Origin of the sequence: Pseudomonas spartinae (assembly GCF_965197125.1) — a bacterium.
Lineage (GTDB): Bacteria > Pseudomonadota > Gammaproteobacteria > Pseudomonadales > Pseudomonadaceae > Aquipseudomonas > Aquipseudomonas composti_A.
Genome location: NZ_CBDAMB010000013.1, coordinates 56,245 through 110,600 on the forward strand (window position 1 = coordinate 56,245; position 54,356 = coordinate 110,600).

Here is a 54,356-nt window from a genome sequence, read left to right on the forward strand (position 1 = left end):
CATCTCGATGGCTTGCAGGCCAGCTCGCTGATGAACGACCTGGGCTACGTCAGTCGTATCTTCCAGAGCCTGCGCAACGTGCTGATGCTGGGCGACGAGCAGGTGCCGTTCCGTGAGCTGCGCCGCTTCGGGCATGAGCAGGAGAGCCTGATCGAGACTCCGTAGCCCGGATGAGGTCCGGGGCTGCGCCGCAAGGGCGTCCCGGGCTGCATCCGGGCTACGGTTCTACTGCTTGCCGGGCACTACCAGCGGCTGCCCGATACCACGCGGGTCGCTCGCTGCCTGCACCTCGCCGCTGGCCTTGTTCCAGAACAGCACCTGCTGATTGCCGTACTGCCGATCCAGACGCTTGAGGCTGTAGCCGCGTGCTTGCAGCTCGGCGACCTGCTCGTCGCTGAAGGTATCCGGCTCATGCTCGATCACATCGGGCAGGAACTGGTGATGATAGCGTGCCACGGCCGGCCAGCTTTCGATGGGTTGGCCGTCGAGGTATTGCAGCATCGCCAGCAGCACCATGCTGGGAATGCGGCTGCCGCCTGGAGTGCCGAAGGCGGCGAACTCGTCGGTGTTTTCGAGAAAACTCGGGCTCATCGATGACAGAGGCCGCTTTCCACCGGCGATGAGGTTGGCCTGGCTGCCCACCAGACCGTAGGCGTTGGAGCCATCGACTGCGGCGGCGAAGTCGTCCATCTCATCGTTGAGCAGCACGCCGGTACCGGGCACGGTGAAAGCGGCGCCGAACGGCAGATTGATCGACAGGGTGGCGGCCACCGCATTGCCGTCGGCATCGAGTACCGCGAAGTGGGTGGTGTTGTCACCTTCATGCCAGGTGCCGGCCGGTGGCAGGCTGTCGCTGGGCGTGGCCTGCTCGGGGTCTATGCTGCCCGCGAGCACGGCCAGGTGGCCTGGCGAGAGCATTTCCTGCAGTGGGTTCTTGACGAAGTCCGGGTCACCCAGCAACTCGCGGTCGCGGTAGGCGCGGCGCAGGGCCTCGACCACGTAATGCACGCGTTGTACGGGCTCGGCATCACGCCAGGGAAATTGTTCGAGAATGCCCAGGCTTTGCGCCAGAGCCACGCCACCGGCCGAGGGGGGTGGGGCGCTGATCAGCTCATGGCCATCGTCCAGGGTGACGCGCAAGGGCGCGCGGCGAACCACCTGGTAGCCGCGCATATCATCCATTGTCCAGATACCCCCGGCGCGGCGTACGCCTTCGACCAGGTGTTCGGCCAGGGCGCCGTCGTAAAAACCGGGACGGCCCTTCTGCGCCAAGGTCTGCAGGGTGGCGGCCAGTTCCGGCTGGCGCAGCAGGTAGCCCTCGGCAGGGACTTCACCCTGATTGAGGAACAGTCGTGCGCTCTCTGGATCATCGCGCAATGCGGCCAGGCGCCAGGTGGCGCGCTCGCGGTAGACGCGATCGATGGCAAAGCCGTCGCGAGCCAGGGCGATGGCGGGGGCCAGGCTGGTTTTCAGTGGCAGACGACCATGCTTCTCTGCCAGTTCCACCAGGGCCGCCGGCAGACCGGGAATGGCGGCGGCGAGGGCGCCATTGAGGGACAGTTCGCGCTGTACCTGGCCGTCTTTGGCGTAGAGGTCGGCCTTGGCTTCCAGTGGCGCGCGCTCGCGGGCATCGAGAAAGTCATAGGTTGGCGTTTCGCCGGCGTTGCGCAGCAGGAAGAAACCGCCGCCGCCCAGGCCAGAACCATAGGGCTCGACCACGGCCAGCGCTGCGCTGGCAGCCACGGCGGCGTCGAACGCGTTGCCGCCAGCATCGAGCATCTGCTGGGCCGCGGCGCTGGCAGCCGGGTGGGCGGTGGCGATGGCGGCTTGATGCGGTGTGGCCTGCGCCAGCAGGCTGGCGCCGAGCAGCAGGGTCGATAGCAGAAGTTTGCGCAGCATGCGATCTACCTAGATGGGTTGAGGAAGTCGCAGCTTAGCAGCCTTGCCCAGGCGCGTGCGCCTGGTTGGCCGGGAGTCTCAGGCCTTGCCGGTGATGATGCGATATTTCTGCATCAGCTCATCCTTGCTCTCGACATTGTTCTCGTCGAGCGGGATGCAGTCTACCGGGCACACCTGCTGGCATTGCGGCTCATCGTAGTGGCCGACGCATTCGGTGCACAGGTTGGGGTCGATCACGTAGATCTCCTCACCCTGGGAGATGGCGCCGTTGGGGCACTCGGGTTCGCAGACGTCGCAGTTGATGCAATCGTCGGTGATGATCAGGGACATGGGGCAACTCCTGTCGAGGCGCTGGCTTCGACACTGTACGGGCAACGATGCTGCGAATTGTGCCGGATTACCCACAGGGGCGCCATGCAGCGTTGTTGTGGCCCTGAGATCGCGGCTGCCATCAGGTGCGCATGGCGCACCCTACGGCGTTCTGTCTTCAGCTCTTGCGAAAGCGCTGGTTCAGCGCGTCGGCGACGGCCGGGTGAACGAACTTGGAAATATCGCCACCCAGGGCGGCGATTTCGCGCACCAGCGTCGAGGAGATGAACGAGTATTTTTCCGATGGGGTGAGGAACAGGCTCTCGACGTCCGGCGCCAGCTGGCGGTTCATGTTGGCCAGTTGGAACTCGTACTCGAAGTCCGATACCGCACGCAGGCCGCGCAGGAACACGTTGGCGTTCTGTTCCTTGACGAAGTGCGCGAGCAGCGAGGAGAAACCCACCACTTCGACGTTCGGCAGATGCTTGGTCACTTCGCGGGCCAGCTCGACGCGTTGCTCCAGCGGGAACAGCGGGTTCTTCTTGGGGCTGGCGGCGACGGCGATGATGACGTGATCGAAAAGCCGCGAGGCGCGTTCGACCAGATCGCCATGGCCTTTGGTGATGGGGTCGAAGGTACCCGGGTACAACACTCGATTCATCGCTTCGTCCTGTTCGAGGCGGCAAGAGTCGCGGATGGTAGCGCAGCGTTTCCCTTGCGGCCAAGCGCGACGACAGCTCAGTGATTGCGCAGGTGCAGCAGCGATGCAGGTATCAGGCAGGCGAGGGCGATCCAGTCGGCGACGACTACACGACGCAAAGCCTCGTTGTAGACGGGTGCGCTCCAGGCCAGCAGGAGGAAGGCGAGCACGCTGACCAGCCCTGCGAGCATGGCCGCGCTGCGCAGCGTCGGGACGAACGCCGCCGCTACCAGCAGGGCGCCCAGCAGGCCGAACAGCACCGCGCGGTGGCGCATCAGGATCTGCAGGTTGGGCTCGTCCAGGGCCAGGCCATACAACGCATTGAGCCGTTCACCGCCTAACACGCCGACCACTGGCAGCAGGTGGATGGTGCCTGCCACCAGCAGGAGAAAGGCAATCAGCTTGCTCATCTCAGGCCTTCAGGCGTTCGGCCAGCAAGGTGGCGAGTTTCGCGGTCAGCCCGTAGATCGACAGCTGCGGGTTGGCGCCGATACTGGTGGGGAACAGCGAACCATCGTGGATCGACAGGTTGGCCAGCTGATGGTGACGACCCAGGCTGTCGACCACGGCCTGCTGCGGATCTTCGCCCATGGCGCAGCCGCCCATGACGTGAGCGCTGCCCAGGCGGGTACGGTAGAGCGCGAGGTCGAGGTGCTCGATCAGGTCCTTGGCCTGCTTCCATGTCTTCACGTAACCGGCATCGGCATGCATCGGCATCACCGCCTTGGCCCCGGCGGCAAACTGCACTTCGGCCATGGTCAGGAAAGCGCGGCGCACCCCGTCCCAGGTGTAGTCGGTCATCTGGTAGTCGAGCACCGGGCTGCCGTCGCCGCGCAGTTCCACACGACCTTCGGCGCTGTCGGGGTGGAAACCGTCGCGCAGCAGGGCGAGCATCACGTTGGTGTGCGGCAGTTGCTCCATGCGCAGGGCGTTCTCGCGACCGAACTCGCCAAGCAGGGTGGCAGTCAGCGCCGGCTGCAGCGGCGGCACTTCCAGCTTGTAGGACAGACGTCCGCTGGTGCCGTCATCCCACTGGAAGTGATCGGAGTAGAGCGATTGCGGTGCGCCATAGAAAGGATTGATGACCTGCTCGAACTGCGCTGCGGAGAAGTTCACCAGGTGCAGGTAGGTGCGCCGGCCGATGCGTTTGTGCGGGTCAGGCACCGCGGAGCGCAGCAGCAGGCCGGGCGTATTGATGCCGCCGCCAGCCAACACGTAATGCCGCGCCTTGACGCGGATGCGTTTGCCGGTGGGCGCGACGCAGCGTTCGTCCATGCCCAGGCAGTCGATGCCGACCACCTTGTCGCCTTCGATCACCAGCTCGTCGGCGCGCGCCAGATAGAGCAGCTCGCCGCCTGCATCCAGGGTGGCGGGGATGGTGGTGACCAGCATCGATTGCTTGGCGTTGGTCGGGCAGCCCATGCCGCAGTAACCCAGATTCCAGCAGCCACGCACGTTGCGCGGGATCACCGCCCAGTGATAGCCGAGCTTGTCGCAACCGCTGCGGATCACCTCGTTGTTGGCGTTCGGCGGCACGGCCCAGGGGGCGACGCCCAGGCGCTGTTCCATTTTCTCGAACCAGGGCGCCATGGAGGCGACATCATGGCCCTTCACGGCGTGGGCTTCGGCCCAGTACGCCAGTGTCTGCGGCGGCGTGCGGAAGCTGCTGGTCCAGTTGACCAGCGTGGTGCCGCCGACGGCGCGTCCCTGCAGGATGGTGATGGCGCCATCCTTGCTCATGCGGCCGATGCCTTCCTGATAGAGGTTTGGGTAGGCCTCGGCCTCCTGCATCTTGAAGTCGTCGCTGGTCTTCAGCGGACCTTCCTCGATCAGCAGCACCTTATAGCCGGCGGCGCTGAGGATTTCCGCCGTGGTACCACCGCCGGCGCCGCTGCCGACGATGGCAACGTCGGCTTCCAGGGTCAGGTCGTTTTCCAGGCGCGAACCGTCGTATGTCTTCCAGCCTTTCGCCAGGCCTTGCTTGAACAAATCGGGTACAGGCATTTCACCTTCTCTTCTTGTCGTAGGGCCGTCTGTAGGGGCGAACTCACGAGCTGAGTGGCCGCTCTGATCGCGGATAAATCCGCTCCTACACAAACAGCCCGCATCCCGTGGGAGCGGCTTCAGCCGCGATGCTCTCTGCAGTCGGCAGGGTGGGCCGGGTGGCGGTCCGCTTCAGCCGTTATACGGTGGGCGGCCCCGGATAGCCGCAGTGCGCCCAGGACTCGGGGCGGCTGTACCAGGCCATCATCACCAGCTGCAGCAGTGAGGCATGGCCCATGCGTAGCAGGCTCAGGCTGCTGTTCTGCCAGCGCCTCAGAAAATGCCGCACGTCATCGGCGCTGGCGTTGTCCCAGCTGCCCCAGACCCCGGTCAGCGGGCCACGGGTGACGGGCAGGGCCAGTACGTCGAACAGTTGCACGGTGAGCTTGAGCATTTCCGGCGACAGGTGTGCCAGGCTGTTGTCGAGGCTCTTCAGCGTGCCGTCGACGGCCTGGGGCATCTGCTCAGCGCTGACGGCGCCATCGAGCATCACCGGGATCAACGCACGCAGAAACGGCAGGTCGCTGCTGCGCAGGATCAGGTGGCCGCTGGCGGGCGTGCTGGCCGAGCAGCCACTGAGGGTGGCGGTCAGCCCGGCAGTGCCGAGCAGCGCCGTGCCCAGCAGGCCGACCTTGAGCAGGCTGCGCCGCGACAGCTGCGGCGCGTGGAGGGTGGTGTCGTTCATTGTTGTTATCACCAGGTGTAGAGCGGGCGTTGCCCGCGTTGATCAGCGTACGAACAACCTGTAGACCAGCTTCTGGATCGCCTTGCCATAAGGCGGATAGATCAGCCGCGCGGCGTTGAAGCGTTGCTTGATGAACACGCCCTTGGCCTTGCTGAAGGTCAGGAAGCCTTCGTGGCCGTGGTAGTGGCCCATGCCCGACGGGCCGATGCCACCGAATGGCATGTCGTCCTGCGCCACGTGCAGCAGGGTGTCGTTCAGGCACACACCGCCTGAGTGAGTCTCGTGCAGCACGCGCTGCTGCTCGCGCTTGTCGTAGCCGAAGTAGTACAGCGCCAGCGGCCGCGGCCGCGCGTTGACGTAGGCGAAGGCGTCTTCAAGACGGTCGTAGGGCACCACCGGCAGCAGTGGGCCGAAGATCTCGTCCTGCATCAGCTTCATGTCGTCGTTGACGTCCAGCACCAGGCTCTGCGGCAGGCGCCGGCCCTGGGTCTCGGGGTAGAGCGGGACGATGCGCGCGCCCTTGGTCTGGGCGTCGTGCAGGTAGCCATTGAGGCGGGCCAGCTGGCGTTCGTTGATGATCGCCGTGTAGTCCGGGTTGTCCTTGAGCTGCGGGTAGAAGCGCTGCACCACCTCGCGGTAGGCGCTGACGAAGCCGTCGACGCGATCACGCGGCACCAGCACGTAGTCCGGTGCCACGCAGGTTTGCCCGGCATTGAGGGTCTTGCCGAAGGCGATGCGCTCGGCGGCGTCGGCCAGCGGTACGTCGGCGGACACGATGGCCGGTGACTTGCCGCCCAACTCCAGGGTCACCGGGGTGAGGTTCTCGGCGGCGGCGCGCATCACGTGCTTGCCGATGCTGGTGGCGCCGGTGAACAGCAGGTGGTCGAACGGCAATTTGGAAAAGGCCATGCCGACTTCAGCCTCACCCAGGGCGACACTGACCAGATCCTCGGGGAAGATGCGCGCCAGCAGATCCTTGATCAACTGCGAGGTGGCCGGGGTGGACTCGCTCATCTTGATCATCACCCGGTTGCCAGCGGCCAGGGCGCCGGTCAGCGGGCCGATGGCGAGAAACAGCGGGTAGTTCCACGGCACGATGATGCCGACCACCCCCAGCGGCTGGTAGATGACCTTGGCGGCGGCGGGCATGAACTGCAGGCCGACGCTGCGCCGCGAGGGTTTCATCCATTTCTTGATGCGTTTGCTGGCGTAGTGAATGCCATGCAGGCTGGGCATCAGCTCGGCAAGCAGCGTTTCGTCGGCCGAGCGGTTGCTGAAGTCTGCACTGATCGCCGCCACCAGGGCGTCCTGCTGCTGGGTCAGCAGCTCACTCAGGGACTTCAGCCACTGGATGCGTTGTTCGGCCGACGGCATCGGGTTGGCGGCAAAGGCCGCACGCTGCAGGGCGAAGCTGCCATCGAGCTGGTTGATCTGCTGTTGGCTGTGCTGCAGGTAGGCGATGTCGGCGACCATGGGTTTCTCCTCGACGTTCCAGCGGACTGCATCAGAAAGACTGTGCTGGATTTCTAGAGCAATTACTCTAATGTGTCAAATAGGATGCCGCGTCACTGCCTGAGTCGCACCCTAACCAAAGGTCAGCAGGTGCTGTTGGCATGCGTCGAGGGGTAACACTTAGCCTGTTTCGTCTGTACCTTTGCCACTTTTGAAGTCGAGATCGAGCTGCGTCATGGCGCCACCCAAGACCCGCGACCGCATCGTTGCCGAGAGCCTGGCCCTGTTCAACAGTCAGGGCGAGCGCAATGTCACCACCAACCATATCGCCGCGCACCTGGGTATTTCGCCGGGCAACCTGTATTACCACTTCCGCAACAAGCAGGTGATCATCGCCGAGCTGTTCGCCGAGTACGAAAGCAAGGTCGACAGCTTTCTGCGTGTGCCCGAAGGCCGTGCCTTGACGGTGGCGGACAAGACCTTCTACCTGGAAGCGCTGCTGGCCGCGATGTGGCACTACCGCTTTCTGCACCGCGACCTCGAGCATCTGCTCGACTCAGATGCTGAATTGGCCGAGCGCTACCGTGCCTTCGCCCGGCGCTGCCTGGTGGGCGCGCAATCGATCTATCAGGGCTTCGTCGAGGCAGACATCCTGCTGATCAGCCCCGCGCAGATCGAGGCGTTGACGCTCAACAGCTGGATCATCATGACCTCCTGGGTGCGTTTTCTCTGCACTGCCGGGGCCAACCCGGAAAACCTCAGCCAGGACATGTTGCGCCGTGGCATCTATCAGGTGCTGGCACTGGAGGATGGCTACATCGCGCCTTCCGCTCGCGAGGCGGTCGAGGCACTGTACGGTCGCCTGCACGTGCCGCTGGAGCAGGTGTTGGGGTGATTGCCTCACGCGTTCGGCCTTTGTAGGAGGGGCTTTAGCCGCGAGCGTTTCGCCGCTGAGCCCTCCCACAATCTGCTGCTACGGTCCCTGCCATCCGCGTAGGAGCGGCTTCAGCCGCGATTACCCGAGGCTCACCAACCACTGCGGAATGCGCCGCTCCAGGTAATACCCCGGCTGGCGCGGGCTGCCCTCGACGAAGCCGACATGGCCGCCTTTGGCGTGCAACTCGAACTCGGTACCCGGGGCGAGCTCGCTGGCCTCGGGCAGGCTGTGGCGGAAGATGAAGGGGTCGTCCTCGGCCTGGATGATCAGCGTGCGCGTACGGATTTCACCCAGGTAGAAACGGCTGGAGGCGCGCCGGTAGTAGTCATGCGCGTCGGTGAAACCATGCAGCGGCGCGGTGATGCGCCCGTCGAAGTCCCAGAAGGTGCGCATGCCGTCCAGCGGGCCCAGGCGCTCCAGCACCGACAGGCGTTCTCCCTGGCCGCTCTCGGCGAACAGGCGTTGCTTGTTGTTCACGTAGGCGACCATCTCGCGCATGAAGTGCGCCTGGTACACCCGTGAGAAACCCAGCCCGATACGATCCGCGCACTGATCCAGGCGAAACGGTACCGACACCGCCACGGCGCCCTGCAGTTGGCTTTGCTCGCCGCTTTCGCCGAGGTACTTGAGCAGGACATTGCCGCCCAGCGAATAGCCGACCGCGAACAGTGGCGCCAGCGGCCGCAGGGTGCGCAGGTGGGCCACGGCCGAAGCCAGGTCTTCGCTGGCGCCGGAGTGGTAGCCGCGCGGCAACAGGTTGGGCTCGCCGGAGCAGCCGCGCCAGTTCAGCGCCACGCTGGCCCAGCCGCGTGCCGCCAGGGTCTGCTGCAGGCCCAGCACGTAGAGCGAGCTGGAACTGCCGGTCAGGCCGTGCAGCACCAGTACCAGTGGTGCGTGGGCGTCGTGCGGGCCGTGCCAGTCGAGATCGAGAAAGTCGCCATCATCCAGCCACAGCCGCTCGCGCTGCCGTTCGAGTCGTGGCGGCTTGCGGCAGAAGGGGTTCCACAGCGTCTGCAGATGCGGGCCGGGGAGCCACCAGGCGGGTTGGAAGGGGGTCATGAAGGTGTCCTGTAGGGTGGGGCGGGGCGCGTAGCTGGCGCTTTCCCATCCACCGATCACGCCATCATGGTGGATGTAAAAGGCGACATCCACCCTACATTCAAAGCAATCGCTGGCCAGGCCAACTTGCGAGGATTTTGCTCGCCCCTGCAGGCTCGCCGCAATGTTGCCCGCTTAGCGCCGTCGCTTGCGCATCATGCGCCAGGCACACCAGGCCAATACCAGCAGGGCGGCGATGCGCTGGTTGGTAAGCCCGATGACGACTCCGCCATTGGGATCGTGCGGTATCGCGCGCTGCAGGTTGAGCGCAATTTCCTGCTGGCTGAACAGCACCGGCAGCGCCAGTGCTATCAGCAGCAGGTAGGGCAGGTGGTCGTAGATGAAATCCTTCATCCACGCTGCCACAGCGCGTAATGCACCTGGCCGGTGTGTTTCTCGCGGTGCAGGCGCCAGTTGCCGGGCAGGCCCAGGGTGGAGGGTGCGGTCTCGCTTTCGGTATAGACCCAGGCGTCATCGGCCAACCAGCCCTGTGCTTCCAGCAGGCTGCAGGCGTCCTGCAGCAGGTCCTTGTGAAACGGCGGGTCGAGCAGGACGATATCGAAGCGGCGTGGCGCCGGGCGGGCCAGCAGTTGCAGGGCGTCGCCCAACTGAATCTCGCCCGTGCTGCATTGCAGGGTCGCCAGGTGGCCGCGCAACGCGGCAACCGACGCCGGGTTGAGGTCACAGGCCAAGCCGCTGGCGGCGCCGCGCGACAGCGCTTCGAGCAGCAACGCGCCACTGCCGGCGAAGGGGTCGAGCACATGGGCACCCTCGACATGGGGCGCCAGCCAGTTGAACAGCGTCTCGCGTACCCGGTCCGGGGTCGGGCGCAGGCCCGGTCCATCAGGGAAGGCGAAGCGCCGTGAACGCCACTGTCCACCGATGATGCGCAATTGGCCCTGGCCGCCATGGGCTTTGCCCGCGGCGGTTTTCTGCGGGGCGCGGCCACGCATCAGTGCGGCACCGTGCTGGGCAGCTCGGCCGGGCGCTCGGTGGGCGGAGGCAGCTCCTTCTGCGGCACCGTCGGGCCGGCGGTCACCACCACCAGCGCCTCGGGGTCGAGGTGCTTGGCCATCGCCGCCTTGACCTGTTCGGTGGTGAGGCTCTGCACATCACGCATGAAATCGTCCAGGTAGCTCAGCGGCAGGTCGTAGAAGCCCATCGACGCCAGCTGGCCGACGATATCGGCATTGCTCGCGGTGGACAGCGGGAAGCTGCCGGCCAGCTCACGCTTGGCGTTGTCCAGTTCCTGCTGGGTCGGGCCATCGCGCAGGTAGTCGGCCAGCAACTGCTTGACCAGTTTCAGGGTGCCTTCGCTGAGCTCGGCGCGGGTCTGCAGGTTGATCATGAACGGGCCGCGCGCCTGCATGGCGCTGAAACCGGAGTAGACGCCGTAGGTCAGGCCACGCTTCTCGCGCACTTCGCTCATCAGACGAGTGCCGAAACCGCCGCCGCCGAAGATCTGGTTGCCCAGGTACAGCGCGGCATAGTCCGGGTCGCGGCGGTCGATGCCGAGCTGGGCGAGCATCAGGTGGGTCTGGTTGGACGGGTATTCGATATGGCTGGTACCGGGCTTGGGCGTTTGCGGCTGGGCGATCTTCGCCAACGCCGGGCCTTGCGGCAGCGCGGCGGAGATGCGGTTGGCGATGGCCTCGGCCTCGGCGCGCGACAGATCACCGACCAGGGCGATCACCGCGTTGCCGGCGCTGTAGGCGCGAGCATGGAAGGCCTGCAGTTGCTGACGGCTGATCGCCGGGATCGATTGCGCGTTGCCGTCGCTCGGATGGGCGTAGGGATGCTTGCCGTACAGGCGTTCGAACAACTCCAGGCTGGCCAGTTTGCCCGGGTTCTGCTTCTGGAACTCGAAGCCGGCGAGCAGCTGGTTCTTGATCCGTGCCAGCGAGTCGGCGGGGAAGGTGGGTTTGCCCAGTACATCGGCGAACAGGGCCAGCGCCGGCTCACGCTGCTCGCGGGCGCTGAGGCTGCGCAGGCTGGCCACGGCCATGTCGCGGTAGGCACCGTTGCCGAACTCGGCGCCGAGGCCCTCGAAGCCGGCAGCGATGGCGCCGACATCCTTGCCCGGCACGCCTTCGTTGAGCATGGCGTTGGTCAGGGTGGCCAGGCCCGGCACGCCGCCGTCCTGGCTGCTGCCGGCAGCGAAGGTCAGGCGCAGGTCGAACATCGGCAGCTCATGGGCTTCGACGAACAATACCTTGGCGCCCTGGGCCGTCTGCCAGGTCTGGATATCCAGAGTGCGGCGGGTGGGAGCCGTGCCATCGAGTGCGGCCAGTGACTGCAGCTTGGCGGCGCCGCCTGTTGGTGCATTGTCAGAGAGGCTGGCGCAGGCGCCCAGCACCAGTGCGCTGGACAGGACCAGGCCGAGCAGGCCCAGGCGGCGATGCTCAGTCTTCATGACGGGACTCCTCATTGCGGGACGCTTCGGGCAGGATGTGGGCGACGCTCAGGCGGTCGCGGACGAAGAAGGTGCGGGCGGCCTGCTGGATGTCGGCTGGGGTGACGGCCTGCAGTTCGTTCAGTTCCTGGTCGATCAGTTGCCAGGACAGGCCGACGGTTTCCAGTTGACCGATGCTGGTGGCCTGGCTGGTGATCGAGTCGCGCTCGAACACCAGGCTGGCGATGACCTGGGCACGCACGCGCGCCAGTTCGGCAGCCGATGGCGGGTTCCTCTTCAACTCCTCCAGCTCACGCCACAGGCCGGCTTCGGCCTGCTCCAGGGTCTTGCCCTTCTGCACGTTGGGCGTTGCGGTCAGAACGAACAGGCTGTCGCCCCGGGTGAAGGCGTTGTACCAGGCGCTGGCACCGGAAACGAGTTCCTCGCCGCGCTCCAGGCGGGTCGACAGACGCGCGCTGTAACCACCATCGAGCAGGGCCGCGGCCAGGCGCAGGGCGTAGACCTGACGCGGCGTCTCGGCGGTGGCCAGGCCTGGCACGTTGAAGCCCATCAGCAGGCTCGGCAGTTGGGTCTTGAGGTGCAGCGTGGTGCGACGTTCGCCCGGCGCGGCGAGTTCCAGCGGCAGCTTGGCGGTCGGCACCTCGCGGCGCGGAATATCGCCGAAGTAGCGCTGCACCTGGGTCTTGACCTCGTCCAGGGTCACATCGCCGACCACCACCAGGGTGGCGTTGTTCGGCGCGTACCACTTCTTGTACCAGGCGCGCAGTTCGTCGATGTGCATGCGCTGGAGGTCGGCCATCCAGCCAATGGTGGGAATGCTGTAGCCGCTGGCCGGGTAGGCCATGGCCTTGAACAGCTCGAAGGCCTTGGACGAGGGGCGGTCGTCGGTGCGCAGGCGGCGCTCCTCCTTGATTACCTCGATTTCCTTGTCGAACTCGGCCGCCGGCAGTTGCAGGCTGGCCAGGCGGTCGGCTTCAAGCTCCAGGGCAACCGGCAGGCGGTCGCTGGCCAGTACCTGGTAGTAGGCGGTGTAGTCGTCGCTGGTGAAGGCGTTCTCTTCTGCGCCCAACTGGCGCAGCACTTCCGAGGCTTCGCCCGGGCCGAGCTTGGCGCTGCCCTTGAACATCATGTGTTCCAGCGCATGGGACAGGCCGGTGGAGCCGGGCGTCTCGTAGCTGGAACCGACCTTGTACCAGAGCTGGGAGACCACCACGGGGGCGCGGTGATCCTCGCGGACGATGACCTTCAGGCCATTGTCCAGTTTGAATTCGTGAGTGGGTTGAGCGGGAGAAGCGAAGGCCGCAAGTGGCACGCAGAGTGCGCCGAACAGCAGGCCGAGGGAACGGCGGGCAATGGCATTCATCGAAAGTCTGACCTGTCGGATAGCCTGGGCGGTCGTACCGCCGGCGGGCGAAGAGGTGCTAGGATACCCCATCCTTTTCCGGGGCGGCGCGGCAAGGCTTTTCAGCCTGTTAGCGAACGCTCCCTTGAGATGCAAGCGACCCATGTTTGGTTCCAATGACGACAAGAAGTCGCCGGCCGAGGCTGGCGCGCAGACCCCGCCTGTGACCGAAGAAAAGAAATCCCTGTTCAGTTGGTGGCGCAAGAAGCCAGCAGAAACGGCTACTCAGCCGCTCCAGCCAGAGTCCGTCGAGCAACCTGAAGCCGCTCAGACGCCTGCCGAACCGGCTGCGCCTACGCCTGATCAGGCGCCAGCGGCCGTGCAGAGCGTCGAACCTGAGGCGGCCGCGACGCCGGTCCCTGCTCACCCCGAGCCAGCCGTCGAGGCGCCGCCGCAGGTCACCCCGGTTGTCGCCGAGCAGCCGGTTGTGCTGCCCGAGCCCATCGTCGAGGCCGTGCCCGCGCAGCCGGTGACAGCGCCGGTTGCCGTTGCCGCGCCGGCCACGCAGGAAAGACCCGGTTTCTTCGCCCGCCTCAAACAGGGCCTGTCCAAGACCAGCGCCAGCCTTGGCGAGGGCATGGCCAGCCTGTTCCTCGGCAAGAAGGCGATCGACGACGACCTGCTCGATGATCTGGAAACCCGCCTGCTCACCGCCGACGTCGGCGTCGAGGCGACCACCTCGATCATTGGCAGCCTGACCAAGCGCGTGGCGCGCAAGGAGCTGGCCGACAGCGGCGCGCTGTACAAGGCGCTGCAGGAAGAGCTGGTGACCCTGCTCAAACCGGTCGAGCAGCCGCTGGTGATCGACACGGCCAAGCAGCCCTACGTGATTCTCGTCGTCGGCGTGAACGGCGTGGGCAAGACCACCACCATCGGCAAGCTGGCCAAGAAGCTGCAGCTCGATGGCAAGAAGGTCATGCTCGCTGCCGGCGATACCTTCCGCGCCGCTGCGGTGGAACAGCTGCAGGTCTGGGGCGAGCGCAACAATATCGCGGTGATCGCCCAGCACACCGGCGCCGATTCGGCCTCGGTGATCTTCGATGCGGTGCAGGCCGCCAAGTCGCGCGGCATCGACGTGCTGATCGCCGATACCGCCGGACGCCTGCACACCAAAGACAACCTGATGGAAGAACTGAAGAAGGTGCGCCGCGTGATCGGCAAGCTGGATGAGACGGCGCCGCACGAAGTGCTGCTGGTGCTCGACGCCGGCACCGGCCAGAACGCCATCAACCAGGCCAAGCAGTTCAACCAGACGGTGAACCTCACCGGTCTGGCGCTGACCAAACTCGACGGCACCGCCAAGGGCGGCGTCATCTTCGCCCTGGCCAAGCAGTTCGGCCTGCCGATTCGTTATATCGGCGTGGGTGAAGGCATCGATGATCTGCGTCCGTTCCAGGCGCAGGACTTCGTCCAGGCACTCTTCGAGGAGCGTGAACGCGGATGATCCGATTCGAGCAGGTCGCCAAGCGTTACCCCAATGGCCATGTCGGGCTGCACGAGCTGAGTTTCCGCGTTCGCCCCGGCGAGTTTCTCTTCGTCACCGGCCACTCCGGTGCCGGCAAGAGCACACTGCTGCGTCTGTTGCTGGCGATGGAACGGCCCACCAGCGGCAAGCTGTTGCTGGCCGGGCAGGACCTGTCGACCATCACCAATGCGCAGATTCCGTTCCTGCGCCGGCAGATCGGCGTGGTGTTCCAGAACCACCAGTTGCTGTTCGACCGCAGCGTGTTCGACAACGTCGCCCTGCCGCTGCAGATCCTCGGCCTGTCCAAGCCGGAGATCGGCAAGCGGGTCGGTGCCGCGCTGGAGCGCGTCAGCCTCAGTGACAAGGCCGCGCAGTCGCCGGGCGATCTGTCCACTGGTCAGCAACAGCGCGTCGGTATTGCCCGCGCCATTGTTCACCGACCCGCCCTGCTGCTGGCGGATGAGCCCACCGGTAACCTCGACCCGCGTCTGGCCGCCGAGATCATGGGCGTGTTCGAAGACATCAACCAGCTGGGCACCACGGTGCTGATCGCCAGCCACGACCTGGCCCTGATCGCGCGCATGCGCCAGCGCATGCTCACTCTGCAACGCGGTCGTCTGATCGGTGATGGGGAGGCTGCCTGATGAGCGCATCGAAGATGCCCACGCCGCAGCCGGCCGAACGTGTCGGCGCGGCGCCGCGCAACAAGGTGGTCGACGGCCCGGCGGATGAGCCGGATTTTCGCACCCTGCTCAACGCCTGGCTGGAAAGCCATCGCGCCAGCCTGGTCGACAGCCTGCGCCGTCTGGCTCGCCAGCCCATCGGCAGTTTCTTTACCTGCCTGGTGATGGCCGTGGCGCTGAGCCTGCCCATGGGCCTGTCGCTGCTGCTGGACAACGTCGAAAAGCTCGGCGGTTCCTGGCAGCGTGCGGCGCAGATTTCCCTGTTCCTCGACATGTCCGCCGGCGAGCGTGACGGCCAGGCGCTGCGCGAGCAGATCGCGGCGATGGATGATGTGTCCGATGCCGAGTGGATCAGCCGCGAGCAGGCGCTGGAAGAGTTCCAGCAGCTGTCCGGCCTGGGCCAGGCGCTGAAGGAATTGCCGGAGAACCCGCTGCCCGGCGTGGTACTGGTGACGCCGAAGGAGGTCGACAAGGCCAAGCTCGAAGCCTTGCGCCAGCGCCTGGCGGAACTGCCCAAGGTGGAGCAGGCGCAGCTCGATCTGGTCTGGGTCGAGCGTCTGACTGCGATCCTCAAGCTGGGCGATCGCTTCGTCTTCGGCCTCAGCCTGCTGCTGATCCTGGCGTTGCTGCTGGTGATCGGCAACACCATCCGCCTGCACATCGAGAACCGCCGCGCCGAGATCGAAGTGATCAAGCTGGTGGGGGGAACGGATGGCTACGTGCGACGTCCCTTCCTTTATATGGGCGCGTTGTACGGTTTCGGCGCAGGCGTCTTCGCCTGGCTGCTGCTGGCCTTCGGGCTGGATTGGCTGAACGATGCTGTAGTACGTTTGGCCGGTCTTTACGGTAGCGATTTCGCGTTAGGTGGCGTACCTTCTTCCGACGGTTTTTCGCTGCTGCTCGGCGCCGTGCTGTTGGGCTATATTGGCGCCTGGCTGGCGGTGGCGCGTCACCTCAACGAACTGGCGCCCCGCTGAGGCGTCAGTCAGCGAGGCTGAACGTAAGCTGACAAGCCATTGTTTTGGTTGATATTGACTATCTGTCTGGGAACTTATCCACAGGCCCTGCATCAGATAGCGCAGTGCTACACTGCACGAGTTTCGTGAATCGGAGGATTCGAATGTCCACTTCCTTGCAACCTGTTCATGCTCTGGTTCCAGGCGCCAACCTGGAAGCATACGTGCATGCGGTCAACAGCATTCCGCTGCTGACGCCCGAGCAGGAGCGTGAGCTGGCCGAAAATCTCTACTACCAGCAGGACCTCGAGGCCGCCCGCCAGATGGTGTTGGCCCACCTGCGTTTCGTGGTGCATATCGCACGCAGCTACTCCGGTTATGGCCTGGCCCAGGCTGACCTGATCCAGGAAGGCAACGTCGGCCTGATGAAGGCGGTCAAACGCTTCAACCCGGAAATGGGTGTGCGCCTGGTGTCCTTCGCCGTGCACTGGATTCGTGCGGAAATCCACGAGTTCATCCTGAAGAACTGGCGCATCGTCAAAGTGGCCACCACCAAGGCCCAGCGCAAACTGTTCTTCAACCTGCGCAGCCAGAAAAAGCGTCTGGCCTGGCTGAACAACGACGAAGTGACCGCCGTGGCCGAGAGCCTGGGCGTCGAGCCGCACGAAGTGCGCGAGATGGAAAGTCGCTTGACAGGTCACGACATGGCCTTCGACCCGGCAGCCGATGCCGACGACGACAGCGCCTTCCAGTCGCCTGCACACTACCTGGAAGACCATCGCTACGATCCGGCTCGCCAGCTCGAGGATGCCGACTGGAGCGACAGTTCCAGCAGCAACCTGCACGAAGCGCTGGAAGGCCTGGACGAGCGTAGCCGCGACATCCTTTACCAGCGTTGGCTGGCCGAGGAGAAGGCGACGCTGCACGACCTGGCAGCCAAGTACAACGTGTCGGCTGAGCGTATTCGTCAGTTGGAGAAGAACGCGATGAACAAGCTCAAGGGCTGCATCGCCGCCTGAGCTTGTCGATACCCCGAAAAACCGCACCCTGGTGCGGTTTTTTTCTGTCTGGAGCAAATGCCTTGAATAAAGCCCCTCTGAAAGCGCAGCACTGGCTGGTGTTCCTGGTCGTGGCCGTGCTGTTCTTCGCCTGGGGCGCCTGGTTGATGCGCAGCAGCGAGGTGCATCCGGTCGCCAACCTGCAGCAGTGGCGTGATGCCCTGTTGCAACCGCTGGCCGAGGATGAACTGACGCTGCGCGATCTGCGGGCGATGACCGGGGGCGAGCTGTGGCTGGAGCCACGCCTGGACGGCGCACGGCTGACCTATCGGGCAACACTCGAAGGGGAGGAGGGCGAGTGGGCGTTGCAGGCTGAACTGGCCTTGAGCCAAGGTCAGCGCGACAGCCTGATGGCGGCACAAGGGCTGAAGCCGGGTGACGCAGAGTTGGCCCTGGATGAGTCGCTGCTGGATCAGATGGCTGCTTTCGCCATTGCCAGCCTCAACCTGAGTGCCCCGCAGGCGCTGGCCAGCGAGCGCCTGGCGGCCAGTCTCGGGCAGCCGCGCCTGACCCTGGAACTGGCTGACGGTCAGGCCTGGGTCTATCCGCAATGGGGGTTGACCGTACATCTGCGCGGCGATGACGTCGCGCTGCTGCACGCGGTGCCGCGCAAGGCGTTTCGCAGCCGCTAGCCCGGTCTACAGCCAGCGCGGCCAGCCGTCCGGGCGTTTGGGTTTGAGCTGGTTGAGGTAGTGGCTGCCGCCGAGCTGGTTCATCTGCTGGCGAATCCAGGCCGCGCGGCGAATGATGTAGCCATTCGGCCGGCCTGCGCTCCAGCGCAGCGGGTTGGGCAGCACGGCAGCCAGCTGGCTGGCCTGCTGGCGGTTCAGGTACGGCGCGCCCACGCCGAAATGATGCTGCGCGGCAGCTTCGGCGCCGAAGATGCCATCGCCCCACTCGACGCTGTTGAGGTAGACCTCGAGGATGCGTTCCTTCGACCAGAGCAGTTCGATCAGCGCGGTGAACCAGGCTTCCAGTCCCTTGCGCAGCCAGCTGCGGCCGGACCAGAGGAACAGGTTCTTCGCCACCTGCTGGCTGAGGGTGCTGGCGCCGCGCAGCGAGCCGCCACTCTGGTTGTGCGCCAGGGCGGCCTGGATGGCACCCATGTCGAAGCCCCAGTGCTCGGCGAACTTCTGATCCTCGGCGGCGATCACCGCCATCTTCAGGTTGTCCGGCAGCTCGTTCCAGGGCCGCCACTGGCGCTTGAGCTCCAGTGACTGCCCGCTGTTCCAGGATTCGATCTTGCGCTCGATCATCAGCGCCGTGCCGGGCGGCGGCACCCAACGCAGGACTAGCACCAGCAGCGCACTGGCCAGCATCAGCCAGAGCAGCAGTTTCAGCAGGCGGCGGGTAAGGGCTCGGAGCATGGGGTCTCGCAATGATCAAGTGAGGCGCTATTAAAGCAAAAAATCGACTGGAGCGATTTTTGCCGTCGTTTTTGCCGTCTGGGATGGCTGGCAACAAAAAAGAGATCAAGGGGCGCGCGCGGCACCACAGGATTGGTCGCGGGTGTGACAATAGCGACCATTCCACCTCTCGGCCCAGCGCTTAAACTGCGTGCAGGTCGATCTATTCAGGAGTTTCCATGGCCCGTCTCTGGCTGCTGTTATCCGCATTCGCCGGTTTTACTGGTGTCGCACTGGGCGCCTTTGCCGCCCACGGTCTGAAGAACCGGCTGACGGCCGAGTATCTGGCGGTGTTTCAGACCGGCACGCACTATCAGCTGATCCACGCGCTGGCCCTGTTCGGCGTCGGTCTGCTGGCGCTGCACGCCCCCGGGCGTCTGCTCAACCTGGCCGGTGGCGCCTTCGCACTGGGCATCTTGCTGTTCTCCGGTAGTCTCTATCTGCTGACGCTCAGCGGCATCGGCAAGCTGGGCATCATCACCCCGTTCGGTGGTGTCGCCTTCCTGGTCGGCTGGCTGTGCCTGGGGCTGGCGGCCTGGAAAATGACCTGACCCTGGCGTCAGAAATGAGGACGAATGGCGCCTTTTAGCCTTGGTCGCCGCCGCCTATCGGGCTAGAATGCCGGCCCTCTTTCTAGTTGTGATCGAGTCGTCATGCGTATCCAGTTGAATGGTGAACCCTTCGAACTGCCGGATAACCAGAGCGTCGCCGACCTGTTGGTTCGCCTCGATCTGACCGGGCGCCGTGTGGCGGTCGAGCTCAATCAGGACATCGTTCCACGCAGCCAGCACGACAGCACCCAGCTCGCCGAGGGCGATCAGGTGGAAGTGGTGCACGCCATCGGCGGCGGTTGACCCCTCGAGGAGTATTCCATGAGCCAAGTTCGCAGCGACAAGCCCTTCACGCTGGCCGGTCGTACGTTCCAGTCGCGCCTGCTGGTCGGTACCGGCAAGTACAAGGATATGGACGAGACCCGTGACGCCATCGCCGCTTCGGGCGCCGAGATCGTCACCGTGGCGGTGCGCCGTACCAACATCGGCCAGAATCCGGGCGAACCGAATCTGCTCGACGTGATCAGCCCGGACAAGTACACCATCCTGCCCAACACCGCCGGCTGTTTCGATGCCGTCGAGGCCGTGCGTACCTGCCGCCTGGCTCGCGAGCTGCTCGATGGCCACAACCTGGTCAAGCTGGAAGTGCTGGCCGACCAGAAGACCCTGTTCCCCAACGTCATCGAAACCATCAAGGCGGCCGAAGTACTGGTCAAGGACGGCTTCGACGTGATGGTGTACACCAGTGACGACCCGATCATCGCCCGCCAACTGGCCGAAATCGGCTGCATTGCGGTGATGCCGCTGGCCGGCCTGATCGGTTCGGGCCTGGGCATCTGCAACCCCTACAACCTGCGCATCATCCTCGAAGAATCGAAGGTGCCGGTGCTGGTCGATGCCGGTGTGGGTACGGCGTCCGACGCCACCATCGCCATGGAGCTGGGCTGCGAGGCGGTGCTGATGAACAGCGCCATTGCCGAAGCCCAGGATCCGGTGCTGATGGCGCGTGCCATGCAGCATGCCGTCGAGGCCGGTCGCCTAGCTTACCTGGCTGGCCGCATGCCGAAGAAACTCTATGCCAGTGCGTCGTCGCCGCTGACTGGCCTGATCAATTAAGGAAGACGATTTGCTGCGTGCCGGTCCGCCGGCGCGCCAAGTCGTAACGCAATCTACAAGAGCACAGCATGACCGATACCCAGCAGTCCGAACTGACCGAAGACGGTCGCCAGCGTCGTACCATCAAGAGCTTCGTGATGCGTGCCGGGCGCATGACCGAAGGCCAGCAACGCGGCCTGGACAAGGGCTGGCCGTTGTTCGGTCTGGCGCTCGAGGATGGCCTGCGTGACTTCGATCAGGTGTTCGGTCGCAGCGCGCCGCGTACCTTCGAGATCGGCTTCGGCATGGGCCACTCCACCCTGGAAATGGCTGCCGCTGCGCCGGAGCAAGACTTCATCGGTGTCGAAGTACACAAACCGGGTGTCGGGGCGCTGCTCAACGGGGTGATGACGCAGAATTTGAGCAACCTGCGTGTTTACAGCTGCGACGCCCTGGAAGTGCTGCGCGACTGCGTGGCCGACGCCAGCCTCGACCGCGTGCTGCTGTTTTTCCCCGACCCCTGGCACAAGGCGCGTCATCACAAGCGCCGCATCGTCCAGCCGGCGTTTGCCGAACTGGTGCGCAGCAAGCTGAAGATCGGCGGTGTGCTGCACATGGCCACCGACTGGGAGAACTATGCCGAGCATATGCTCGAGGTGATGAACGCCGCGCCGGGCTATCGCAACCTGGCCGCCGATGGCACCTATGTGCCGCGCCCCGAGGAGCGTCCGGTAACCAAGTTCGAACGTCGCGGCGAGCGCCTTGGCCACGGTGTATGGGACCTCAAGTTCCAACGCCAGGAATGATTGCCGGGCGATCCGCGTTCGCCAGGATCGCCCGGGCTTAGAACCAGCTGGATGCACGATCAGATCGGGATAACCCGACAGCCGGCCAGGACGGCCCCCTCACCGCAAGACACAACAACGATAAGCATGCCTGCCAGGCGTGCGGATATTGGCGACGCCGCTGCCATGGCGCCGCAAGGAGAGCATTGTGTTGAGATCGGTTTCCCTTCTTCTGCTGACTGCCCTGGCCTTTCAGGCTCAGGCCAAGGTCGACGCCAGTCAGGCTGCACGCCTGGGGCAGGACCTGACCCCGCTGGGTGGCGAGCGAGCCGCCAATGCCGCGGGCACCATCCCCGCCTGGACAGGTGGCCTGGCCACGCCGCCGGCGGGTTACCAGCCGGGGATGCACCACCCGGATCCCTACGCCGACGACAAACTGCTGTACCGGGTCGATAGCCAGAACCTGGCGCAGTACGAACAACAGCTGCCGGTCGGCCTCAAGATGCTCCTGCAGCAGAACCCGAGCTTCTACCTGCGCGTATTCCCGACTCGTCGCAGTGCTGCCGCGCCGCAACGCATCTACGATGCCACGCGCTTCAACGCGCTCAATGCCGAGCTGATCTCTGGCGGCAATGGCGTCCAGGGCGCAGCCGCTGGTGTGCCGTTCCCGCTGCCGCAGAACGGCCAGGAGGCCATCTGGAACCACATCATGCGTTACCGTGGCGACCAGATCAGCATGGCCACCAACCAGGCGGCGGTGCTCGCCAACGGCAGTTACAACCTGCTCAAGCTCGAGCGCGACATCTACTTCCTCTACGGCCGCGAAGGCATCGCCCCGCAGGATCTAGAAAACACCCTGTTCTACTACAAGTACAAGGTGGTGGCGCCGGCCAAACTGGCCGGTTCGGCCCTGGTGGTGCAGGAGACGCTCGACCAGGTTCTGGCGATTCGCAAGGCCTGGCGCTTCAACCGTGGCGAGCGGCGCGTGCGGCGCCTGCCGATGCTCGCCTACGACACCCTGCAGCCCGACACCAACGGCATGGCCACCGCCGACCAGGTCGACTCTTACAACGGCGCCCCGGACCGCTACGAGTGGCAGTTGTTGGGCAAGCGCGAACTGCTGGTGCCTTACAATAGCTACGCGGTGCACCAGCAGGGCATTGCCTATGCCGATATCTTGCGGGCCAAGCACGTCAATCCGGAGCTGCTGCGTTACGAGCTACACCGCGTCTGGGTGGTGGAGGCCGATCTGCGCAAAGGCTTCAGCCATCCCTACGGCAAGCGTCGTTTCTACCTCGACGAGGACAGTTGGCAGATCCTTGCGGTCGACCTGTATGACCGCGCCGGTAATCTGATCGGCCTGCAGGAAGCCCACCCGATCAGTTACTACGATGTGCCGATGTTCGGCTCGACCCTGGAGACGATCTACGACTTCAAGGGCGGTCGTTACTTCGCCGACGGCCTGGACAACAACGAGAAGATGTACGACTTCAACGCCAGACTGACCCCGCGCGACTTTACCCCGCAGGCGCTGCGCCGCGAAGGCAACTGAGTCTTCCTCGTTAGCGCGACCAGCGCATCGTCAGCTCTGGCTGGCCGGTGTTCGGGTCGCGCGTCTCGTCCACCGTCACGAAGCCGCCTGCCTGGTAGAAGGCCACCGCCCGGGTGTTGGCGCGGTAGACGCCGAGTTCCAGGCGGTCGCGCCTGCGTTTGGCCTCGTCCAGTAGCTGACGACCCAGGCCGCGGCCTTGGGCGTGCGGGCTGACGAACAGTGCGGCCAGGCGCTGCTCATGCAGTGACACGAAGCCGAGTAGCTGGTCGTTCTTCTGCAGCACCAGGGTTTCGGCCTGCGGTAGATAGTGGTCGCGCATGGCTGTCAGTTGTTCGTGCCAGAACGCCGGCGGCACGAAGTCGTGGGCCAGGAGGGAGGCCTTCAGCCAGAGGTCGAGTACGGCGTCGCAGTCTGCGCGATGGTAGGGGCGAATCATGATGAAGTCCTGTTCGAGGAGAGGTGAATCCATGGAGGTTCGATTACATATCTTCGGTGCATCCGGTTCGGGCACCACCACCCTGGCCCGCACGTTGGCCGAGCGCTGTGGTTGGCTGCATCTGGATACCGACGATTTCTACTGGTTGCCCAGCGAGCCACCGTACCTGCACAAGCGCCCGCCGCAGCAGCGCGTGGCCTTGATCCGCGAGCAACTGCAGCAGGCACCCAACTGGATATTGAGCGGCTCACTGTGCAGCTGGGGCGAGGCGCTGATTCCTGCGTTCAGCCATGCGTTGTTCCTGCGTCTGGACGATGCAGAGCGCATGCGTCGTCTGCATCAGCGTGAAGCGGCGCGCTACGGCGAGCGCATCGAGCCGGGCGGCGACATGCACGCCCAGAGCCAGGCCTTCCTCGACTGGGCATCAGGCTACGAGCAGGGGGATCTGCGCACGCGCAGCCTGCTCATGCACGAAACATGGATCGAGCAGCAGCTTGATTGTCCCCTGCTACGGCTGGACTCGACGCACGACAGCCCAGCTCGACTGGCCGAGCAGGTCATGGCCTGGCTGCGAGATTGACATGCCCAGGGGCCTGCGTCCGCTAATTGCGGTCGGCCAGTATGCCAATGACCACGAAGATCAGGATCAGCACCGGCGCCAGGGTGAAGTTGTTGAAGTAGGCCAGACCCTTTGCCAGCCAGGGCGTGAGGAAGACGATGGCCAGGCCATAACCGACCGCGCAGAACACCACGAAGAGCAGGGTGCGCAGTACGAAGTTGAGGTTGCCGATGGTGCGTTGAACCCAGGCGTTGATGGCTGGGCCGAACAGCACCAGCAGGGTGGCCATGATGGCCAGGGAGATGTCGCTGAGGTGGCTGCGGCTCCAGCGCGAAAGGGTGACGATCAGGTCCAGTAGCAGATCCATTCAGGCTCCTTGGCAGGGGTAACGGTCAGCGCAGCGGCATCAGGGCTGCGCGAGCGAGGCGCCTAAGCCTAACGGATTCTTGTTGCGCTGTGGGTGATCTAGGTGCCGTCCTAAAGGTGCCTGTGCTCGGCGACTTTTTGTACAGACGCTAAGCCAGGAACTGTTGCAGCAGGTCGTTGAGAAACAGCTGGCCCTTCGCGGTGGCGACCAGTCGCGTGTCGTCGGCCTGCAGCAGACCCTGGCGTTCGGCTTCGCGGCGTGCCTGCTCGAGTTGCTGCAGCGGCAGGCCGGTGCGCTGGCTGAACAGCTCGGCCGGTGCGCCATCGCTCAGGCGCAGCACGTTCATCAGGAACTCGAAGGGCAATTCCTCGGCATCGAGCACACGTTCGCCGGCCTGGTAGGCCTTGGCCGGGTCGAGGTAGTCCTTCGGCAAGCGGGTCTTCCAAGTGCGCAGGATGCGCCCGTCCCGTGTGCTGAGCTTGGCGTGGGCGCCGGCGCCGATGCCGAGAAAATCACCGAAGGTCCAGTAATTGAGGTTGTGCCGCGCCTGTTTACCGGGCTGGGCGTAGGCCGACACCTCGTACTGCGCGTAGCCTTCGGCGGCGAGCAGCGCCTGGCCGGCTTCCTGGATGTCCCACAGCAGGTCGTCCTCGGGAAGTACCGGCGGCTGGCTCCAGAACACCGTGTTCGGCTCCATGGTCAGCTGGTACCAGGACAGGTGCGTCGGGCCCTGGCTGATGGCAGTGCGCAGGTCGAACAGCGCGTCCTCGATGCTCTGCTCGGGCAGGCCGTGCATCAGGTCGAGGTTGAAATTGTCGAAGCCGGCGGCGCGCGCCATGTCGGCGGCGCGGATGGCCTCGTCGCCGTTGTGGATGCGCCCCAGTGCCTTGAGCTTGTCCTGCTGGAAGCTCTGCACGCCGATGGACAGGCGGTTGATGCCGAGGCTGCGGTAGCCCTTGAATTTGGCCTGCTCGAAGGTGCCGGGGTTGGCTTCCAGGGTGATCTCGATGTCCGGCGCGAACGCTATGCTGCGCTCGACACCTTCCAGCAGGCGGCCCAGGGCGCGGTCGGAGAACAGGCTGGGGGTGCCACCGCCGAAGAAGATCGAGGTCAGCGGCCGGTCGTGCACGTGCTGCTGGTCGAGATCGAGGTCGGCCAGCAACGCGTCGACGTACTCATCCTCCGGCAGCGTTGGCCCCGCGGCGTGGGAGTTGAAGTCGCAATAAGGACATTTGCGCACGCACCACGGGATGTGGATATACAGCGCAAGGGGCGGGAGCAGGAAGCGCCCGCCAGCGGTGTCGCTCATGCCAGCCCCAGACGCTGCTTGAGCAGGGCCATGGCGCGGGCGCGGTGGCTGAGGCGGTTCTTCTGCGCGGCCGGCATCTCGGCGCTGGAGCACTCGCTCTCCGGCACCCAGAACAGCGGGTCGTAGCCGAAGCCATGCTCGCCACGGGCCTGGTGCAGGATGCGGCCATGCCAGAGGCCTTCGCAGAGGATCGGCAGCGGGTCGTCGGCATGTCGCACCAGGGCCAGGGCGCAGACGAACTGGGCGCCGCGCTGGGCGTCCGGCACGTCTTTCAGGGCATCGAGCAGCTTGGCGTTGTTCGCCGCATCGCCTGCGCCATCTGCGTAGCGCGCCGAGTAGATGCCAGGCGCGCCACCGAGGAAATCCACCGCCAGGCCGGAGTCGTCGGCCAGCGCCGGCAGGCCGGAGATGCGCGCGGCGTTGCGCGCCTTGAGGATGGCGTTCTCGACGAACGACAGGCCGGTTTCTTCCGGCTCGACCTGGCTGAACTCACCGATCGAGCGCACGCGCACGGCGTCGCCGAGCATGGCCTGCAGTTCCTTGAGTTTGCCGGCGTTGTGACTGGCCAGCACCAGCTCCTTGAACTCAGTCATCCGGGAACATTTCCTGATTGAAGGTGATGCGGTGCGCGTCGTCACCCTGGCGTACGTTGAGGGTGAAGCTCAGTACTTCGCGGGTCTTGAAGGGGAACTGCGCCAGGTAATAGATGGCCTCGCCCTCGGTGACCTGGCGGAAGGTCAGTGCGGTGCTCTTGCCGAGCAGATCCTTCACTTCGCCACCGACCACTGCGGTGCTGGGCTTGCCGGCCTTGAGCACGGCGATGTTGATCACGCCCTGGGTCTTGCTGCGGGTCAGGCCGGCGGCTGCGGCGATGTCCGGCTGGATGAAACTGGAGTTGAAGACGCTGTAGTGCACGTCGAGATCGCCGAAGCTTTGCTTGCGCTCGGCGGCGGCCGGCAGGGCCAGGCACAGGGCGATCAGGAAGGGGATGATGCGGCGCATGATGTTCTCCTCGTTCAGACCGCGACGCGGTGCGCGGCAGGGGCCGAGCCGCTGATGCGGTAGATGCCGATCTCGCCCAGCAGGTTGGGCCAGATGCGGCTTGCCAGGCCGTGGCGATGGTCACGGTCCACTGCCAGGCGTTCTTCCACGCGGGCACCCTGGGCATGGCAGAGGCGCTCGAAGTCCTCGAAGGTGCAGAAGTGGATGTTCGGTGTGTTGTACCAGGTATAGGGCAGGAAGTCCGATACCGGCATGCGACCTTTTGTCGTCAGGTACCAGCGGCAGCGCCAGTGGCCGAAATTGGGGAAGGTGATGATGCAGGTCTTGCCGACGCGCAGCATCTCGGCCAGCACCTTGTCCGGGTAATGCAGCGCCTGCAGCGACTGTGTCATGACCACCACGTCGAAGCTGTTGCTGGCGAAGTTGCCCAGGCCCAGGTCGAGGTTCTGTTCGATGACGTTGACGCCGCGCTCGATGCACAGCGCGATCTTGTCCGGGTCGATCTCCAGGCCGTAGCCGGAGACCTGTTTGTTGTCGCGCAGGCCGGCCAGCAGTTCGCCGTCGCCGCAGCCCAGGTCGAGTACGCGACTGCCGGGGGCGATCCATTCCTGGATGATTTCCAGATCCGCTCGCATGCTCACACCTCGATCCGTTTCATGTAGCTGTCGAATGCCTGCAGATAGCGCGGGATCGGCATGAGGAAGGCGTCGTGGCCCTGCGGTGCATCGATCTCCAGGTAGCAGACGTTCTTTTTCGCGGCCAGCAGGGCGTCGACGATTTCCCGTGAGCGGGCCGGGGAGAAGCGCCAGTCGGTGGTGAAGGACATCACGCAGAAGTCGGCCTTGGCCGCGGCCAGGGTCTTGGCCAGATCACCGTCATGGGTGGCGGCCGGGTCGAAGTAGTCCAGTGCCTTGGTCATCAGCAGGTAGGTGTTGGCATCGAAGCGGCCGGAGAATTCCTCGCCCTGGTAGCGCAGGTAGCTTTCCACCTGGAACTCGACGCTGTGGAAGTCGTAGTTGAGCTTTTCGCTCTTCAGTCCGCGGCCGAATTTCTCGCCCATGGCGTCATCGGACAGGTAGGTGATGTGGCCGACCATACGCGCCAGCATCAGGCCGCGTTTGGGGATCACGCCCTGTTCCTGGAAGTGTCCGCCGTGGAATTCCGGGTCGGTGAGAATCGCCTGGCGCGCCACCTCGTTGAAGGCGATGTTCTGCGCCGACAGTTTGGGCGCCGAGGCGATGGCCAGGCAATGGCGTACGCGCTCGGGGTAACTGATGGTCCACTGCATGGCCTGCATGCCGCCGAGGCTGCCGCCGATCACCGCCGCCCACTGGGCAATGCCGAGCACATCGGCCAGGCGCGCCTGGCTGTGCACCCAGTCTTCCACGGTCATCACCGGGAAATCGGCGCCGTAAGGTTTGCCGGTGGCCGGGTTGATGCTGCTCGGGCCGGTGGAGCCGTTGCAGCCACCGAGGTTGTTGAGGCTGACGACGAAGAACTTGTTGGTGTCGATCGGTTTGCCGGGGCCGATGCAGCTGTCCCACCAGCCGGGTTTGCGATCATCCGGGCTGTGGTAGCCGGCGGCGTGATGATGGCCGGACAGGGCGTGGCAGATCAGCACCGCATTGCTGCGCGCGGCGTTCAGTTCGCCATAGGTTTCGACGACCAGTTCGTACTCGGCCAGGCTACGCCCGCAGGCCAACGCCAGGGGATCGCTGAAGCGCAATACCTGGGGGCTGACCAGGCCGACGGAATCTTCGGGAAATGCAGTGGGCATGGAGGCGCTGCTAAGGAATCGGAGGAGGGCGCCAGTCTAAAGAGCACCGCCCCGAGCGGCAAGCGAGCAAGCCCGCGAGCCCGCGAGCGCTCGCTGTTTGGCGGCGCGCTACAGGCTGCGAGGGCGCGCTGCCAGCGGCAGGCTGACCACCTTGCCCTGGCGCTGCACCGGTGCCGGACGCCGCAGCACGCGCAGCATGTCGCTGGCCTGGGCCAGTTGTTGCTCAAGTTCTTCGTGGTAGCGCGCCAGTTGCAGGCTGCGCTTGCGTGTCTGCTGGGTTTCCTGGGCCAGGGCCTTGAGGCGCAGCATGTGGGTTTCCAGCATCTGCTTGTGTTCCAGGGTGTGTTGCATCAACGGCATCAATGCATCGGCCGCCCATTGCTCGGCGTCCAGGCGCAGGCGCTGGTGCAGGCCGATGACTTCCTGGGCCAGGGTGGCAAAGAAGCGTCGCGTCAGGCTGCGCTGCTCGGTGAGCAAGGTCTTGAGGTGCAGGCGGAACTGATCGCCCTTGGTCTGCAGGTTGTTCAGCTCACGCAGGTAGCGCTGGATCTTGAACTGCGGCGCGTCGACGCCTCCCAGCGGGTTGTCTTCGTTGTGTCGGCGATAGATGGCGGCGACCATCTTGTTGGCCATCTCAGCTTCGTGCTGCAGGTTGTGCAGGTCCTGCTCCACAGCCTGGAAGAAGTGCAGGATGGCCTGGTTGATGCCCAGGGTCGTCCAGCTGCCGGTGAGGTTGCGCCGGACTTCGCTCAGGTGCTGTTCCAGGCGCTCGGGGCGGGCCGCGTGGCGTAGCAACTGGCCCTGGCGCAGCAGCAGGCGCTGATTGGTCTTCAGGCCGAGCAGGCGCTTGTGGTGGCGGCTGTGGTCTTCCTTGGTCTTGGCGGTCAGTTCGAACAACAACTGGCCGTTGTCCTGCTGATGGTTGCCGAGCAGGGCCAGCTGTTCGCTGACCTTCTCCAGGCGCAGGTTGAGCACGTGCTGGCTGTTGTTCAGCAACGCCAGAACCTGCCGCACTACATGGTCTTCGATCAGGCGTTCCTTCTGCGCGACGATGCGTTCGCACAGCAGGTTCTCCAGATTGGCCATCAGGCTGCGTGCCAGCAGTGCCTCATCCTTGCGCACCTTGGCCAGCAGCGCCTGTTTGGCCGACAGCGGCAGGACGTCCTGCTTGGCGATGCCCAGCTGCTTGGCGGTGGCGCTCTGGATCTGGCTGATGGCGTTGTGCACGAAGGTCTCGCCGGCCAGGTCGTCCCAGAGCACGTCGATCTTGTTCAACACGGCGAACAGGCTGGTCTGCGCGTCCTCGTCGAGCTGGCGGATGTGCTGCTGCCAGATGTGCATGTCGCTGGCCGTGACGCCGGTGTCGGCAGACAGCAGGAAGATGATCGCCTGGGCGTTGGGCAGCATCGACAGGGTCAGCTCGGGCTCGCTGCCCAGGGCATTGAGGCCGGGAGTATCGAGAATGCGCAGGCCCTGACGCAGCAACGGGTGGTCGAAGTTGACCATGGCGTGGCGCCAGGCCGGCACCAGCACCTGGCCGCGTTTGCCGGTGCCTTCGAGCATGTCCGGGTGGAAGCCGAGCTGGATCGCCTGCTCTACCGGCATCGGCTTGGTCTTGGCCACCTGGCTGAAAGCCAGTGCCATGTTGGCCGGGTCGCTGGTATCCAGCGGGATGTTCACCCAGTGGCGGGGGATACGCTTGAACTGCGCGACGCTGGCCGAGGCGGTGCGGGTCTCGATGGGCAGCAGGCGAATGTAGGGGCGTTCCGAGCGCGGGTCGAAGAACAGCTCGGTCGGGCACATGGTGGTGCGACCGGCATGCGAGGGCAGCATGCGCTGGCCATATTCGGAGAAGAACAGGCTGTTGATCAGCTCGGTCTTGCCGCGCGAGAACTCGCCGACGAAGGCCAGGGTGATGTGATCGGTGCGCAGGATCTTCAGGGCGCGTTCGAGCTTGGCCTGCACCGCCTCGGAGTTGAGGCGATTGTGTTCCAGCCAGCTGCGATAGCGCGTGATCTCGCGCATCAGTTCGCGTTTCCATGCGACGTAGGCGTCAACCTGCTGGCTGAGACGTTCCATGCTCATCCTGGCTCTCCTGTCGGCAAGATCATCCACTTGCGGGGGCTGCGTGACGGTTCAATTGAGTTTGCCGCCAGGAAGCACGGCATTGACGACAATAGCCTGCATTATGCGAGCTACGAGGCAGCCGTCAATTGGCTGCGTTTGCAGTCCCGCCTTATGGTCGGCTATGGCGGCTGAATGGTCGTCAGGCGCGCTGCAGACCTGGGATCGGCGGCAGGATCTGCGGGGCGCGGATGCGCAGGCGCTTGTGCCGGTTTAGCGTGCCACTTTCCAGGCTGACCTGGCTCTTGGCGACGCCGAACGCCTTGGCCAGGAAGGCCTGCAACTGGGCGTTGGCCTTGCCGTCGACCGGCGGGGCGGTGAGGCGGATCTTCAGCCGCTCAGCCTGCAGCCCGGCGAACTCGTCCTTGCTCGCCTTGGGTTGCAGGTGGCAGTCGAGGATCAGGTCCTCGCCATCCCAGCGGTAGAAGCTCATCCTGAGAACCTGCTCAAAGTCTGCTGCGCGTCGGCTTTGCTGCGTTAAAAACAGGCTCGGACTGCTCATTTATCACTTGTAAACTCCGCTTCCTCACCTGTTTTTGCCTTGCATAGCGCTAGCTCGCGAGCCTTTGAACAGGCTCTTAGAGGAAGGGGCTGAGCATCGGTGGCAGGCCGGTGTAGGCCGCCAGGCCGCCGATGATGAAGCGATCCGCCAGGTTGATGGCGATGAAGGCGAAGATCGGCGAGATGTCCAGACCACCCAGGTTCGGCAGCAGCTTGCGAAACGGTGCCAGCAGCGGCTCGCAGATCTGGTTCACCAGCTGGGCGCCAGGGTTGTAGCTGCCCGGAGCGACCCAGGAGAGGATGACGCTGATGATCAGGGCGAAGAAGAACACCTTGAGGAACAGCGAGGTCACGCCGATCAGCGACCACACCAGCAACTGCAGGATGAAACCGCCGACGTTGTAGCCCATCAGGGTCAGGGTGACGATCATCAGCAGCAACTGCACGAGGATTGCCAGGATCAGTGAGGCTATATCCAGCCCGGCAAAGCTCGGAATGATCCGGCGCAGTGGCGTCAGCAGCGGTTGCGTGGCCTTGACGATGAACTGGCTCAGCGGGTTGTAGAAGTCGGCCCGCACCAGTTGCAGGATGAAGCGCAGCAGCACGATCAGCAGATACAGGCTGCCGAGGGTCTGGATGATATAGATGAGGGCTTCGATGAGTCCGGACATGCTGTCTCCTTATTGACCCAGTTGTTCGGCGAGTTCGGTCGAGCGATTGGCCGCAGCGTTGAGTGCCTTTTGTACCAGCGCCTCGAAGCCGCCGGCCTGGAAGGTTTTGATCGCCGCTTCGGTGGTTCCGTTCGGCGAGGTAACACGGCGACGCAGTTCTGCGGCGTCGACATCGCTTTCACTGGCCATGCGCGCGGCGCCCAGCGCGGTCTGAATGCTCAGGCGTGCAGCGGTTTCGCGTGGCAGACCGAGTTGTTCGCCGGCTGTGGTCATGGCTTCGATCAGCAGGAAGAAATAGGCGGGGCCACTGCCGGAAACGGCGGTGACGGCGTCGAGCTGGGATTCCTCGTCCAGCCACAGGGCCAGGCCGACGGCGCTCAGCACGTGCTCGGCCTGGGCCTTCTGCTCAGCGCTGACGCGCGGGTTGGCGAACAGCCCGGACACGCCCTGGCGCAGTAGCGCCGGCGTATTGGGCATGCAGCGCACCAGCGGGCACTCGCCCAGCCAGTTTTCCAGGCTGGCGCAGCTGATGCCGGCAGCGATGGAGATGATCACCTGATTGGCGGCCAGATGCGCGGCCAGGTCCAGGCATACCGCTTTCATGACCTGCGGCTTGACTGCCAGCACGATCAGGTCGGCACCTTTGATGGCTTCGGCATTGTCGGCGAAGGTGGTGATGCCGTGCTCCTGCTGCAGGCGTGCACGCTGTTCCTCGCCGGGCTCGCTGGCGCGAATGGCGCTGGCCGGCACACCCTGGGCGCGCAGACCGCCAATCAGGCTGGCAGCCATGTTGCCGGCGCCGACGAAGGCAATGATCGGATGGTTCATAGGGCTTCCTTATTGGTGGGCGGGCTGGCCGTAGTCACGGGCGCCGAACAGGGCAGTACCGATGCGTACCCAGGTGGCGCCTTCTGCGATGGCGGCCTCCAGGTCATGGCTCATGCCCATGGACAGGGTGTCGAGGTCGAGCGCCAGGTCATCACGTAGCTGACGCAGACGGGCGAATGCAGCGTGTTGTGCGGCGACGTCGTCGGTGGGCTCGGGAATCGCCATCAGCCCGCGCAGACGCAGGTTCGGCAGGGCCGCGACGGCGCCCGCCAGTTGCGCCAGTTCGGCGGGGCTGCAGCCGGACTTGCTGTCCTCGGCGCTGACGTTGACCTGCAGGCAGATGTTCAGCGGCGGCAGCTGCGCTGGTCGTTGATCGGACAGGCGTTGCGCGATTTTCAGGCGATCCACCGAATGTACCCAGTCGAAGTGCTCGGCGATGGGCCGGGTCTTGTTCGATTGAATGGGGCCGATGAAGTGCCAGATCAAGGGCAGACCGCTCAATTCGACCTGTTTTTCCAGGGCTTCCTGCAGGTAGTTCTCGCCGAAGTCGCGAATACCGGCAGCATGGGCTTCGCGGATGGCGGCTGCCGGTTTGGTCTTGCTCACCGCCAGCAGGCCGATATCGGCAAAATTCCGCCGCGAGGCTTGCGCCGCCTCACGGATGCGCGCTCCGACCTTTGCAATATTCTCTGCTATCGTGGACATTACTTGCGCTCTATAAAGCCCGGCCTTTATAGGGGGCGTCTACAAATTGCTGCGCCTGGCCATGCTGCGTTGACGTCAGCCTCAAGATGCACATGTACCGCTCGTACATTGCGCTTGTTCGACTGATTTCGCCTTGCTGACCTGTGCTCGCCGCTTTGTAAACAGCCTCCAGGGGATCGCGGCATTCTACCTGCTTGCTTGTAATTGGGGAGTCCCATGGATATCACTGAGCTGCTCGCCTTCAGCGCCAAGCAAGGCGCGTCGGATTTGCACCTCTCGGCTGGCTTGCCGCCGATGATCCGCGTCGACGGCGATGTACGCCGCATCAACCTGCCGCCGCTGGATCACAAGCAGGTACACGCGCTGATCTACGACATCATGAACGACAAGCAGCGCAAGGATTTCGAAGAGTTCCTCGAGACCGACTTCTCCTTCGAAGTGCCGGGCGTGGCGCGCTTCCGGGTCAACGCCTTCAATCAGAACCGTGGTGCCGGTGCGGTGTTCCGTACCATTCCGTCCAAGGTGCTGACCATGGAAGACCTGGGCATGGGCGAGGTGTTCCGCAAGATCACCGACGTGCCGCGCGGCCTGGTGTTGGTCACCGGCCCTACGGGCTCCGGTAAGTCGACCACCCTGGCGGCGATGCTCGACTACCTCAACAGCAACAAGTATCACCACATCCTCACCATCGAAGACCCCATCGAGTTCGTTCACGAATCGAAAAAGTGCCTGGTCAACCAGCGTGAGGTGCACCGCGATACCCACGGCTTCTCCGAGGCACTGCGCTCGGCGCTGCGTGAAGACCCGGACATCATCCTGGTGGGCGAGATGCGTGACCTGGAAACCATCCGCCTGGCGCTGACCGCCGCGGAAACCGGTCACCTGGTGTTTGGCACCCTGCACACCACCTCTGCCGCTAAGACCATCGACCGCGTGGTCGACGTGTTCCCGGCCGAGGAGAAGTCGATGGTGCGTTCGATGCTTTCCGAATCGCTGCAGGCAGTGATCTCGCAGACCCTGCTGAAGAAGGTCGGCGGCGGTCGTGTGGCGGCGCATGAAATCATGATCGGTACACCGGCGATCCGTAACCTGATCCGCGAAGACAAGGTGGCGCAGATGTACTCGGCGATCCAGACCGGCGGCGCGCTGGGCATGCAGACCCTCGATGCCTGCCTGAAGACGCTGGTATCCAAGGGGTTGGTCAGTCGCGACAGTGCGCGCGAAAAGGCCAAGAGCCCCGAGAACTTCTAAAAGCCGCAGCGACTGCGCCGCACGCCGGCAGTCGCCGGGCCCGTTCAGGGCCTGTAACGGGCGTGCAGCTGATTGGCGAGACCGACGATGGAATTCGAAAAACTATTGCGCCTGATGGTCGAAAAAGGCGGCTCCGATCTGTTCATCACCGCTGGCGTACCGCCGTCGATGAAGGTCAATGGCAAGATCATGCCGGTGACCAAGAACGCCATGTCGCCGGAAATGACCCGCGAGACCGTGCTGGGCGTGATGAACGAGGCTCAGCGCCGCGATTTTGCCGAAAACCACGAGTGCAACTTCGCCATCAGCGCGCGCGGCATCGGCCGTTTCCGGGTCAGCGCCTTCTACCAGCGCAACCTGGTGGGCATGGTGCTGCGCCGGATCGAGACCACCATCCCGACCATCGATGAACTCAAGCTGCCGGAAATCCTCAAGAAGCTGGCGCTGACCAAGCGTGGCCTGGTGCTGTTCGTCGGCGCCACCGGCACGGGTAAGTCCACCTCGCTGGCGGCGATGATCGGCTACCGCAACAAGAACAGCAGCGGCCACATCATCTCCATCGAAGACCCGATCGAGTACATCCACCAGCACCAGAGCTGCATCGTCACCCAGCGTGAAGTGGGCATCGACACCGAATCGTTCGAGGTGGCGCTGAAGAACACCCTGCGTCAGGCGCCAGACGTGATTCTCATCGGTGAGGTGCGGACTCGCGAGACCATGGATCATGCCGTGGCCTTCGCCGAGACCGGCCACCTGTGCCTGGCCACCCTGCACGCCAACAACGCCAACCAGGCACTGGACCGCATCATCAACTTCTTCCCGGCGGATCGGCAGAACCAGGTGTGGATGGACCTGTCGCTTAACCTCAAGGCCATCGTTGCCCAGCAATTGGTACCGACTCCGGATGGCAAGGGCCGCCGCGCGGTGATCGAGGTGCTGATCAATACCCCGCTGGCTGCCGATCTGATCCGTAAGGGCGAAGTCCATGAACTCAAGAGCCTGATGAAGCGCTCTACCGAGCAGGGCATGCAGACCTTCGACCAGGCGCTGTACAACCTCTACACCCAGGGCGAGATCACCTACGAAGATGCGCTGCTCTACGCCGATTCGGCCAACGACCTGCGCCTGATGATCAAGCTCGGCTCGGAAACCGACGGCGATCACCTGACCAGCATGTCCCAGGGCCTGGCACTGGAAGTCAGCGAGGAAGATCCGGGGCGTCGCTTCCGCTGAGGTTGCCGGACGGGGGACGCGGTGCGTCCCCTTCTTGTATCTGGGCGATGCGTTTGCCCTTCCTGCCGGCCAGCACCAATGCCTGGCCATCGCGTTGCGCTCCGGCGCGCGCCTCGCTCATCAGTTGCGGAATCAGCGGCCCTTCCGGCAGATGCTTCCAGAATCTCAGTGGCAGATGCTGCTGCATCGCCGTGCGATTGAGTCGCGCCGGGTTGAAGGTGCTGCCGTAGTAGGCACGCCACAGCGCCTGGCCGTCATTCTCGGGTTGTTGTGCCCAGGCTTGCCATTGCACTGGGCAGCGCCGCTCATGCTGCAGGCGTTGGCCATCCCAGTAAACGCCGTCGCGCGAGGTCGCGATCAGCCAGCTGTGTTTGCCCAGGCGCTCGGCGAAGTGACCGCTGGCGGCGGCGAGGATGTCGTGTGCCGGTTCGAACCAGGCGACGAAGTCCGGTGCGCCTGTTGCCGTGCAGGGTTGGAAACGCACGAAGGCATGCAGATGATGCGCCTCGCGCCGCACGGCCTTGAGCCGCCGCTGCAGTTCGCTGCCGTCGGGATCGCCGGCCAGGATGGCGCTGCGCTCACCCTGCACGAAGCGCCAGAGCACGCGATAGAGCAGGCTCCAGCGTTCATCGCCACGGTACTGTGCGGCGCTCTCGAGCAAGTCGAGCAGTTCGGGGGAGACACGCAGACGACCATTGGGCTGCGGTGCGCGTTCGGCCGCTTGATCGAACAGCCCAGGCGCTGCTTCTTCGTCCAGCCACTGCAACTGGTGTGGCGCCAGGCCCTGCAGTAGGGCTCGGCGCGCGGCCTGGCGCCAGGTAGCGAAGGTGCCGTCGAAGCGCAGGCTGTGCATCACCACAACGCCATCTGCGCCGGGGTGTCGCGCAGTTGCTGGCGCAAGACCACGGACTCGTGCTCTGCCCGCGGCGGCCGGTAATCCTGGGTGACGATGAAGGGCTTGGCCTTTTCCAGTACGCAGCGCAGGCGGGTCAGGTCCTCGTAGCGGATACGTCGTTCACGCCGCAGCGCACCCAGGCGCCTGGCGCTGAGCACGCCGATGCCGGGTACGCGGGCGATCAGCGACTCGTCGGCGCGGTCCAGGTCGACCGGAAATTGTTCGCGGTTGGCCAGGGCCCAGGCCAGTTTGGGGTCGATGTCCAGGGCCAGGTTGCCGGGGCCGGCGAGCAGCTCCGTGGCGCTGAAGCCATAGCCGCGCATGAGAAAGTCGGCCTGGTACAGGCGGTGTTCGCGCAGCAGCGGTGGCGCTTCGAAGGGCACCGTCTTCGGGCTCTGCGGAATCGGGCTGAACGCCGAGTAATAGACGCGGCGCAGGCGGTAGTCATGATAGAGACTCTGGGCGTTGTGCAGGATGGTGCTGTCGTCGGTGGCATCGGCGCCGACGATCATCTGCGTGCTCTGCCCGGCCGGGGCGAAGCGCGGCGCGCGGTGCTCCTCCCTGGCCTCGCGCTCGCCAAGATGAATGGTGTGCATGGCCTGGTGGATGCTGCCGACGTTCTTTTCCGGCGCCAGGCGTAGCAGGCTGGTCTCGGTGGGTAGCTCGATATTGACGCTGAGACGGTCGGCGTACAGACCTGCCTCGGCGATCAGCTCCGGCGCGGCATCGGGAATGGTCTTGAGGTGGATGTAGCCGCGGAACTGATGCTGTTCACGCAGCAGCTTGGCGACACGGATCAGCTGCTCCATGGTGTAGTCGGCCGAGCGGATGATGCCGGAGCTGAGGAACAGGCCGCTGATGCAGTTGCGCTTGTAGAAGTCCAGGGTTAGCGTCACCACTTCCTCGGGGGTGAAGCGCGCGCGGGGCACGTCGCTGGAGCGGCGGTTGATGCAGTACTGGCAGTCGTACAGGCAGAAGTTGGTCAACAGGACCTTGAGCAGCGCCACGCAGCGGCCGTCGGGCGTATAGCTGTGACAGATACCCATGCCGTTGGTCGAGCCGATTCCGTCCTTGCCCTTGGAGCTGCGCTTTGGCGCGCCGCTGCTGGCGCAGGAGGCGTCGTACTTGGCCGCGTCGGCGAGGATGGTGAGTTTCTCGATCAGTTGCATGGCGGGCGACATCTGTACTGGTTTTTTATACAGTATATGGGCGTCGTGCAGCTATCAAGCCATTCCTGTGTTGCGCCACCTCGCTGCTCGTGAAACCTTATCCCGGCACGCAGCGTCTGAGCTGTATCTCGCACAAGGAGTTAGCCATGCAACGACAGGATACGCACAGCAAGCTGATCGGCTACCTGCTGTGGATCTTCGGTTTCCTCGGGTCGCACCGTTTCTACTACGGCAAGCCGGTAACCGGGACCATCTGGTTCTTCACCCTGGGGCTGTTCTTCATCGGCTGGATCATCGACCTGTTCCTGATCCCGGCAATGGATCGCGAGGCCGACCTGCGCTTCACTGCGGGTGAAACCGATTACAACGTGGCGTGGATTCTGCTGACCTTCCTTGGCGTGTTCGGCGTGCACCGCATGTACCAGGGCAAGTGGATCACCGGGATCATCTATCTGTTCACTGGCGGTCTGTTCCTGGTCGGCGTGCTCTACGACTTCTGGACCCTCAATACGCAAATTTCCATCAGCAACGCTCGGCGCGGCTGAGCTGCAGGGAACTGTGCCCTGGCGCCTCGCTCAAACGCAGCAGAGCGAGGCGCCCGTCTCGCGAGGAATTTTCCCTACAGGGACGTGCCACCTTGCAGTAGAAGAGGCACCCATGAATTCCGAAGAGCGAACCCTGATCGATGGCCTGTTCTCGCGCCTGCACGATACCGAGCGGCAGAGCTGCGCGCGTGATGCCGAGGCCGATGCGTATATCGCCGAACATGTCTCCCGCCAGCCCGCCGCGCCCTACTACATGGCGCAGACCATCCTGATCCAGGAAGAGGCGCTCAAGCGTCAGGATCAGCGGGTCAAGGAGCTGGAGGCGCAACTGGCCGAGAGGCAGCAGCAACGGCCGAGCAGCGGCGGCTTTCTGTCCGGGCTGTTCGGCACAGGCGCACGTGAGGCGCAGCCGCAGTCGAGCGCGCGACCGGCAGGCTGGGGTGAAACGCGTTTTTCCCAGGGGGCTGCCGCCAGCGATCCGCGCCAGCAGCCGGCTACGCTGCCGGGGCAGGGCGGTGGTTTCATGCGTGGGGCAGTGCAGACCGCTGCAGGTGTCGCGGGCGGCATGATGATGGCCGAGATGCTCGGCGGGCTGTTTCATCACGGCAACCCGACGGAAATCGTCGAGGTGGTCGAAGCGCCGCCGATGCAGGAACCCAGCAGTTTCGATGCTGGCTCATCCAGCGACAACTTCGGCGATGACAGCTACTTCGATGGCAGCGACTTCTTCGACGCGGGTGACGACAGCTTTTTCAGTTAAGCACTGTGGCCGAGCGCAGCGCCTATGCTGCGCTCAGCCACCTGACGACTCAGTCGTCGCTGTCGTCGTCATCCCCGCCGTCGACCTTCATGCCCAGTTCCTTGATCTTGCGCGTCAGGGTGTTGCGACCCCAGCCCAGCAGCAGCGCGGCGTCGCGGCGACGGCCTGCGGTGTGCTTGAGCGCGGTCTCGATCATGATGCGTTCGAAGGCGGGCACGGCGGTGTCGAGCAGGTTGGACTGGCCACGGGCCAGGGCCTGGTCGGCCCACAGGCGCAGGGCCTGTTCCCAGTTGGTCACTGGTGCGGCGTCCTGCGGCTGGGTCAACAGCTCTGGCGGCAGATCGTCGACGTGCACCTCGCGGCCCGAGGCCATGACGGTGATCCAGCGGCAGGTGTTTTCCAGCTGGCGCACGTTGCCCGGCCACGGCAGGTGCTTGAGGTAATCCTCGGTCTCGCTCTTGAGCAGCTTCGGTTCAACCGACAGTTCCTGCGCGGCGCGGGCGAGGAAGTGGTTGGCCAGGGTCGGGATGTCTTCGCGGCGGTCGGCCAGGCGCGGGATGTGGATACGGATGACATTGAGGCGGTGGAACAGGTCTTCGCGGAACTTGCCGGCCTGCACCAGGGTTTCCAGGTTCTGGTGGGTGGCGGCGATGATGCGCACGTCGACCTTGACCGGGGTGTGGCCACCGACACGGTAGAACTCGCCATCGGCCAGCACGCGCAGCAGGCGCGTCTGGGTGTCGGCCGGCATGTCGCCGATCTCGTCGAGGAACAGAGTGCCGCCGTCGGCCTGCTCGAAGCGCCCGCGACGCTGGTTGGCCGCGCCGGTGAAGGCGCCTTTCTCATGGCCGAACAGCTCCGACTCCATCAGGTCCTTGGGGATCGCAGCCATGTTCAGGGCGATGAACGGCGCGGCGGCGCGTGGGCTGTGGCGGTGCAGGGCGTGGGCGACCAGCTCCTTGCCCGTGCCCGACTCGCCATTGATCAGCACGGTGATATTGGAATGAGAGAGTCGGCCGATAGCGCGGAACACCTCCTGCATCGCCGGCGCTTCGCCGATGATTTCCGGGGTGCGTGCCTGCGCTGCCGGTGCGGCCAGGCTCTGTTGTTCCTGTGCGTGCTGGAAGGCGCGCTTGACCAGCGATACCGCTTCGTCGACGTCGAAGGGTTTGGGCAGGTACTCGAAGGCGCCGCCCTGGTAGCTGGCCACTGCGCTGTCCAGGTCGGAGTGCGCGGTCATGATGATCACCGGCAGGCGCGGGTACAGCTCGCGGATGCGCGCCAGCAGGTCGAGGCCACTGGCGCCGGGCATGCGGATGTCGGAGATGATCACGTCCGGCTGTTGGCGGGTCAGGCGGGCGAGTACACCGTCTGCACTGTCGAAACTCTGGGTGGTCATGCCTTCCTGTTGCAGGGCCTTTTCCAGTACCCAGCGGATGGAACGATCGTCGTCGACAATCCAGACGGTTTCACTGCGGCTCATGGCGTGGGCGCTCCTTGTTCCAGCGGCAGGAAGATCGAGAATACGGTGTGGCCGGGATGGCTCTCGCATTCGATCAGGCCTTGATGCTGGCTGATAATGTTCTGGGTGATGGCCAGGCCCAGGCCGGTGCCGTCGGCACGGCCGCTGACCATGGGATAGAAGATCGTTTCCTGCAGCTCCGGCGGAATGCCGGGACCGTTGTCGATGATCTCCATCTTGACCACCAGGCGGTGGCGCGTGTGGCCAATGGTGAACTGGCGCAGGGTGCGAGTGCGCAGGCTGATGCGCCCGAGGCCCATGTCGTGCTTCTGCCCAGCGATGGCCTGCATGGCGTTGCGCACGATATTGAGCACGGCCTGGATCATCTGTTCGCGGTCGATCAGCAGATCCGGAATGCTCGGGTCGTAGTCGCGCACCAGAATGACGCTGCCTTGCGCCTCGGCTTCGATCAGGTTGGCCACCCGTTCGAGCACTTCGTGCACGTTGGTCATCGCCAGCGATGGCAGCTTGTTGGAGCCGAGCATGCGGTCGACCAGGTTACGCAGGCGGTCGGCCTCCTCGATGATGACGTTGGTGTAATCCTTGAGCTCTTCGTTGGGCAGCTCGCGTGAGAGCAGCTGCGCTGCGCCGCGAATGCCGCCGAGCGGATTCTTGATCTCGTGGGCCAGGCCGCGCACCAGCAGTTTGGTGGTCTCCTGCTTGGACAGCTGCGCCTCTTCCTTGGTGATACGCAGCAGGCGGTCGCGCGGGTGCACCTCAAGCAGCAGCAGGGTTTCGCCCTTGCTGAACAGCGGGGTGACGGCGTAGTCCACGGTCAGCGTCTGCCCGGTGACCGAGGTCAGTACCGCCTCGCGTTTGTTGAACGGGTGCGCCTGCTCCACCGCCTGTCGCAGTGACGACAGTGCCTCGGGTGATTCGGTGAACAGCTCGCTGATGAACTGGCCGTGGCTGCGCTGGCCGCTCACGGCCAGCAGCATTTCTGCCGCCGGGTTCATGTATTCCAGGCACAACTGGCTGTTGAGCAGCAGCGTGGCTGTGGTCAGGTTATCGAGTAGCAGGCGATGCAGCGCGTCGTTAATGGTCATAGGCAGTGCTTTCCGGCAATGGGCGGGAAAATGCAAGAAGCAAACCAAGGCCCCGAAAAGACGCATTATTTGTGCGGTCTGCCAGGTTTTGGTGGTGCAGCGGCGCGGCTGGGGCGATAAAAACGACCCAAAACAGGGAGAGATTAGGAGGTGGTGCGTCAGATTGCACCGTTAAGGTGCAATCTGTTTTCAGAAGAAAGGCAGGATGCTGACGTCGTCCTTGGGCTTGTCCTTGAGCGGACATTCGGGGCGCACGCCGTACTCATCCTTCTTGCATGGATTGACCTTGCGCTTTTGCGCCAGCGTCATGCGGTGCATGTGAAAGGGCTGCGCCGGCGTACGTTCGACGATGAGGCCGGCAGAGTCGATGATTTCTGCCACCAGTTGGTGCGTGCCTCGGTCGACGTGCTGCAGGGAGAACACCGGGCTGCGGCTGGCTTCGCCCTGAGGTTCGCCATCGAGCAACAGTCGGTAGTTGTGATCGGGCAGCAGGCCGGGGTCGCTGGTGAGGGTCACGATCATGTCACCGGAGCCGTTATGGATCGATGCGTCCGGCTCCGGCACGAGAATACGCAGTAGCTGATAGTGCACGGCCTGCTTGGTGACGGCGGGTGGGGTCGCGCGCACCGTGGCGGTGGGCTGGCTCAGCTCGACACTGTTGGATGGCGCCAGCATCACCGGCTCGGCATTGCTGCTACGCGGTTTGTCGGTGAAGACGCGGTTACCTTCGGCGTCGATGTAGGTATAGACCTGAGCCGAAGCCGCTTGGGTGATGAGCAGTAGGCAGAACAGCAGTGCACGCATCGTGATCAGTTCGTAGGTCTTGGGGTCGGACGCGGTGGTGGCGCCGGCTGGCGGGCAGGGCTGTTGAGGCTGATGCGCTGCACGGTAAAGGTTTCGGTGTTGCTCTGCTGGATGACGCGATCACCGGCCATGACCGCCACCGCCAGGCTGTGTTCGCCGCGGTCGAGGTTGTTCAGTTGCAGGCTGGGGACGTTGCTGGCCTGGCCATAGGGCTTGCCGTCGAGAATCAGGCGCAGCTGGTGGCCGGGTTGCAGGCGTGGCTGAATGTTCACGCCGACGATGAAGCTGCCGTTGTTGGCGCGCATGGCCTCGTCATCCGGGATGCCGGTCAGGCTCAGTACGGAGTAGGGGGCTTCGCTCTGCGCCGGGGTGTTGTCGTCGACCGCCGGCATGCTGGGCGTCTGCATCTCCACGGTGTTGGTCGGGGGCAGGTCGACGCTCTCGGCTGCGGTGCCTTCGGGCGGCTGGTTGGTGAAGACCGTGTTGCCATTGGCGTCGGTGTACTTGTAGATCTGCGCGCTGGCCGGCAAGGCCAGGGCGAGCAGCAGGCAGGCGAGTAATGGGCGCATGGGCCGATCCTTCCTCGGATGATGCGCTAAGCCTTGCACTGCTATCGGTTCCTGGCAAGCGCAGTGCGCCATGGCTGTGATGTTTGGCTACAAATCAGCTTGGCTCACGGGCCGGTTGCGCGGAGTGCGCTGTGCGCATCATCGCTGCGTGATTGACGGCGCAGGCGCTGTGCATGGTGCAGTGCGCTGCTGAGGGCATGAAAAAAGCCCCGCCAGGCAGGGCCGGGCGGGGCTTTCGAACGCGCCGTCAGGCGGCGCGATGCTGGCTTAGACGCTGTAGTACAGGTCGTATTCCAGCGGGTGTACGAAGGTACGTACCTTGATTTCTTCTTCGGCCTTCAGCTCGATGTAGGCATCGATGAAGTCGTCGGAGAACACGCCGCCCTTGGTCAGGAACGCGCGGCCCTTGTCCAGCTCTTCCAGGGCTTCTTTCAGGCTGCCGCACACTTGCGGGATCAGCTTGCCTTCTTCCGGCGGCAGGTCGTACAGGTTCTTGTCGGCTGCATCGCCCGGGTGGATCTTGTTCTGGATACCGTCGATACCGGCCATCAGCAGAGCAGCGAAGGCCAGGTAGGGGTTGGCAGCCGGATCCGGGAAGCGAGCTTCGATACGGCGAGCTTTCGGGCTGGCAACGTACGGGATACGGATCGAGGCGGAGCGGTTGCGAGCCGAGTAGGCCAGCATGACCGGCGCTTCGAAGCCCGGGACCAGACGCTTGTAGGAGTTGGTCGACGGGTTGGTGAAGCCGTTCAGGGCCTTACCGTGCTTGATGATGCCGCCGATGAAGTACAGAGCGGTCTCGGACAGGCCGGCATAGCCTTCACCTGCGAAGGTGTTCTTGCCGTCTTTGGAGATCGACATGTGCACGTGCATGCCCGAACCGTTGTCGCCGTACAGCGGCTTCGGCATGAAGGTAGCGGTCTTGCCGTAGGCATCGGCTACGTTGTGCACGCAGTACTTCAGGGTCTGAACTTCGTCAGCCTTGTTCACCAGAGTGTTGAACTTGACGCCGATTTCGTTCTGGCCAGCAGTGGCCACTTCGTGGTGGTGCACTTCGACGACCAGGCCCATTTCTTCCATGGCGTTGCACATGGCAGTACGGATTTCGTGGTCGTGGTCGCACGGCGGAACCGGGAAGTAACCGCCTTTGACGGCCGGGCGGTGGCCCTTGTTGCCGCCTTCGACGTCGCCGTCGGTCATCCAGGAGCCTTGCTCGGAGTAGATCTTGAACATCGAGCCGGAGATGTCGGACTTGAACTTCACTTCGTCGAAGATGAAGAACTCGGGCTCCGGGCCGACGAATACGGTGTCACCGATGCCGGTGCCTTTGAGGAACTCTTCAGCGCGCTTGGCGATGGAGCGCGGGTCGCGGTCGTAGCCTTGCATGGTGCTCGGCTCGATGATGTCGCAGACCAGGATCAGAGTCGGCTCTTCGGTGAACGGATCCAGTACGGCGGTTTCGTCGACCGGCATCAGGATCATGTCGGAGGCTTCGATGCCTTTCCAGCCATGGATGGACGAGCCATCGAACATCTTGCCGTGCTCGAAGAAGTCTTCGTCCAGGGCGTCACGGGCCGGCATGGTCACGTGGTGCTGCTTGCCCTTGGTGTCGGTGAAGCGCAGGTCTACCCACTTCACGTCGTGTTCTTTGATCAGTTGAACAGCCTTAGACATGTTGTCCTCCAGGTGGAAAAGGCTTATTTCGATAAGCCTTGAAGATACGGTGAAGCCCGGCGGGATAGTCCTTCAGGGCGACCTGCCTCACAAGGGAGCAAATTGCATGCCAGTGCCCCTTATTGGGCAGAGGCCGCGAAACTCAGGCACCGCGCCGCCTGCGCGGCTATTTGGTGTGAATATTTGCACCATTTAAGGGCTGTAAATTATGGCTAAGACCTATTTTGGTGCATTGATTGGGTGGTGCAGTATTTTTGGTCAAAGCTTGAACAATTTCCGCTATAATCCGCGCCCCTGTTTTTTCGTCCCCCAAGCGGGCGCTCTATTCATGAAGCTCATCGTCAAAGTTTTCCCGGAAATCACCATCAAGAGCCGCCCAGTGCGCAAGCAGTTCATTCGCCAATTGGGGAAGAACATCCGCTCCGTGCTGCGTGATCTTGACCCCGAACTGCGGGTGACCGGTGTCTGGGACAACCTCGAGGTCGAGACCGACCTGGATGATCCGCGCCTGCTGAACGAGATGACCGAGCGCCTGCGCAACACGCCGGGCATCGGTCTGTTCCTTGAGGTCAATGAATACCCGCTGGGTGATCTGGACGACATCACCGAGCACTGCAAGCGCCACTACGCCGAGCAGTTGCCGGGCAAGATCTTCGCGGTGCGCTGCAAGCGCGGCGGTAAGCACGCGTTCTCCTCCATCGATGTCGAGCGTCACGTTGGCTCGCGCCTGCGCCTGGAGTGCGGCGCTGCCGGCATCGACCTGAAGAAACCGGAAGTCGAAGTGCGCATGGAGATTCGTGATCAGCGCCTCTTTGTGGTGCACAACCGTCACGAAGGCCTTGGCGGTTACCCGCTGGGTTCGCTGGAGCAGACCCTGGTGCTGATGAGCGGCGGCTTCGACTCCACCGTGGCGGCCTATCAGATGATGCGTCGCGGTCTGGTCAGCCACTTCTGCTTCTTCAATCTCGGTGGCCGTGCCCATGAACTGGGCGTGATGGAAGTGGCGCACTATATCTGGCAGAAGTACGGCCGCTCGCAGCGTGTGCTGTTCATCAGCGTGCCGTTCGAGGAAGTGGTCGGCGAGATTCTCGGCAAGGTCGATAACAGCCAGATGGGCGTGATCCTCAAGCGCATGATGCTGCGCGCAGCCACCCGCGTCGCCGAGAAGCTGCAGATCGAGGCGCTGGTCACCGGCGAGGCGATCAGCCAGGTCTCCAGCCAGACCCTGACCAATCTGGCTGTGATCGATTCGGCCACCGACATGCTGGTGATGCGCCCGCTGATCGCCAGCCACAAGCAGGACATCATCGACACCGCCACGCAGATCGGCACCGCCGAATTCGCCAAGAACATGCCCGAGTACTGCGGTGTGATCTCGGTGAACCCGACCACCAGGGCCCGTGGTTATCGCGTGGAGAAAGAAGAGGCCCAATTCGACATGGCCATCCTCGAGCGTGCCCTCGAGCGCGCTACCCAGCTGCCCATCGATCGCGTGATCGACGAGCTGGGCAAGGACGTGCAGGTCGAGGAGGTGCGCGAGGTACTGGCCGGGCAGATCGTCATCGATATCCGCCATCCCGATGCAGCAGAAGACGAGCCGCTGGACGTGCCCGGCATCGAGGTGCAGGCGTTGCCTTTCTATGCGCTGAACAACAAATTCAAGGAACTGGATGAGAACCGCCAGTACCTGCTGTATTGCGACAAGGGCGTGATGAGTCGCCTGCATGCCCATCACCTGCTGAGCGAGGGGCATGCCAATGTGCGCGTTTATCGTCCGGCATAGAACACCGGGGCTCAATGGTGGGAGTATCCGCCATCGCCCTCCCGACCGTTCGCTGACGGGGGTACCCCGTCCGGCCCGCTGAACCCAGTTTCTTCATATTTGTCGTCCAGGCTGGGCGACACACCGAATCCTCTGATCGAGATACACACAGTGATCGAAAATCTGCGCAACATCGCCATCATCGCCCACGTCGACCATGGCAAAACCACCCTCGTCGACGCCCTGCTGCGTCAGTCCGGCACCCTCGAGCGTAACGAGCTCAACGACGAGCGCGTGATGGACAGCAACGACCAGGAAAAAGAACGCGGCATTACCATCCTGGCCAAGAACACCGCCATCAAGTGGAACGACTACCGCATCAACATCGTCGACACCCCCGGCCACGCCGACTTCGGTGGTGAAGTCGAGCGCGTGATGTCGATGGTCGACTCCGTGCTGCTGGTCGTCGATGCCCAGGACGGCCCGATGCCGCAAACCCGCTTCGTGACCAAGAAGGCCTTCGAAGCCGGCCTGCGTCCGATCGTCGTGATCAACAAGATCGACCGTCCGGGCGCCCGTCCTGACTGGGTCATGGATCAGATCTTCGACCTGTTCGACAACCTCGGTGCCACCGACGAGCAGCTCGACTTCCAGGTCGTCTACGCCAGCGCCCTGAACGGCATTGCCGGTCTCGACCACACTGCCATGGCCGAAGACCTGACCCCGCTGTACCAGGCCATCGTTGACCACGTGCCGGCACCGAACGTCGACCTCGACGGTCCGTTCCAGATGCAGATCTCCGCGCTGGACTACAACAGCTTCCTCGGCATCATCGGCGTTGGCCGTATCGCTCGCGGCAAGGTCAAGCCGAACACTCCGGTAACGGCCATCGACGTCGACGGCAAGAAGCGTAACGGCCGTATCCTCAAGCTGATGGGCCACCACGGCCTGCACCGTGTGGACGTCGAAGAAGCCACTGCCGGCGACATCGTCTGCATCAGCGGTATGGATCAGCTGTTCATCTCCGACACCCTGTGCGACATCAACCACGTCGAAGCGATGAAGCCGCTGACCGTTGACGAGCCGACCGTATCGATGACCTTCCAGGTCAACGACTCGCCGTTCTGCGGTAAAGAAGGCAAGTTCGTCACCAGCCGCAACATCAAGGAGCGTCTGGACAAGGAGCTGCTGTACAACGTGGCCCTGCGCGTTGAAGAAGGCGACAGCGCCGACAAGTTCAAGGTCTCCGGCCGTGGCGAGCTGCACCTCTCGGTTCTGATAGAAACCATGCGTCGCGAAGGTTTCGAAATGGGCGTCGGCCGTCCGGAAGTGATCATCCGCGAAGTCGACGGCGTCAAGCAGGAGCCGTTCGAGAACGTCACCATTGACATCCCTGAGGAATCCCAGGGCAAGGTCATGGAAGAAATGGGCCTGCGTAAGGGCGACCTGACCAACATGTCGCCGGACGGTAAAGGTCGCGTGCGTCTGGAGTACAACATCCCGGCTCGCGGTCTGATCGGTTTCCGTAACCAGTTCCTGACCCTGACCAACGGCGCCGGCATCCTGACCTCGATCTTCGACCGTTACGACACCGTCAAGCCGGGCAGCATGTCTGGCCGTCAGAACGGCGTACTGGTGTCGATCGATACCGGCAAGGCGCTGACCTACTCCCTGGAAACCCTGCAGGCGCGCGGCAAGCTGTTCGTCGAGCACGGCCAGGAAATCTACAACGGTCAGATCGTCGGCCTGAACAGCCGCGACAACGACCTGGGCGTGAACCCCACCAAGGGTAAGAAGCTCGACAACATGCGCGCTTCGGGCAAGGACGAAACCATCGCCCTGGTGCCGCCGGTTCGCTTCACCCTGGAGCAGGCTCTGGAATTCATCCAGGATGACGAGCTGTGCGAAGTGACGCCGAAGTCGATCCGTCTGCGCAAGAAGATCCTCGACGAAGGCGAGCGCACCCGCGCTGCCAAGAAAGCCAACAAGGCCTGACGCTTAGCGACGGTTCTTGAGCTGTAAATGAAAAGCCCCGCCAGAGCGATCTGGCGGGGCTTTTTGTTGGGCGCGTGAGGTGCCACTCTGAGGGCTGATCAGACGCCGACAAGGGCGCGACGAATGACTGTAGGAGCTAGGTCGTGCCCGCGGGCGATGAGCGCCGAACTGTTGGTAAAAAATGGATCGCCAGTGCGTAGCCTGGATTAGCCGAAGGAGTAATCCGGGAAATATCCCAGCGCAAATATCACAGGCATTTGTGCGAAAGACGAAGCTCTTACACGGGCTTGCCTTCGCGTTCTTCCTGCGCACGCTTCAGCTCGCGGTATTCGCAGTAGTGTTCATAAGCGGCCTTGGCAACGACCGCCAGGCCAATGGTGGCGAGGATGTTTTTCAGCATGAAATTCTCCGTTTATCGTCAAGTCGATGGGCTTACTTCCAGCCCATGTTCTTTGCCATTGCTGCTTTCAGAATGCCCTCCTTGATCCCCGTATAGGAAATCTCAAAGTCGGCGTCCGGGTCTTCGATCGAGTGCACGTCATACTCGATATCCTGTTTCTGCCTCGGCCCGTCGGGGGTTGCTGACCAAGTGAAACTCAAGAGTGGCCGAGCATTCATAGCTGTCGAGCTTGTCATCGTGCTGCTCGGTGCGAATGCCGCGAATCGAATACTCGACTATGGGGCGCAACTGGCGGCCGTAGGCGCTTTCGAGAAAATGCCCTTCAACGATCTCGCGCAGCAAGCTGGTTGAGTCGTCATCGGCGCATCCGGGGGGGGCGCTAGAGCAGGCACTCAGCAGCGCCAGCGTACTCAGGCCAAACCCTTTTTGCAGTGTGTTCATTACGCACTCCTACCAGGCCGAACGGCAGCTGTTTTCTGCACTGTCTAGTGGTTTGAAGACGGTGGCGATATTGGTCGTCGGCAGATTGATCGTGCGTCCACCGGCAACCAGTTGCAGGCGGTTGGCCTGGCGCAGTGCCTTCCAGAAGCCTGGGAAGTTGGCACCACAAGCGCGACAATCGGTAAAGAAGGGATTGCTGTAATGTTCGCCGTCGACGATCACGTCGAAACTACGCTCCCCCGACATCGCACCTTCTTCCGAGCTGTACTGCTTGCCGGCGATCGTGGCATAAGCGCGCACGCCGCCATCTTCTGCATAGTCCGGGCAGGAGATGTTCAGCTCGTTGCCATTGCCGTCATCGACCATGTACTCGCTTACGCCCATGCCCCAGCCGGATGTCCATTCATAGGTACCGGCAGCGGCAGTGCAGGCGAGTAGGCTGCTTAGCAGCAGAGTGACTCTTCCTTGCATGATGTTTCCCTCGGGTTGTGGTGTCAGGCGTGCGCTGTGCAGAGAAAGTCGCTCAGCCGCTTTTTCATGATTTCGCTGCGAGTTGCGAGTCGGCAGTCGAGGCTGTCGCTTTCGCACTGCGGGCAGGCGCTATACCAGTCGCGGCCATCCGCCAGGCAATCGCTCAACGGAATGGTGGTGCCCTGCCAGTTGCAGGCGAGGCAGCGAAAGGTGCGGGGCTGAGGGGCAATTGGCATGTCGAGATCTCCCTTGCTCGGTATGGGAGTACTCTGCGGCAGGGACGCGACAGATCATGTCGCGCTGTTTGGTTGACTGAAATCAGTGAGGGGTGAACGCTGTCCTTTGATATGGTTTGGCCATCATTCAAGGAGGTGTTATGGTCATTTCAGGCGCTCAAACAACGTCATCGCCAGGAGCGCGATGCCCAGCACGCCAATTTGCGGCTGCGCGTACATCGCGCGCTGAGCTGGCTCGACCGGGCCGAGCAGGCCGAAGACTTAGATGGCCGCTTCATCTTTTTGTGGATCGCCTTCAACGCCGCCTACGCGACTGAAATCGACGACCAGCAGCGGCTTTCGGAGCAGGAAACCTTCAAAGCCTTTCTGCAGAAGCTCTGCACGCTGGACAAAGCCAAGCGCATCGATGCACTGGTGTGGCAGGAGTTCTCCGGCAGCATCCGCGTGCTGCTGGATAACCCTTACGTGTTTCAGAGCTTCTGGGAGCACCAGAGCGGCAAGATCGATGAGGCGACTTGGAAAAGCCGATTCGCCAGTGGCAAACGTGCAGCGCAACAGGCCCTGGCCAGCGGCAACACACCGGCAGTGCTCGGCGTGTTGTTCAACCGCCTGTACACCTTGCGCAACCAGCTGATCCACGGCGGCGCCACCTGGAACGGTTCGGTCAACCGCGACCAACTACGGGACTGCACGAGCCTGCTGAGCAAGCTCGTGCCGCTGATCATCGAGTTGATGATGGATAGCGCGGATACCTTGTGGGGGGATGCTTGTTATCCGGTGGTGGGGTAGTGGTTAAGGTCGGCACAGATCTCAGTGCAAGCGTTTCATTGCATCCTCTAGCGTGGTGTCGGCGGCGATATCTTGTTTGTGGCTGGTGCTAAGTACCTGTTCGGAGTTGCGTAATGCGTTTCGAGAGGTTTGTGCGGACATCACCCTCCCTACGCACTGCAGCGTGTCTTGATAGCCTTGCTCAATCCAGGATGAAATTTTCTCGGCCTTGAAGCCCAGCAAATCCTTGGCTCCGCCTAGGAACCCACTGTCCCGAGCCAAATTGGACTGTGGGCGGATCTCTAGGATGGTCGCTTCTGGGAAATCATGACGACTCCATAATGAGCCATCGCTCAGGTGGGTGACCAGCACCAAATTGCACCCTGCTTCCAGCAAGGGAGTGATGGGGGTGTTGCCTTGTATGGTTTGCCATCCGCCCTGCCCCCCGTCGGTATAGCGGGTGCCGTTGACTTCACGTGGGCTGAACAGTAATGGAATGGCTGCTGAAGCGAGCAAAAGTTCTTTCTGCTGCTGGGGCGGGAGCGATTGGATATGGATGAGTGACGACTTGGGTGTATCCCGCAGGCCTATTTCTGCGGAAACCACACGCAGGATATCGTTGATACCTCCGAAGCTCTCAAAGACTGAGATGTAGAACGGCAGGCCTTCAGCCAGACGGTCGGTATCCAGATACTGATCCATCAATGCCTTGAGCGGGCTTTCGCTGAGCAATCCTTCGCTAGCCAACTGCTCAATAGGGGCTGGCAGCTCGATGCCCGCTTTTTTTGCGCCGAAAGTCAGTAATTTGAGAAGCCCGGCAAATGCAGCTACATGTGGGAAGCGTAGTCCGGCCGCTAGCAGCAATTGTATGTAGGGGATCTGTAAGGATAGTGGCGAGCTTTTGGCTAGCTCGCCCCAGACTTCCTCCAGGCGCTCGACGCCCGTTTTCAGGTCGGGGGCGGCTGCGAGAATGGCGCCGTTCAACGAGCCGATGCTGGCACCTGCGACCATATCCACTTGGGTTCCCAGCTCCAGCAGGGCTTTGAGAGCGCCGACCTGATAGGCTCCCTTGGCTCCACCGCCGGACAGGACAAGACCGACTTTCATTGGCTTAGGCATAACGCACTCCTTCGAATACTTCGGCCAACAGTGCTTCGCCCAGACGCTCTGCAGAGCCTATGCGCGGTACCTCCAGTGGCAACTGCTCGGGGGCCTGAGATACCGTGAAAATGAAGGGCTTGCTGTCCGGGCTGAAGTTGTCGCCCAGATAGGCGAGAGCTGCTTGGGCATCGGGTATTACGGTGCGACCTGTCGGCGGTTCCAGCCACTGCCCGATGGCAAATCTGTCACTGCGCTTTTGGCCAGAGTCCTCGGCCAGTTGAAAGATAATGCGGTTGCTCAGGTCTTTCAGAAAGTTGCCGGTTTGCACATCCTGTGGGCGAGCGCGGCAGAAGTCGCCAAAGTCACCCCAGCGAAGTTCCTCCAAAGCCGCGTAGCAACGTCCGGCAAGGGAGAAACTCTGAAATCGCCCGGCTCTCCAGCGATTGAAGACTCGATCAAGATTAAGCGCGGCACGCTGGGTGAAGTCGATCCGGCTAAGTTCCTGTTCTATCTCGTGACAGCGCTCGTCCAGGCGCAAAGCCAGTGAATCCAGACGCTGGCGTGTGTCGGCGGAGTAGTGTGCGATAAGCGCAGTATCGTGCTTGAGCGAGTTGATCCGGTCATTGACCTGCGCCAGTGCCAGGTTGCTGTGAGCCAGCGACTCGGTCAACTCCGTTAGCCATTGCAAGGAAGCTTCCACTCCCTTGGCCAAATTGGCATTGGTCTCGTTCTGGCGCCTGTACCCTTGCCCGGTAAAACCATCGTACAGGCGTTGAAAGATGCCGCCTCGCGCTCTCTGAGTGCGCAGATGATCTTGGGTAACGTCGATGCCATTAGCGAAGTCGACCACGAATTTTTCTGGCAGACAGGTTAGTGTCTGGCAAATTTCTGAATCTGGTTTGATGGCGTTGTCGGTGTTCATACGGGCTCTCCCAGCGGTGCCTGCATATCTTGATGCAGAGCCTCGCTGTCCTGCTGAATGGCGGGCGCTTGGCGTTTGAGTTCGCTGAGGTGAGCGGCCAGTGTTTTTTGTGATTCTTGGCTTTTCTGTTTGTCACGAATGCTCTGCATCAGATCTTCGCGCAGTGCACTCACGGTTTGCTTGAGGTCATCGAAGAAGGCATCTATCCGTTCTTGCAGCGGTTTTTCAATTGTCTCCAGTACGGTGTGCTCCAAACCATCGAATATGCGGTTGATATTTTTGTTGATGGCGTCGCGGATTTTTACGGTGTCTATTTCTATGCTGCCAACTCTGGTTTGATATTCTTCGGTTCCCCAGTCATCAGTGCTGAACCAGCTGCAGACGGTGCCCCAAACCCCTTTCTTGTGGCGCTTACGTGTCTCCCATCTGCGCTTGTCCTCGATGATATTGTGCAGGGAGTCCATATTGTCCCCGCGCATGGACAGGTGCGGCATGTGAGGGGCTTTCAAATGGATGGAGAAACCCTCGCCCTTAAGGCGCTTATTCAGCTCACCAACGACCTCGTTGGCTTTATTCGAAATATCTTCATCAAATTTTTTCTGGAAGTGTTCAATGAACCTGCCGCTTGCCTCTGTCAGGCGCTGCTCCTGCTCGCTGAAAATGTCCTGTACGCCTTTATCTATCCCTTTGATAATTTCTTCTGCTTCTCGGGGAGAGTCCAGCTTTATGACTGTGTTTCGCGGATCGAATTCGTAGCCAAAACGGCTCTTCTTGCGTAATGGCTTTTTTGTGCTGGAGTTTCCCCAGAATGCTCCCAGCAGCCCGAATAAGCTGCCATGCAGCTTTAAATTGGCGGCACGTTGTTCTACCTGTTGTTTTTCTATTTCTTTGGCGTCATTGAAGCTTTTATCAAGCTCATGCCCGATATGGTTTTTGGTCTCCTTAATTGCAGCAGACATGGTTTTTTTGATGTTTTTTAGTGCCTTGCTCGCACTCTCGCGTGCTTCTTCTTCAAGGCTCTGGATGCGCGCAATATCGCTGTTCAACGAGTCTATTTGCGCTTTCAATTCGTCGTCAGTCTTTCCCAGAGCGGTTTCCCGTGCGTTGAGGAAGTTGTTGATCTTGCTGCCAACGTCCGCCAGTTTCGCTGCCGCCGATGAAATGGCCAGAATGGCAGCCTGTTTGTGGGCTTTATGGATGACGTTGTCCAGGAGGGTCGAGAAAAGCGATTTTTCCCATAGCCGGTCGGCTGCCTTCTGCACCCGTTGAGGATCGTTGATATCGTCTTCCCAGAAAGCGCCAAGCGCAGCGTTGCCAAAATCTTCTACCCAGGCGGTGGACTCATGCCCTGGCTCGGGCAGGCGGCCATGGCGTGCCAGTTCACGTTGGGCGCGATTGGCCAGGTCGCCCAATTTCGATGATACGGGGAATACCTTGGCACTTTCTATCCGGCCCTGGAGCAGCGATTCAGCCACCAGTGTGCGGGTTTGCTCGGCGCTGTCGCTGTTACGGTTCTTTTCATCGAACTTGTTGACCAATGCGAACATGCGGTTCTGTGCCACATCTGCGATTCGTTCAAGTTCGTAACGTACCTGTTGGTCAGCATCGGACTTCAGTTGGGTGAAATCCAGCACGGCCAGTACGGCAGAAGCGTTTTGCAATTGTTCGCGGAGCATATGGCGGAGGTGATCCTGGCCGGCTTCGTTCGGACCGGGCGTATCGAGCAGGGTGAGGTTGCCGACGCTGCTCGGTAGGTGTGCCAGGTGCGAGAATTCGACCTCTATCACTGGAATGTCGTCGATATGGGTATAGCTGCTGAAAGGAAAGTCGATCTCCAGTTCTGAGGCTAGGCGTACCAGATCATTCAGGCTCTTGAGGAAGTCGAAGATAGCTTGCGGGCCGCTGTAAGTCTGGCCGAAGTGTCCATGCCCCCGAATGAACTGCAGCAATTCGGCCATGTCTGGATCGTGCTTGTGTTCTTCCTGTATGTCCTTGCCGTCCGGGGTCGCAAGTGCCTGGTTGAG

Annotated in this window: 58 protein-coding genes (2 of these 58 only partly in view); 20 read left to right on the forward strand and 38 right to left on the reverse strand. The window is 63.1% G+C overall.

Translation table 11 applies throughout. The features are described 5' to 3' along the window. Positions 1-165, forward strand: partial view of a Na/Pi cotransporter family protein gene (locus tag ACN8M7_RS22365; RefSeq protein WP_490262200.1) — the end only. The gene continues 1,671 nt to the left of window position 1, outside the view; only the last 165 of its 1,836 coding nucleotides appear in the window; the start codon falls outside the window, past its left edge; its stop codon occupies positions 163-165. Positions 166-225: 60 nt separating this feature from the next. Here the strand turns inward: ACN8M7_RS22365 and ggt are convergent, their stop codons facing one another. The 7 genes from ggt to ACN8M7_RS22400 form a co-directional block, all read right to left on the reverse strand. Then, complete coding sequence (gene ggt / locus ACN8M7_RS22370; protein WP_490262201.1) at positions 226-1,899, reverse strand: gamma-glutamyltransferase; 1,674 nt, start codon at positions 1,897-1,899, stop codon at positions 226-228. A gap of 78 nt (positions 1,900-1,977) precedes the next feature. Beyond that, positions 1,978-2,229, reverse strand: coding sequence for a YfhL family 4Fe-4S dicluster ferredoxin (locus tag ACN8M7_RS22375; protein ID WP_004373873.1), 252 nt, complete (start codon positions 2,227-2,229; stop codon positions 1,978-1,980). 157 nt (positions 2,230-2,386) lie between these two features. Beyond that, the gene (coaD, locus tag ACN8M7_RS22380) at positions 2,387-2,869 is read right to left on the reverse strand and encodes a pantetheine-phosphate adenylyltransferase (protein ID WP_061240190.1); all 483 of its coding nucleotides are present in this window, start codon (positions 2,867-2,869) and stop codon (positions 2,387-2,389) included. 77 nt (positions 2,870-2,946) lie between these two features. After that, entirely contained in the window at positions 2,947-3,318 is a 372-nt protein-coding gene (locus ACN8M7_RS22385; RefSeq protein ID WP_061240191.1) for a hypothetical protein, read from the reverse strand. 1 nt (position 3,319) lies between these two features. Beyond that, positions 3,320-4,912 (reverse strand): GMC family oxidoreductase, encoded by a 1,593-nt coding sequence (locus tag ACN8M7_RS22390; RefSeq protein ID WP_490262202.1) that lies wholly within the window; start codon positions 4,910-4,912, stop codon positions 3,320-3,322. Between the two features lie 178 nt (positions 4,913-5,090). Next, positions 5,091-5,636 carry a twin-arginine translocation pathway signal protein gene (locus ACN8M7_RS22395; RefSeq protein WP_490262203.1) on the reverse strand — a complete coding sequence of 182 codons (546 nt, stop codon included), beginning with the start codon at positions 5,634-5,636 and terminating at the stop codon, positions 5,091-5,093. A 42-nt stretch (positions 5,637-5,678) separates the two neighbouring features. Then, positions 5,679-7,109, reverse strand: a complete 1,431-nt coding sequence (locus ACN8M7_RS22400; protein ID WP_490262204.1) for a coniferyl aldehyde dehydrogenase — start codon at positions 7,107-7,109, stop codon at positions 5,679-5,681. 214 nt (positions 7,110-7,323) lie between these two features. Between ACN8M7_RS22400 and ACN8M7_RS22405 the strand changes: the two genes are divergently transcribed. After that, positions 7,324-7,983 carry a TetR/AcrR family transcriptional regulator gene (locus ACN8M7_RS22405; protein ID WP_490262205.1) on the forward strand — a complete coding sequence of 220 codons (660 nt, stop codon included), beginning with the start codon at positions 7,324-7,326 and terminating at the stop codon, positions 7,981-7,983. 120 nt (positions 7,984-8,103) lie between these two features. On the opposite strand, the gene ACN8M7_RS22410 is transcribed toward ACN8M7_RS22405, so the two are convergent. The 5 genes from ACN8M7_RS22410 to ACN8M7_RS22430 form a co-directional block, all read right to left on the reverse strand. Beyond that, the gene (locus tag ACN8M7_RS22410) at positions 8,104-9,084 is read right to left on the reverse strand and encodes a hydrolase (RefSeq protein ID WP_490262206.1); all 981 of its coding nucleotides are present in this window, start codon (positions 9,082-9,084) and stop codon (positions 8,104-8,106) included. 174 nt (positions 9,085-9,258) lie between these two features. After that, positions 9,259-9,477 (reverse strand): hypothetical protein, encoded by a 219-nt coding sequence (locus ACN8M7_RS22415; RefSeq protein WP_061240197.1) that lies wholly within the window; start codon positions 9,475-9,477, stop codon positions 9,259-9,261. Next, on the reverse strand, positions 9,474-10,076 hold the full coding sequence (gene rsmD, locus ACN8M7_RS22420; protein ID WP_490262207.1) for a 16S rRNA (guanine(966)-N(2))-methyltransferase RsmD: 603 nt from the start codon (positions 10,074-10,076) through the stop codon (positions 9,474-9,476). The genes ACN8M7_RS22415 and rsmD overlap by 4 nt, the downstream gene beginning before the upstream one ends. Next, positions 10,076-11,536, reverse strand: coding sequence for a M16 family metallopeptidase (locus ACN8M7_RS22425; protein WP_490262208.1), 1,461 nt, complete (start codon positions 11,534-11,536; stop codon positions 10,076-10,078). Before ACN8M7_RS22425 ends, rsmD begins: the two co-directional genes overlap by 1 nt. Further along, positions 11,526-12,899 (reverse strand): M16 family metallopeptidase, encoded by a 1,374-nt coding sequence (locus tag ACN8M7_RS22430; protein WP_490262209.1) that lies wholly within the window; start codon positions 12,897-12,899, stop codon positions 11,526-11,528. Before ACN8M7_RS22430 ends, ACN8M7_RS22425 begins: the two co-directional genes overlap by 11 nt. Positions 12,900-13,041: 142 nt before the next feature. On the opposite strand from ACN8M7_RS22430, the gene ftsY reads away from it, so the two are divergent. The 5 genes from ftsY (at position 13,042) to ACN8M7_RS22455 (ending at position 17,732) form a co-directional block, all read left to right on the forward strand. Then, entirely contained in the window at positions 13,042-14,382 is a 1,341-nt protein-coding gene (gene ftsY / locus ACN8M7_RS22435; protein WP_490262210.1) for a signal recognition particle-docking protein FtsY, read from the forward strand. Then, complete coding sequence (gene ftsE / locus ACN8M7_RS22440) at positions 14,379-15,047, forward strand: cell division ATP-binding protein FtsE (RefSeq protein ID WP_061240202.1); 669 nt, start codon at positions 14,379-14,381, stop codon at positions 15,045-15,047. The genes ftsY and ftsE overlap by 4 nt, the downstream gene beginning before the upstream one ends. Further along, a complete protein-coding gene (gene ftsX / locus ACN8M7_RS22445) occupies positions 15,047-16,063 on the forward strand; it encodes a permease-like cell division protein FtsX (RefSeq protein WP_061240203.1) in 1,017 nt (338 codons plus the stop codon). The genes ftsE and ftsX overlap by 1 nt, the downstream gene beginning before the upstream one ends. 143 nt (positions 16,064-16,206) lie before the next feature. Then, positions 16,207-17,061, forward strand: coding sequence for an RNA polymerase sigma factor RpoH (gene rpoH, locus ACN8M7_RS22450; protein WP_061240204.1), 855 nt, complete (start codon positions 16,207-16,209; stop codon positions 17,059-17,061). A 62-nt stretch (positions 17,062-17,123) separates the two neighbouring features. Beyond that, complete coding sequence (locus ACN8M7_RS22455) at positions 17,124-17,732, forward strand: hypothetical protein (protein ID WP_490262211.1); 609 nt, start codon at positions 17,124-17,126, stop codon at positions 17,730-17,732. A 6-nt stretch (positions 17,733-17,738) separates the two neighbouring features. On the opposite strand, the gene mtgA is transcribed toward ACN8M7_RS22455, so the two are convergent. Next, positions 17,739-18,467, reverse strand: a complete 729-nt coding sequence (mtgA, locus tag ACN8M7_RS22460; protein WP_490262212.1) for a monofunctional biosynthetic peptidoglycan transglycosylase — start codon at positions 18,465-18,467, stop codon at positions 17,739-17,741. A 218-nt stretch (positions 18,468-18,685) separates the two neighbouring features. On the opposite strand from mtgA, the gene ACN8M7_RS22465 reads away from it, so the two are divergent. From ACN8M7_RS22465 to ACN8M7_RS22485, 5 genes are all read left to right on the forward strand, one after another. Continuing rightward, entirely contained in the window at positions 18,686-19,057 is a 372-nt protein-coding gene (locus ACN8M7_RS22465; protein ID WP_061240207.1) for a DUF423 domain-containing protein, read from the forward strand. Between the two features lie 102 nt (positions 19,058-19,159). Further along, complete coding sequence (gene thiS, locus ACN8M7_RS22470; protein ID WP_061240208.1) at positions 19,160-19,360, forward strand: sulfur carrier protein ThiS; 201 nt, start codon at positions 19,160-19,162, stop codon at positions 19,358-19,360. An 18-nt stretch (positions 19,361-19,378) separates the two neighbouring features. Further along, positions 19,379-20,173 (forward strand): thiazole synthase, encoded by a 795-nt coding sequence (locus ACN8M7_RS22475; protein ID WP_061240209.1) that lies wholly within the window; start codon positions 19,379-19,381, stop codon positions 20,171-20,173. A 68-nt stretch (positions 20,174-20,241) separates the two neighbouring features. Beyond that, entirely contained in the window at positions 20,242-20,958 is a 717-nt protein-coding gene (gene trmB / locus ACN8M7_RS22480; RefSeq protein WP_490262213.1) for a tRNA (guanosine(46)-N7)-methyltransferase TrmB, read from the forward strand. A gap of 187 nt (positions 20,959-21,145) precedes the next feature. Continuing rightward, positions 21,146-22,489 (forward strand): DUF1329 domain-containing protein, encoded by a 1,344-nt coding sequence (locus ACN8M7_RS22485; RefSeq protein WP_490262214.1) that lies wholly within the window; start codon positions 21,146-21,148, stop codon positions 22,487-22,489. Positions 22,490-22,499: 10 nt separating this feature from the next. Here ACN8M7_RS22485 and ACN8M7_RS22490 read toward each other — a convergent pair whose 3' ends face one another. Further along, positions 22,500-22,958 carry an N-acetyltransferase gene (locus ACN8M7_RS22490; RefSeq protein WP_490262215.1) on the reverse strand — a complete coding sequence of 153 codons (459 nt, stop codon included), beginning with the start codon at positions 22,956-22,958 and terminating at the stop codon, positions 22,500-22,502. On the opposite strand from ACN8M7_RS22490, the gene ACN8M7_RS22495 reads away from it, so the two are divergent. After that, the gene (locus ACN8M7_RS22495; protein ID WP_490262216.1) at positions 22,957-23,505 is read left to right on the forward strand and encodes an AAA family ATPase; all 549 of its coding nucleotides are present in this window, start codon (positions 22,957-22,959) and stop codon (positions 23,503-23,505) included. The genes ACN8M7_RS22490 and ACN8M7_RS22495 overlap by 2 nt on opposite strands. Positions 23,506-23,527: 22 nt before the next feature. On the opposite strand, the gene ACN8M7_RS22500 is transcribed toward ACN8M7_RS22495, so the two are convergent. The 11 genes from ACN8M7_RS22500 to ACN8M7_RS22550 all read right to left on the reverse strand — a co-directional run bounded on the left by ACN8M7_RS22500 (position 23,528) and on the right by ACN8M7_RS22550 (position 32,768). Next, positions 23,528-23,851, reverse strand: coding sequence for a DUF3392 domain-containing protein (locus ACN8M7_RS22500; RefSeq protein WP_061240213.1), 324 nt, complete (start codon positions 23,849-23,851; stop codon positions 23,528-23,530). Positions 23,852-23,999: 148 nt separating this feature from the next. After that, entirely contained in the window at positions 24,000-25,160 is a 1,161-nt protein-coding gene (hemW, locus tag ACN8M7_RS22505; RefSeq protein ID WP_490262217.1) for a radical SAM family heme chaperone HemW, read from the reverse strand. Further along, entirely contained in the window at positions 25,157-25,753 is a 597-nt protein-coding gene (rdgB, locus tag ACN8M7_RS22510; RefSeq protein WP_490262218.1) for an RdgB/HAM1 family non-canonical purine NTP pyrophosphatase, read from the reverse strand. Before rdgB ends, hemW begins: the two co-directional genes overlap by 4 nt. Beyond that, entirely contained in the window at positions 25,746-26,162 is a 417-nt protein-coding gene (locus tag ACN8M7_RS22515) for a DUF4426 domain-containing protein (protein WP_061240216.1), read from the reverse strand. The genes rdgB and ACN8M7_RS22515 overlap by 8 nt, the downstream gene beginning before the upstream one ends. A gap of 14 nt (positions 26,163-26,176) precedes the next feature. After that, positions 26,177-26,797: a methionine biosynthesis protein MetW gene (gene metW / locus ACN8M7_RS22520; RefSeq protein ID WP_490262219.1), complete on the reverse strand. Its 621-nt coding sequence runs from the start codon at positions 26,795-26,797 to the stop codon at positions 26,177-26,179. Between the two features lie 2 nt (positions 26,798-26,799). Further along, the gene (gene metX / locus ACN8M7_RS22525) at positions 26,800-27,939 is read right to left on the reverse strand and encodes a homoserine O-succinyltransferase MetX (RefSeq protein ID WP_061240218.1); all 1,140 of its coding nucleotides are present in this window, start codon (positions 27,937-27,939) and stop codon (positions 26,800-26,802) included. A 108-nt stretch (positions 27,940-28,047) separates the two neighbouring features. Then, positions 28,048-30,024, reverse strand: coding sequence for a dynamin family protein (locus tag ACN8M7_RS22530; protein ID WP_061240219.1), 1,977 nt, complete (start codon positions 30,022-30,024; stop codon positions 28,048-28,050). A gap of 181 nt (positions 30,025-30,205) precedes the next feature. Continuing rightward, positions 30,206-30,496 (reverse strand): DUF167 domain-containing protein, encoded by a 291-nt coding sequence (locus tag ACN8M7_RS22535; protein ID WP_061240220.1) that lies wholly within the window; start codon positions 30,494-30,496, stop codon positions 30,206-30,208. A gap of 145 nt (positions 30,497-30,641) precedes the next feature. Next, positions 30,642-31,235 (reverse strand): YggT family protein, encoded by a 594-nt coding sequence (locus ACN8M7_RS22540; protein ID WP_061240221.1) that lies wholly within the window; start codon positions 31,233-31,235, stop codon positions 30,642-30,644. Between the two features lie 9 nt (positions 31,236-31,244). Next, on the reverse strand, positions 31,245-32,063 hold the full coding sequence (proC, locus tag ACN8M7_RS22545; protein ID WP_061240222.1) for a pyrroline-5-carboxylate reductase: 819 nt from the start codon (positions 32,061-32,063) through the stop codon (positions 31,245-31,247). A gap of 9 nt (positions 32,064-32,072) precedes the next feature. Continuing rightward, the gene (locus ACN8M7_RS22550; protein ID WP_490262220.1) at positions 32,073-32,768 is read right to left on the reverse strand and encodes a YggS family pyridoxal phosphate-dependent enzyme; all 696 of its coding nucleotides are present in this window, start codon (positions 32,766-32,768) and stop codon (positions 32,073-32,075) included. Between the two features lie 216 nt (positions 32,769-32,984). Between ACN8M7_RS22550 and ACN8M7_RS22555 the strand changes: the two genes are divergently transcribed. Then, positions 32,985-34,019 (forward strand): type IV pilus twitching motility protein PilT, encoded by a 1,035-nt coding sequence (locus ACN8M7_RS22555; RefSeq protein ID WP_490262221.1) that lies wholly within the window; start codon positions 32,985-32,987, stop codon positions 34,017-34,019. An 87-nt stretch (positions 34,020-34,106) separates the two neighbouring features. Continuing rightward, positions 34,107-35,252 carry a PilT/PilU family type 4a pilus ATPase gene (locus tag ACN8M7_RS22560; protein WP_061240224.1) on the forward strand — a complete coding sequence of 382 codons (1,146 nt, stop codon included), beginning with the start codon at positions 34,107-34,109 and terminating at the stop codon, positions 35,250-35,252. On the opposite strand, the gene ACN8M7_RS22565 is transcribed toward ACN8M7_RS22560, so the two are convergent. Then, on the reverse strand, positions 35,218-36,105 hold the full coding sequence (locus tag ACN8M7_RS22565) for a TIGR03915 family putative DNA repair protein (protein ID WP_490262222.1): 888 nt from the start codon (positions 36,103-36,105) through the stop codon (positions 35,218-35,220). The genes ACN8M7_RS22560 and ACN8M7_RS22565 overlap by 35 nt on opposite strands. Then, positions 36,105-37,316, reverse strand: coding sequence for a putative DNA modification/repair radical SAM protein (locus ACN8M7_RS22570; RefSeq protein WP_061240250.1), 1,212 nt, complete (start codon positions 37,314-37,316; stop codon positions 36,105-36,107). Before ACN8M7_RS22570 ends, ACN8M7_RS22565 begins: the two co-directional genes overlap by 1 nt. A 146-nt stretch (positions 37,317-37,462) precedes the next feature. Here ACN8M7_RS22570 and ACN8M7_RS22575 point away from each other — a divergent pair, with 146 nt between their 5' ends. After that, positions 37,463-37,861 carry an NINE protein gene (locus ACN8M7_RS22575; protein WP_061240226.1) on the forward strand — a complete coding sequence of 133 codons (399 nt, stop codon included), beginning with the start codon at positions 37,463-37,465 and terminating at the stop codon, positions 37,859-37,861. Between the two features lie 112 nt (positions 37,862-37,973). Beyond that, positions 37,974-38,621 (forward strand): DUF2076 domain-containing protein, encoded by a 648-nt coding sequence (locus ACN8M7_RS22580; RefSeq protein ID WP_490262223.1) that lies wholly within the window; start codon positions 37,974-37,976, stop codon positions 38,619-38,621. Positions 38,622-38,670: 49 nt separating this feature from the next. On the opposite strand, the gene ntrC is transcribed toward ACN8M7_RS22580, so the two are convergent. The 5 genes from ntrC to glnA form a co-directional block, all read right to left on the reverse strand. Then, positions 38,671-40,104: a nitrogen regulation protein NR(I) gene (ntrC, locus tag ACN8M7_RS22585; RefSeq protein ID WP_061240228.1), complete on the reverse strand. Its 1,434-nt coding sequence runs from the start codon at positions 40,102-40,104 to the stop codon at positions 38,671-38,673. Further along, positions 40,101-41,189 (reverse strand): nitrogen regulation protein NR(II), encoded by a 1,089-nt coding sequence (gene glnL, locus ACN8M7_RS22590; protein WP_061240229.1) that lies wholly within the window; start codon positions 41,187-41,189, stop codon positions 40,101-40,103. Before glnL ends, ntrC begins: the two co-directional genes overlap by 4 nt. A 189-nt stretch (positions 41,190-41,378) precedes the next feature. Beyond that, on the reverse strand, positions 41,379-41,993 hold the full coding sequence (locus tag ACN8M7_RS22595) for a DUF4124 domain-containing protein (RefSeq protein WP_490262224.1): 615 nt from the start codon (positions 41,991-41,993) through the stop codon (positions 41,379-41,381). A gap of 5 nt (positions 41,994-41,998) precedes the next feature. After that, a complete protein-coding gene (locus ACN8M7_RS22600; protein ID WP_490262225.1) occupies positions 41,999-42,562 on the reverse strand; it encodes a DUF4124 domain-containing protein in 564 nt (187 codons plus the stop codon). A 267-nt stretch (positions 42,563-42,829) separates the two neighbouring features. Then, entirely contained in the window at positions 42,830-44,236 is a 1,407-nt protein-coding gene (gene glnA / locus ACN8M7_RS22605; protein WP_061240232.1) for a glutamate--ammonia ligase, read from the reverse strand. A gap of 328 nt (positions 44,237-44,564) precedes the next feature. On the opposite strand from glnA, the gene thiI reads away from it, so the two are divergent. Continuing rightward, positions 44,565-46,019, forward strand: a complete 1,455-nt coding sequence (thiI, locus tag ACN8M7_RS22610; protein ID WP_490262226.1) for a tRNA uracil 4-sulfurtransferase ThiI — start codon at positions 44,565-44,567, stop codon at positions 46,017-46,019. A 150-nt stretch (positions 46,020-46,169) separates the two neighbouring features. After that, on the forward strand, positions 46,170-47,993 hold the full coding sequence (gene typA, locus ACN8M7_RS22615) for a translational GTPase TypA (RefSeq protein WP_061240234.1): 1,824 nt from the start codon (positions 46,170-46,172) through the stop codon (positions 47,991-47,993). 277 nt (positions 47,994-48,270) lie between these two features. On the opposite strand, the gene ACN8M7_RS22620 is transcribed toward typA, so the two are convergent. The 3 genes from ACN8M7_RS22620 to ACN8M7_RS22630 form a co-directional block, all read right to left on the reverse strand. Then, positions 48,271-48,393 (reverse strand): hypothetical protein, encoded by a 123-nt coding sequence (locus ACN8M7_RS22620; RefSeq protein ID WP_255212342.1) that lies wholly within the window; start codon positions 48,391-48,393, stop codon positions 48,271-48,273. Positions 48,394-48,531: 138 nt separating this feature from the next. Then, a complete protein-coding gene (locus ACN8M7_RS22625) occupies positions 48,532-48,834 on the reverse strand; it encodes a hypothetical protein (protein ID WP_490262227.1) in 303 nt (100 codons plus the stop codon). Between the two features lie 9 nt (positions 48,835-48,843). After that, the gene (locus tag ACN8M7_RS22630; RefSeq protein ID WP_490262228.1) at positions 48,844-49,305 is read right to left on the reverse strand and encodes a YfjT/YkfB family phage-associated protein; all 462 of its coding nucleotides are present in this window, start codon (positions 49,303-49,305) and stop codon (positions 48,844-48,846) included. Between the two features lie 371 nt (positions 49,306-49,676). Here ACN8M7_RS22630 and ACN8M7_RS22635 point away from each other — a divergent pair, with 371 nt between their 5' ends. After that, positions 49,677-50,330 carry a hypothetical protein gene (locus ACN8M7_RS22635; RefSeq protein ID WP_490262229.1) on the forward strand — a complete coding sequence of 218 codons (654 nt, stop codon included), beginning with the start codon at positions 49,677-49,679 and terminating at the stop codon, positions 50,328-50,330. Positions 50,331-50,351: 21 nt separating this feature from the next. On the opposite strand, the gene ACN8M7_RS22640 is transcribed toward ACN8M7_RS22635, so the two are convergent. The 3 genes in view from ACN8M7_RS22640 to ACN8M7_RS22650 are tightly spaced (each overlapping or abutting the next) and all read right to left on the reverse strand, a layout consistent with a single transcriptional unit that may run on beyond the window. After that, the gene (locus ACN8M7_RS22640; protein ID WP_490262230.1) at positions 50,352-51,428 is read right to left on the reverse strand and encodes a patatin-like phospholipase family protein; all 1,077 of its coding nucleotides are present in this window, start codon (positions 51,426-51,428) and stop codon (positions 50,352-50,354) included. Further along, entirely contained in the window at positions 51,421-52,332 is a 912-nt protein-coding gene (locus ACN8M7_RS22645; protein ID WP_490262231.1) for a diguanylate cyclase regulator RdcB family protein, read from the reverse strand. The genes ACN8M7_RS22640 and ACN8M7_RS22645 overlap by 8 nt, the downstream gene beginning before the upstream one ends. After that, positions 52,329-54,356 carry the 3' portion of a dynamin family protein gene (locus ACN8M7_RS22650; RefSeq protein WP_490262232.1) on the reverse strand. It continues 399 nt past the right edge of the window, so only the last 2,028 of its 2,427 coding nucleotides appear in the window; its start codon lies beyond the right edge, outside the window — the gene reads right to left on this strand; it ends in the stop codon at positions 52,329-52,331. The genes ACN8M7_RS22645 and ACN8M7_RS22650 overlap by 4 nt, the downstream gene beginning before the upstream one ends.

Excerpts from the sequence above, each read along its gene's own strand:
- ggt (WP_490262201.1), bottom strand. The coding sequence starts at position 1,899 with ATGCTGCGCAAACTTCTGCTATCGACCCTGCTGCTCGGCGCCAGCCTG.
- ACN8M7_RS22375 (WP_004373873.1), bottom strand. The coding sequence starts at position 2,229 with ATGTCCCTGATCATCACCGACGATTGCATCAACTGCGACGTCTGCGAA.
- coaD (WP_061240190.1), bottom strand. The coding sequence starts at position 2,869 with ATGAATCGAGTGTTGTACCCGGGTACCTTCGACCCCATCACCAAAGGC.
- ACN8M7_RS22385 (WP_061240191.1), bottom strand. The coding sequence starts at position 3,318 with ATGAGCAAGCTGATTGCCTTTCTCCTGCTGGTGGCAGGCACCATCCAC.
- ACN8M7_RS22390 (WP_490262202.1), bottom strand. The coding sequence starts at position 4,912 with ATGCCTGTACCCGATTTGTTCAAGCAAGGCCTGGCGAAAGGCTGGAAG.
- ACN8M7_RS22395 (WP_490262203.1), bottom strand. The coding sequence starts at position 5,636 with ATGAACGACACCACCCTCCACGCGCCGCAGCTGTCGCGGCGCAGCCTG.
- ACN8M7_RS22400 (WP_490262204.1), bottom strand. The coding sequence starts at position 7,109 with ATGGTCGCCGACATCGCCTACCTGCAGCACAGCCAACAGCAGATCAAC.
- ACN8M7_RS22405 (WP_490262205.1), top strand. The coding sequence starts at position 7,324 with ATGGCGCCACCCAAGACCCGCGACCGCATCGTTGCCGAGAGCCTGGCC.
- ACN8M7_RS22410 (WP_490262206.1), bottom strand. The coding sequence starts at position 9,084 with ATGACCCCCTTCCAACCCGCCTGGTGGCTCCCCGGCCCGCATCTGCAG.
- ACN8M7_RS22415 (WP_061240197.1), bottom strand. The coding sequence starts at position 9,477 with ATGAAGGATTTCATCTACGACCACCTGCCCTACCTGCTGCTGATAGCA.
- rsmD (WP_490262207.1), bottom strand. The coding sequence starts at position 10,076 with ATGCGTGGCCGCGCCCCGCAGAAAACCGCCGCGGGCAAAGCCCATGGC.
- ACN8M7_RS22425 (WP_490262208.1), bottom strand. The coding sequence starts at position 11,536 with ATGAAGACTGAGCATCGCCGCCTGGGCCTGCTCGGCCTGGTCCTGTCC.
- ACN8M7_RS22430 (WP_490262209.1), bottom strand. The coding sequence starts at position 12,899 with ATGAATGCCATTGCCCGCCGTTCCCTCGGCCTGCTGTTCGGCGCACTC.
- ftsY (WP_490262210.1), top strand. The coding sequence starts at position 13,042 with ATGTTTGGTTCCAATGACGACAAGAAGTCGCCGGCCGAGGCTGGCGCG.
- ftsE (WP_061240202.1), top strand. The coding sequence starts at position 14,379 with ATGATCCGATTCGAGCAGGTCGCCAAGCGTTACCCCAATGGCCATGTC.
- ftsX (WP_061240203.1), top strand. The coding sequence starts at position 15,047 with ATGAGCGCATCGAAGATGCCCACGCCGCAGCCGGCCGAACGTGTCGGC.
- rpoH (WP_061240204.1), top strand. The coding sequence starts at position 16,207 with ATGTCCACTTCCTTGCAACCTGTTCATGCTCTGGTTCCAGGCGCCAAC.
- mtgA (WP_490262212.1), bottom strand. The coding sequence starts at position 18,467 with ATGCTCCGAGCCCTTACCCGCCGCCTGCTGAAACTGCTGCTCTGGCTG.
- ACN8M7_RS22465 (WP_061240207.1), top strand. The coding sequence starts at position 18,686 with ATGGCCCGTCTCTGGCTGCTGTTATCCGCATTCGCCGGTTTTACTGGT.
- thiS (WP_061240208.1), top strand. The coding sequence starts at position 19,160 with ATGCGTATCCAGTTGAATGGTGAACCCTTCGAACTGCCGGATAACCAG.
- ACN8M7_RS22475 (WP_061240209.1), top strand. The coding sequence starts at position 19,379 with ATGAGCCAAGTTCGCAGCGACAAGCCCTTCACGCTGGCCGGTCGTACG.
- trmB (WP_490262213.1), top strand. The coding sequence starts at position 20,242 with ATGACCGATACCCAGCAGTCCGAACTGACCGAAGACGGTCGCCAGCGT.
- ACN8M7_RS22495 (WP_490262216.1), top strand. The coding sequence starts at position 22,957 with ATGGAGGTTCGATTACATATCTTCGGTGCATCCGGTTCGGGCACCACC.
- ACN8M7_RS22490 (WP_490262215.1), bottom strand. The coding sequence starts at position 22,958 with ATGGATTCACCTCTCCTCGAACAGGACTTCATCATGATTCGCCCCTAC.
- ACN8M7_RS22500 (WP_061240213.1), bottom strand. The coding sequence starts at position 23,851 with ATGGATCTGCTACTGGACCTGATCGTCACCCTTTCGCGCTGGAGCCGC.
- hemW (WP_490262217.1), bottom strand. The coding sequence starts at position 25,160 with ATGAGCGACACCGCTGGCGGGCGCTTCCTGCTCCCGCCCCTTGCGCTG.
- rdgB (WP_490262218.1), bottom strand. The coding sequence starts at position 25,753 with ATGACTGAGTTCAAGGAGCTGGTGCTGGCCAGTCACAACGCCGGCAAA.
- ACN8M7_RS22515 (WP_061240216.1), bottom strand. The coding sequence starts at position 26,162 with ATGCGCCGCATCATCCCCTTCCTGATCGCCCTGTGCCTGGCCCTGCCG.
- metW (WP_490262219.1), bottom strand. The coding sequence starts at position 26,797 with ATGCGAGCGGATCTGGAAATCATCCAGGAATGGATCGCCCCCGGCAGT.
- metX (WP_061240218.1), bottom strand. The coding sequence starts at position 27,939 with ATGCCCACTGCATTTCCCGAAGATTCCGTCGGCCTGGTCAGCCCCCAG.
- ACN8M7_RS22530 (WP_061240219.1), bottom strand. The coding sequence starts at position 30,024 with ATGAGCATGGAACGTCTCAGCCAGCAGGTTGACGCCTACGTCGCATGG.
- ACN8M7_RS22535 (WP_061240220.1), bottom strand. The coding sequence starts at position 30,496 with ATGAGCTTCTACCGCTGGGATGGCGAGGACCTGATCCTCGACTGCCAC.
- ACN8M7_RS22540 (WP_061240221.1), bottom strand. The coding sequence starts at position 31,235 with ATGTCCGGACTCATCGAAGCCCTCATCTATATCATCCAGACCCTCGGC.
- proC (WP_061240222.1), bottom strand. The coding sequence starts at position 32,063 with ATGAACCATCCGATCATTGCCTTCGTCGGCGCCGGCAACATGGCTGCC.
- ACN8M7_RS22550 (WP_490262220.1), bottom strand. The coding sequence starts at position 32,768 with ATGTCCACGATAGCAGAGAATATTGCAAAGGTCGGAGCGCGCATCCGT.
- ACN8M7_RS22555 (WP_490262221.1), top strand. The coding sequence starts at position 32,985 with ATGGATATCACTGAGCTGCTCGCCTTCAGCGCCAAGCAAGGCGCGTCG.
- ACN8M7_RS22560 (WP_061240224.1), top strand. The coding sequence starts at position 34,107 with ATGGAATTCGAAAAACTATTGCGCCTGATGGTCGAAAAAGGCGGCTCC.
- ACN8M7_RS22565 (WP_490262222.1), bottom strand. The coding sequence starts at position 36,105 with ATGCACAGCCTGCGCTTCGACGGCACCTTCGCTACCTGGCGCCAGGCC.
- ACN8M7_RS22570 (WP_061240250.1), bottom strand. The coding sequence starts at position 37,316 with ATGCAACTGATCGAGAAACTCACCATCCTCGCCGACGCGGCCAAGTAC.
- ACN8M7_RS22575 (WP_061240226.1), top strand. The coding sequence starts at position 37,463 with ATGCAACGACAGGATACGCACAGCAAGCTGATCGGCTACCTGCTGTGG.
- ACN8M7_RS22580 (WP_490262223.1), top strand. The coding sequence starts at position 37,974 with ATGAATTCCGAAGAGCGAACCCTGATCGATGGCCTGTTCTCGCGCCTG.
- ntrC (WP_061240228.1), bottom strand. The coding sequence starts at position 40,104 with ATGAGCCGCAGTGAAACCGTCTGGATTGTCGACGACGATCGTTCCATC.
- glnL (WP_061240229.1), bottom strand. The coding sequence starts at position 41,189 with ATGACCATTAACGACGCGCTGCATCGCCTGCTACTCGATAACCTGACC.
- ACN8M7_RS22595 (WP_490262224.1), bottom strand. The coding sequence starts at position 41,993 with ATGCGTGCACTGCTGTTCTGCCTACTGCTCATCACCCAAGCGGCTTCG.
- ACN8M7_RS22600 (WP_490262225.1), bottom strand. The coding sequence starts at position 42,562 with ATGCGCCCATTACTCGCCTGCCTGCTGCTCGCCCTGGCCTTGCCGGCC.
- glnA (WP_061240232.1), bottom strand. The coding sequence starts at position 44,236 with ATGTCTAAGGCTGTTCAACTGATCAAAGAACACGACGTGAAGTGGGTA.
- thiI (WP_490262226.1), top strand. The coding sequence starts at position 44,565 with ATGAAGCTCATCGTCAAAGTTTTCCCGGAAATCACCATCAAGAGCCGC.
- ACN8M7_RS22620 (WP_255212342.1), bottom strand. The coding sequence starts at position 48,393 with ATGCTGAAAAACATCCTCGCCACCATTGGCCTGGCGGTCGTTGCCAAG.
- ACN8M7_RS22625 (WP_490262227.1), bottom strand. The coding sequence starts at position 48,834 with ATGAACACACTGCAAAAAGGGTTTGGCCTGAGTACGCTGGCGCTGCTG.
- ACN8M7_RS22630 (WP_490262228.1), bottom strand. The coding sequence starts at position 49,305 with ATGCAAGGAAGAGTCACTCTGCTGCTAAGCAGCCTACTCGCCTGCACT.
- ACN8M7_RS22640 (WP_490262230.1), bottom strand. The coding sequence starts at position 51,428 with ATGCCTAAGCCAATGAAAGTCGGTCTTGTCCTGTCCGGCGGTGGAGCC.
- ACN8M7_RS22645 (WP_490262231.1), bottom strand. The coding sequence starts at position 52,332 with ATGAACACCGACAACGCCATCAAACCAGATTCAGAAATTTGCCAGACA.